The sequence below is a fragment of the Sphingobium sp. RSMS genome, from assembly GCF_005406185.4.
Classification (GTDB): Bacteria; Pseudomonadota; Alphaproteobacteria; order Sphingomonadales; family Sphingomonadaceae; genus Sphingobium; species Sphingobium fuliginis.
Genome location: NZ_CM191258.1, coordinates 482827 through 538619 on the forward strand (window position 1 = coordinate 482827; position 55793 = coordinate 538619).

At 63.9% G+C, this 55793-nt stretch carries 56 protein-coding genes (2 of these 56 only partly in view); 24 read left to right on the forward strand and 32 right to left on the reverse strand.

The annotated features are described in order from the left end of the window. Positions 1-658: the 3' end of a TonB-dependent receptor gene (locus EGM87_RS20255; RefSeq protein ID WP_137708950.1), read on the forward strand. Its footprint begins 1664 nt before the window's first position; the window shows 658 of its 2322 coding nt (coding positions 1665-2322); its start codon lies off the left edge, out of view; its stop codon occupies positions 656-658. 169 nt (positions 659-827) lie between these two features. Beyond that, positions 828-1706 carry a DMT family transporter gene (locus EGM87_RS20260; RefSeq protein ID WP_137708949.1) on the forward strand — a complete coding sequence of 293 codons (879 nt, stop codon included), beginning with the start codon at positions 828-830 and terminating at the stop codon, positions 1704-1706. A 7-nt stretch (positions 1707-1713) separates the two neighbouring features. On the opposite strand, the gene EGM87_RS20265 is transcribed toward EGM87_RS20260, so the two are convergent. From EGM87_RS20265 to EGM87_RS20290, 6 genes are all read right to left on the reverse strand, one after another. Then, positions 1714-2667 carry an SDR family NAD(P)-dependent oxidoreductase gene (locus tag EGM87_RS20265; protein WP_137708948.1) on the reverse strand — a complete coding sequence of 318 codons (954 nt, stop codon included), beginning with the start codon at positions 2665-2667 and terminating at the stop codon, positions 1714-1716. After that, on the reverse strand, positions 2664-3539 hold the full coding sequence (locus EGM87_RS20270; protein ID WP_253719223.1) for an SDR family NAD(P)-dependent oxidoreductase: 876 nt from the start codon (positions 3537-3539) through the stop codon (positions 2664-2666). The genes EGM87_RS20265 and EGM87_RS20270 overlap by 4 nt, the downstream gene beginning before the upstream one ends. A gap of 5 nt (positions 3540-3544) precedes the next feature. Next, positions 3545-4303 carry an SDR family NAD(P)-dependent oxidoreductase gene (locus EGM87_RS20275; protein ID WP_137708946.1) on the reverse strand — a complete coding sequence of 253 codons (759 nt, stop codon included), beginning with the start codon at positions 4301-4303 and terminating at the stop codon, positions 3545-3547. A 26-nt stretch (positions 4304-4329) separates the two neighbouring features. Next, positions 4330-5673 carry an aromatic ring-hydroxylating dioxygenase subunit alpha gene (locus tag EGM87_RS20280; RefSeq protein WP_137708945.1) on the reverse strand — a complete coding sequence of 448 codons (1344 nt, stop codon included), beginning with the start codon at positions 5671-5673 and terminating at the stop codon, positions 4330-4332. Positions 5674-5837: 164 nt separating this feature from the next. Beyond that, the gene (locus EGM87_RS20285) at positions 5838-6653 is read right to left on the reverse strand and encodes an SDR family NAD(P)-dependent oxidoreductase (RefSeq protein WP_137708944.1); all 816 of its coding nucleotides are present in this window, start codon (positions 6651-6653) and stop codon (positions 5838-5840) included. Between the two features lie 10 nt (positions 6654-6663). After that, positions 6664-7119 (reverse strand): PaaI family thioesterase, encoded by a 456-nt coding sequence (locus EGM87_RS20290; RefSeq protein WP_171009952.1) that lies wholly within the window; start codon positions 7117-7119, stop codon positions 6664-6666. Between the two features lie 171 nt (positions 7120-7290). Between EGM87_RS20290 and EGM87_RS20295 the strand changes: the two genes are divergently transcribed. The 6 genes from EGM87_RS20295 to EGM87_RS20320 all read left to right on the forward strand — a co-directional run bounded on the left by EGM87_RS20295 (position 7291) and on the right by EGM87_RS20320 (position 11637). Continuing rightward, positions 7291-8196 (forward strand): crotonase/enoyl-CoA hydratase family protein, encoded by a 906-nt coding sequence (locus tag EGM87_RS20295; protein ID WP_253719216.1) that lies wholly within the window; start codon positions 7291-7293, stop codon positions 8194-8196. A gap of 121 nt (positions 8197-8317) precedes the next feature. After that, the gene (locus tag EGM87_RS20300; protein WP_137708941.1) at positions 8318-9298 is read left to right on the forward strand and encodes a thiamine pyrophosphate-dependent dehydrogenase E1 component subunit alpha; all 981 of its coding nucleotides are present in this window, start codon (positions 8318-8320) and stop codon (positions 9296-9298) included. Continuing rightward, entirely contained in the window at positions 9298-10323 is a 1026-nt protein-coding gene (locus EGM87_RS20305; protein WP_171009951.1) for an alpha-ketoacid dehydrogenase subunit beta, read from the forward strand. Before EGM87_RS20300 ends, EGM87_RS20305 begins: the two co-directional genes overlap by 1 nt. A gap of 20 nt (positions 10324-10343) precedes the next feature. Then, positions 10344-10574, forward strand: coding sequence for a biotin/lipoyl-containing protein (locus EGM87_RS20310; RefSeq protein ID WP_137708940.1), 231 nt, complete (start codon positions 10344-10346; stop codon positions 10572-10574). A 5-nt stretch (positions 10575-10579) separates the two neighbouring features. Continuing rightward, a complete protein-coding gene (locus tag EGM87_RS20315; RefSeq protein WP_044660663.1) occupies positions 10580-10897 on the forward strand; it encodes a DUF4286 family protein in 318 nt (105 codons plus the stop codon). Then, a complete protein-coding gene (locus tag EGM87_RS20320; RefSeq protein ID WP_137708939.1) occupies positions 10894-11637 on the forward strand; it encodes a 2-oxo acid dehydrogenase subunit E2 in 744 nt (247 codons plus the stop codon). The genes EGM87_RS20315 and EGM87_RS20320 overlap by 4 nt, the downstream gene beginning before the upstream one ends. 59 nt (positions 11638-11696) lie before the next feature. Here the strand turns inward: EGM87_RS20320 and EGM87_RS20325 are convergent, their stop codons facing one another. Both EGM87_RS20325 and EGM87_RS20330 read right to left on the reverse strand, forming a co-directional pair. Next, complete coding sequence (locus EGM87_RS20325; RefSeq protein WP_137708938.1) at positions 11697-12347, reverse strand: glutathione S-transferase family protein; 651 nt, start codon at positions 12345-12347, stop codon at positions 11697-11699. After that, positions 12344-13246 carry an SDR family NAD(P)-dependent oxidoreductase gene (locus tag EGM87_RS20330; protein WP_025550271.1) on the reverse strand — a complete coding sequence of 301 codons (903 nt, stop codon included), beginning with the start codon at positions 13244-13246 and terminating at the stop codon, positions 12344-12346. Before EGM87_RS20330 ends, EGM87_RS20325 begins: the two co-directional genes overlap by 4 nt. Before the next feature lie 238 nt (positions 13247-13484). On the opposite strand from EGM87_RS20330, the gene EGM87_RS20335 reads away from it, so the two are divergent. Beyond that, positions 13485-14387 (forward strand): LysR family transcriptional regulator, encoded by a 903-nt coding sequence (locus EGM87_RS20335; protein WP_137708937.1) that lies wholly within the window; start codon positions 13485-13487, stop codon positions 14385-14387. 4 nt (positions 14388-14391) lie between these two features. Here EGM87_RS20335 and EGM87_RS20340 read toward each other — a convergent pair whose 3' ends face one another. Further along, on the reverse strand, positions 14392-15252 hold the full coding sequence (locus EGM87_RS20340; protein ID WP_137708936.1) for a TauD/TfdA dioxygenase family protein: 861 nt from the start codon (positions 15250-15252) through the stop codon (positions 14392-14394). A 110-nt stretch (positions 15253-15362) separates the two neighbouring features. On the opposite strand from EGM87_RS20340, the gene EGM87_RS20345 reads away from it, so the two are divergent. Beyond that, on the forward strand, positions 15363-15998 hold the full coding sequence (locus EGM87_RS20345; RefSeq protein ID WP_137708935.1) for a TetR/AcrR family transcriptional regulator: 636 nt from the start codon (positions 15363-15365) through the stop codon (positions 15996-15998). Positions 15999-16028: 30 nt separating this feature from the next. Here the strand turns inward: EGM87_RS20345 and EGM87_RS20350 are convergent, their stop codons facing one another. From EGM87_RS20350 to EGM87_RS20360, 3 genes are read right to left on the reverse strand one after another with little or no spacing between them, the layout of a single operon-like run. After that, the gene (locus tag EGM87_RS20350) at positions 16029-17189 is read right to left on the reverse strand and encodes a thiolase family protein (protein WP_137708934.1); all 1161 of its coding nucleotides are present in this window, start codon (positions 17187-17189) and stop codon (positions 16029-16031) included. Further along, positions 17186-17551, reverse strand: coding sequence for a Zn-ribbon domain-containing OB-fold protein (locus EGM87_RS20355; protein WP_253719217.1), 366 nt, complete (start codon positions 17549-17551; stop codon positions 17186-17188). Before EGM87_RS20355 ends, EGM87_RS20350 begins: the two co-directional genes overlap by 4 nt. Further along, positions 17551-18321 (reverse strand): enoyl-CoA hydratase/isomerase family protein, encoded by a 771-nt coding sequence (locus EGM87_RS20360; protein ID WP_137708933.1) that lies wholly within the window; start codon positions 18319-18321, stop codon positions 17551-17553. Before EGM87_RS20360 ends, EGM87_RS20355 begins: the two co-directional genes overlap by 1 nt. Before the next feature lie 166 nt (positions 18322-18487). Between EGM87_RS20360 and EGM87_RS20365 the strand changes: the two genes are divergently transcribed. Further along, a complete protein-coding gene (locus EGM87_RS20365; protein ID WP_137708932.1) occupies positions 18488-19666 on the forward strand; it encodes an acetyl-CoA C-acyltransferase in 1179 nt (392 codons plus the stop codon). Positions 19667-19723: 57 nt separating this feature from the next. On the opposite strand, the gene EGM87_RS20370 is transcribed toward EGM87_RS20365, so the two are convergent. The 6 genes from EGM87_RS20370 to EGM87_RS20395 form a co-directional block, all read right to left on the reverse strand. After that, complete coding sequence (locus EGM87_RS20370) at positions 19724-20407, reverse strand: SDR family NAD(P)-dependent oxidoreductase (protein ID WP_061934463.1); 684 nt, start codon at positions 20405-20407, stop codon at positions 19724-19726. 65 nt (positions 20408-20472) lie between these two features. Next, complete coding sequence (locus tag EGM87_RS20375) at positions 20473-21021, reverse strand: nuclear transport factor 2 family protein (RefSeq protein WP_171009950.1); 549 nt, start codon at positions 21019-21021, stop codon at positions 20473-20475. 69 nt (positions 21022-21090) lie between these two features. After that, positions 21091-22848: an N-acyl-D-amino-acid deacylase family protein gene (locus EGM87_RS20380; RefSeq protein ID WP_137708931.1), complete on the reverse strand. Its 1758-nt coding sequence runs from the start codon at positions 22846-22848 to the stop codon at positions 21091-21093. Between the two features lie 403 nt (positions 22849-23251). After that, complete coding sequence (locus EGM87_RS20385; RefSeq protein WP_103001502.1) at positions 23252-24670, reverse strand: ISNCY family transposase; 1419 nt, start codon at positions 24668-24670, stop codon at positions 23252-23254. Between the two features lie 168 nt (positions 24671-24838). Further along, complete coding sequence (locus EGM87_RS20390) at positions 24839-25840, reverse strand: IS30 family transposase (protein ID WP_061934287.1); 1002 nt, start codon at positions 25838-25840, stop codon at positions 24839-24841. Positions 25841-26112: 272 nt separating this feature from the next. Beyond that, the gene (locus tag EGM87_RS20395; RefSeq protein ID WP_061934467.1) at positions 26113-27531 is read right to left on the reverse strand and encodes an ISNCY family transposase; all 1419 of its coding nucleotides are present in this window, start codon (positions 27529-27531) and stop codon (positions 26113-26115) included. Positions 27532-27871: 340 nt separating this feature from the next. On the opposite strand from EGM87_RS20395, the gene EGM87_RS20400 reads away from it, so the two are divergent. Then, positions 27872-29164, forward strand: a complete 1293-nt coding sequence (locus EGM87_RS20400) for a cytochrome P450 (protein ID WP_137708930.1) — start codon at positions 27872-27874, stop codon at positions 29162-29164. A gap of 45 nt (positions 29165-29209) precedes the next feature. On the opposite strand, the gene EGM87_RS20405 is transcribed toward EGM87_RS20400, so the two are convergent. Beyond that, entirely contained in the window at positions 29210-29962 is a 753-nt protein-coding gene (locus EGM87_RS20405; RefSeq protein WP_137708929.1) for an enoyl-CoA hydratase/isomerase family protein, read from the reverse strand. A 90-nt stretch (positions 29963-30052) separates the two neighbouring features. Between EGM87_RS20405 and EGM87_RS20410 the strand changes: the two genes are divergently transcribed. The 7 genes from EGM87_RS20410 (at position 30053) to EGM87_RS20440 (ending at position 36997) form a co-directional block, all read left to right on the forward strand. Beyond that, entirely contained in the window at positions 30053-31186 is a 1134-nt protein-coding gene (locus EGM87_RS20410) for a serine hydrolase domain-containing protein (protein ID WP_137708928.1), read from the forward strand. Further along, positions 31186-32781, forward strand: a complete 1596-nt coding sequence (locus EGM87_RS20415; RefSeq protein WP_137708927.1) for a GMC family oxidoreductase — start codon at positions 31186-31188, stop codon at positions 32779-32781. Before EGM87_RS20410 ends, EGM87_RS20415 begins: the two co-directional genes overlap by 1 nt. A gap of 43 nt (positions 32782-32824) precedes the next feature. Beyond that, on the forward strand, positions 32825-33439 hold the full coding sequence (locus tag EGM87_RS20420; RefSeq protein ID WP_102999952.1) for a TetR/AcrR family transcriptional regulator: 615 nt from the start codon (positions 32825-32827) through the stop codon (positions 33437-33439). A gap of 54 nt (positions 33440-33493) precedes the next feature. Next, positions 33494-34735, forward strand: a complete 1242-nt coding sequence (locus EGM87_RS20425) for a cytochrome P450 (protein WP_137708926.1) — start codon at positions 33494-33496, stop codon at positions 34733-34735. Positions 34736-34756: 21 nt separating this feature from the next. Continuing rightward, complete coding sequence (locus EGM87_RS20430) at positions 34757-35074, forward strand: 2Fe-2S iron-sulfur cluster-binding protein (RefSeq protein WP_099186904.1); 318 nt, start codon at positions 34757-34759, stop codon at positions 35072-35074. A gap of 134 nt (positions 35075-35208) precedes the next feature. Continuing rightward, positions 35209-36432 (forward strand): cytochrome P450, encoded by a 1224-nt coding sequence (locus tag EGM87_RS20435; protein WP_226869691.1) that lies wholly within the window; start codon positions 35209-35211, stop codon positions 36430-36432. 43 nt (positions 36433-36475) lie between these two features. After that, on the forward strand, positions 36476-36997 hold the full coding sequence (locus EGM87_RS20440; protein ID WP_137708925.1) for a MarR family winged helix-turn-helix transcriptional regulator: 522 nt from the start codon (positions 36476-36478) through the stop codon (positions 36995-36997). A 181-nt stretch (positions 36998-37178) separates the two neighbouring features. On the opposite strand, the gene EGM87_RS20445 is transcribed toward EGM87_RS20440, so the two are convergent. Next, the gene (locus tag EGM87_RS20445; RefSeq protein ID WP_137708924.1) at positions 37179-38153 is read right to left on the reverse strand and encodes an SDR family NAD(P)-dependent oxidoreductase; all 975 of its coding nucleotides are present in this window, start codon (positions 38151-38153) and stop codon (positions 37179-37181) included. Here EGM87_RS20445 and EGM87_RS20450 point away from each other — a divergent pair. Beyond that, positions 38152-38325 (forward strand): hypothetical protein, encoded by a 174-nt coding sequence (locus tag EGM87_RS20450; RefSeq protein ID WP_171009949.1) that lies wholly within the window; start codon positions 38152-38154, stop codon positions 38323-38325. The two genes, EGM87_RS20445 and EGM87_RS20450, sit on opposite strands and share 2 nt — an antisense overlap. On the opposite strand, the gene EGM87_RS20455 is transcribed toward EGM87_RS20450, so the two are convergent. Both EGM87_RS20455 and EGM87_RS20460 read right to left on the reverse strand, forming a co-directional pair. Beyond that, on the reverse strand, positions 38318-39112 hold the full coding sequence (locus EGM87_RS20455; RefSeq protein ID WP_061934482.1) for an SDR family NAD(P)-dependent oxidoreductase: 795 nt from the start codon (positions 39110-39112) through the stop codon (positions 38318-38320). The two genes, EGM87_RS20450 and EGM87_RS20455, sit on opposite strands and share 8 nt — an antisense overlap. Before the next feature lie 11 nt (positions 39113-39123). Next, positions 39124-39738, reverse strand: coding sequence for an EthD family reductase (locus EGM87_RS20460; RefSeq protein WP_137708923.1), 615 nt, complete (start codon positions 39736-39738; stop codon positions 39124-39126). Between the two features lie 83 nt (positions 39739-39821). Here EGM87_RS20460 and EGM87_RS20465 point away from each other — a divergent pair, with 83 nt between their 5' ends. Both EGM87_RS20465 and EGM87_RS20470 read left to right on the forward strand, forming a co-directional pair. Then, positions 39822-40451 (forward strand): TetR/AcrR family transcriptional regulator, encoded by a 630-nt coding sequence (locus EGM87_RS20465; RefSeq protein WP_061934486.1) that lies wholly within the window; start codon positions 39822-39824, stop codon positions 40449-40451. 138 nt (positions 40452-40589) lie between these two features. Beyond that, positions 40590-41378 carry an SDR family oxidoreductase gene (locus tag EGM87_RS20470; RefSeq protein ID WP_025550582.1) on the forward strand — a complete coding sequence of 263 codons (789 nt, stop codon included), beginning with the start codon at positions 40590-40592 and terminating at the stop codon, positions 41376-41378. Positions 41379-41415: 37 nt separating this feature from the next. Here the strand turns inward: EGM87_RS20470 and EGM87_RS20475 are convergent, their stop codons facing one another. Continuing rightward, a complete protein-coding gene (locus tag EGM87_RS20475) occupies positions 41416-42318 on the reverse strand; it encodes an NADP-dependent oxidoreductase (protein ID WP_025550584.1) in 903 nt (300 codons plus the stop codon). A 169-nt stretch (positions 42319-42487) separates the two neighbouring features. On the opposite strand from EGM87_RS20475, the gene EGM87_RS20480 reads away from it, so the two are divergent. Continuing rightward, positions 42488-43426: an SDR family NAD(P)-dependent oxidoreductase gene (locus tag EGM87_RS20480; protein WP_099186909.1), complete on the forward strand. Its 939-nt coding sequence runs from the start codon at positions 42488-42490 to the stop codon at positions 43424-43426. Here the strand turns inward: EGM87_RS20480 and EGM87_RS20485 are convergent. The 7 genes from EGM87_RS20485 to EGM87_RS20515 all read right to left on the reverse strand — a co-directional run bounded on the left by EGM87_RS20485 (position 43423) and on the right by EGM87_RS20515 (position 50771). Further along, positions 43423-44505: a phosphotransferase gene (locus tag EGM87_RS20485; RefSeq protein ID WP_137708922.1), complete on the reverse strand. Its 1083-nt coding sequence runs from the start codon at positions 44503-44505 to the stop codon at positions 43423-43425. The genes EGM87_RS20480 and EGM87_RS20485 overlap by 4 nt on opposite strands. Positions 44506-44783: 278 nt before the next feature. Beyond that, the gene (locus tag EGM87_RS20490; protein ID WP_171407215.1) at positions 44784-45359 is read right to left on the reverse strand and encodes a TetR/AcrR family transcriptional regulator; all 576 of its coding nucleotides are present in this window, start codon (positions 45357-45359) and stop codon (positions 44784-44786) included. A 97-nt stretch (positions 45360-45456) separates the two neighbouring features. After that, the gene (locus tag EGM87_RS20495) at positions 45457-45837 is read right to left on the reverse strand and encodes an SMP-30/gluconolactonase/LRE family protein (RefSeq protein ID WP_137708920.1); all 381 of its coding nucleotides are present in this window, start codon (positions 45835-45837) and stop codon (positions 45457-45459) included. 155 nt (positions 45838-45992) lie between these two features. After that, positions 45993-46997 carry a phytanoyl-CoA dioxygenase family protein gene (locus tag EGM87_RS20500; RefSeq protein WP_025550594.1) on the reverse strand — a complete coding sequence of 335 codons (1005 nt, stop codon included), beginning with the start codon at positions 46995-46997 and terminating at the stop codon, positions 45993-45995. Between the two features lie 85 nt (positions 46998-47082). Then, positions 47083-49407, reverse strand: a complete 2325-nt coding sequence (locus tag EGM87_RS20505; RefSeq protein WP_137708919.1) for a TonB-dependent receptor — start codon at positions 49405-49407, stop codon at positions 47083-47085. 81 nt (positions 49408-49488) lie between these two features. Further along, on the reverse strand, positions 49489-49920 hold the full coding sequence (locus EGM87_RS20510; RefSeq protein ID WP_137708918.1) for a carboxymuconolactone decarboxylase family protein: 432 nt from the start codon (positions 49918-49920) through the stop codon (positions 49489-49491). After that, the gene (locus EGM87_RS20515) at positions 49917-50771 is read right to left on the reverse strand and encodes an SDR family NAD(P)-dependent oxidoreductase (protein WP_102999963.1); all 855 of its coding nucleotides are present in this window, start codon (positions 50769-50771) and stop codon (positions 49917-49919) included. The genes EGM87_RS20510 and EGM87_RS20515 overlap by 4 nt, the downstream gene beginning before the upstream one ends. Positions 50772-51191: 420 nt before the next feature. Between EGM87_RS20515 and EGM87_RS20520 the strand changes: the two genes are divergently transcribed. Next, positions 51192-52019 (forward strand): helix-turn-helix domain-containing protein, encoded by an 828-nt coding sequence (locus EGM87_RS20520; RefSeq protein ID WP_171407216.1) that lies wholly within the window; start codon positions 51192-51194, stop codon positions 52017-52019. Between the two features lie 56 nt (positions 52020-52075). Here EGM87_RS20520 and EGM87_RS20525 read toward each other — a convergent pair whose 3' ends face one another. After that, complete coding sequence (locus tag EGM87_RS20525; RefSeq protein WP_137708916.1) at positions 52076-54649, reverse strand: TonB-dependent receptor; 2574 nt, start codon at positions 54647-54649, stop codon at positions 52076-52078. Between the two features lie 510 nt (positions 54650-55159). Continuing rightward, positions 55160-55793: the 3' end of a hypothetical protein gene (locus tag EGM87_RS20530; RefSeq protein ID WP_137708915.1), read on the reverse strand. It continues 641 nt past the right edge of the window; the window shows 634 of its 1275 coding nt (coding positions 642-1275); its start codon lies beyond the right edge, outside the window; the stop codon is at positions 55160-55162.

Here is a 55793-nt window from a genome sequence, read left to right on the forward strand (position 1 = left end):
ATTGCAGCCCTTCGATCCGGAAACCGTGCAGGAATATGAGGTGGGGCTCAAGACGCGCCATCCGCTGGGCGGCGCCACGCTGACCAGCAGTCTCGCCATCTTCTATCAGGACTATAAGAACGTCCAGAAGCAGACATCGTCCATCGACAGCGCGGGCAATGTCAACACGATCATCGACAACACCGCCCGGCAGAAAAATTATGGCGGCGAGCTGGAACTGGGCCTCATCGCGGGTCCGCTCAACATCAGCGCCTTCTATTCCTATGTCGGCGTGGAGATCAGCCAAGGCCGCCAGCCGGGCGAATTCGCGCTGGTCGGGTCGCCCCATCATCAGATGGGCGCGAATGTCAGCTATGAGATCCCCCTGTCGGGCGATGCGGGCGCGATCAACCTCAACGCCAATGTCAGCTATCGCACCAAACAGCATCTCGACAAGAATGACGTGCTGGCGACCGAACCGGGATATGAACTGGTCAACCTGCGCGCGGGTTGGGACAATATCTTCGGTACCGGACTGGGCGCGGCGGCCTTCGTCAACAACCTGACCAAAAGCTATTATCGTGTGGGCGTGATCGGCATTTACAATGAGGCCGGCTACATCTCCTCCGTCTATGGCGAACCGCGCACCTATGGGATGGAATTGTCCTACAAATTCTGATCGAAGTGTCATCGGCGCCGGACCTTCGAGTCCGGCGCCGATGATTGAGGGCGGGCATGGCCAAGCCGCTTCGACATCCAATCCCGGTACATCAGCACATCGCCAATCACCGGACCGATACTTGCCGAATAATCTATCCTCCCGTCCCGAGTGCGTCTAACGGGGCGGGATGAACGGTGGCGGACAAGGGTATCACGACAATGCGCGCGGGGCGCTGTGGATGCTGGCCTCCGGCTTTGCCTACAGCATCGCCATGGCGCTGGTGAAGCTGCTGGGCGACGACTATTCGTCGGCAACGCAGAATTTCGTACGGCAGGGCGTCGGCCTGATCGCATTGGCGCCCTTCATCCTGCGGCGGCCCCGCCGCGCTTTCATGCTGCGCCGGCCGATGCTGATGATCCTGCGCTGTGCGGCCACCAGCCTGTCGATCATCCTTGCCTTCAACAGCTTTCACCTGTTGGGACTGGCGGAAGCGAACGCCCTGTCCTTCACCCGCACCCTGTTCCTCGTGCCGCTTGCCGCCCTGTTGCTGGGCGAAAAGCTGGATCGACAAAGGCTCTTCGCTACGCTGGCGGGCTTTGCCGGGGTGCTGATCATCATCGCGCCCGGCTCCGCCCATTCGCTGATCGGCTGGCCGGCGGCCCAGGGGCTGCTGGCCGCGCTGCTCGTCTCCTGGTCGGTGATCAGCGTGAAGCAGATGACGCGCGATCATAGCGACCTGTCGCTTCTCACCTGGTCGACATTGCTGGGCCTCATCTTCACCGCACCGCTGGCCTGGAGCAGCTGGCGCATGCCCACGGCCGGGGATGCGCTGCTGCTGGCCGCCATGGGCGTGCTCGGCGTCGTGTCCCAGGCCTGCTACATTCGCGGCATGACCTTGGGAGAAGCGAGCCTGATGGGGCCGCTCGACTATGTCCGCATCCTTTTCACCACGGCGCTGGGATATATGCTGTTCAGCGAATGGCCGCAGCCCGGCACCTATGTGGGATCGGCGCTGATCATCGGCACCGCCATCTACATCACCCTGCACGGGCGGCGGCGCGCTTGATCCTCGCTCAGCCTCTTTCCACGTCCGGGCCGAAATCGGGCGTCTCGGCGGCCGTCCAGGGCAGATGGCGGAAATAGCGCGCGCCTGCTTCCGCCTGATTGTGCACGGGCGTGAGCAGGCTTTCGTCCCCGATCTCCCCAATCCTTTGGGCGACCCGCTCGGCGCTGATCTCCGCGTCGAAAATCTCCCCTGTTTCCGCGAAGATCAGGCTCGACAGGCGACCGCCGCCCGTCAGCAGGATGCGGCCGGTCTCGGTGCAATCGCGGCTCAGGAACCAGGCCATTGCCGCCGCCACCTTCTCGGGCGGCAGGTTGTCGCGGAACCAGGCGACCGTGGAGGGATCGGGTATCTGCTCGATCAGCCGGGAATAGGATGTCGGCATCACGGCATTCACCGATATGCCCAGCGGCTTGCCCTCGATCGCGGCGTCCAGCGTCAGGCCCAGCATGCCCGCCTTGGCCGCGGCATAAGGGGCATTGCCGCCGACGCCAAGCGCGCCGTTGGAACTGACGTTGAGGATGCGGCCATGACGCTGCGCCGCCATATGCGGCCAGGCGGCGCGCATCAGATGGTGGCCGCCAATCAGGTTCGTCGCATAATGGCGCTCGATCGCCTCGTCATCATGGGCGGTGAAGGGCCCGGCAATGCCCGTGCCGGCATTGTTGACCAGAATGTCGATCCGTCCAAAGGCAGTCAGGGCCGCCTGGACGATGGCCCGCGCATTCGCCGCCGTGCCGACCGCCAGACCATTGGCGATCGCCTGCCCACCCGCCGCCGTGATTTCCGCGACCACCGCTTCGGCTGGAGCGGAACTGCCATTCTGTTCGCCCAGAACGCCGCCGCCATAGTCGTTGACGACCACGGCGGCGCCGCGCCGCGCCAGTTCCAGCGCATAGGCGCGCCCCATGCCACCGCCTGCTCCCGTCACGATGGCCGTCTGGCCGGAAAAATCGATGGTCATGCTGTCATCGCCTTCACCAGTTCCGGCATGATCTCCGCGCCGGACGCAAAAGAGCTGGTCCATTCGGGCTGCGCGGTCAGGCCCCGCATCACGCTGTCGATGTCGCCTTCCGACAATTGGCGAACCGGCCCTTCCAATATCTGGACGCGGCGGACATGGCCTGCGCCCGCATGATAGATGCCGCCCGAGGTCGAACATCTGTCGCTGCATAGCCAGCCAACGACCGGCGCGACATGATCGGGCGAGGCATAGTCGGCCCATTCCGCCGGAATGCTGCCCGAGGACATAGGCGTATAGGCGGCGGGAGCGACGACATTGACGCACAGGTCCGCGCCAGCCGGGACATCGATCGCCAGGGAACGCGCGATGCCCACCATCGCCGCCTTGGACGCCGCATAATCGGCCGATCCGACCTGTCCCCACAGTCCGGCGCTGGAGCCGGTCAGCACGATCCGCCCATAGCCCGCTTTCACCATGGCGGGCCACACGGCCTTCAGCCCCACCAGCACGCCGCGCAGGTTGATGTCGAGCAACGCATCCATTTCCTCCAGCGTCACCGTGCCGAAATCGCGGAACGCCTGAACACCCGCATTGCTGACGAAAATGTCAGGCGCGCCGAAATGCCGCCCGGCGATCCGCACCATTTCGGCGGCGGCCTGCGGCATCTGCACAGGCCCGCCATGCGCGACCGCCCGGCCGCCTGCCGCCACGATCTCCTCCACGACGGCCCGCGCCGAGGATGAGCCGTCCGGCGCCGGGCGGTTGCTCACGAACACGGCGCAACCATGGGCGGCGAGCCAATGCGCATAGGCGCGGCCCAGCCCCTTGGCGCCGCCGGTGACGATGGCGGTGCGGCCCGAAAGGTCGAGCATCCCGCTCACAGCATCATCTGCCCGCCGTCGACATTGATCGTCTGGCCCGTCACATAACGGCTGTCCTCGCTCGCCAGGAACAGCACGGCAGGGCCGATGTCCTCTGCGCAATCGCCCAGATAGCCGAGCGCGACCAGCTTCATGACCTTCTCCGCTTCTTCCGGGAAGTCCTTCACCCATTGTTCGGCAATGGGGCTGAGCGCGGCCGGGCAGATCACATTGACGCGGACTTTATGTTTGCCCAATTCCCGCGCGGCGGTGCGGGACAGGCCGCGAATGGCCTCCTTGGTCGCGGCATAGGCGGCGAATCCGACGCCGCCATGAATCCCCTCATAGGAACCGAAATTGATGATCGATCCGCCCTTTTCTTTCATATGGGGGACGGCCGCCTGCATATGCTGGAACGTTCCATAGAGACCGGATTCGATCGTCAGCGCGAACAGCGCGTCGTCCGTATCCTCGAACATGGTGCCGGGTTTGGACGTCTGGGCGTTGTTGACCAATATGTCGAGCCCGCCGAACAGGTGGACCGCCCTGGCGACGGCGGCCTCCGCATCGGCGCGCACGCCGGCGGTCCCCGCGATCCACGCCGCTTCGCCGCCCTCCGCCTTCAAGCCGGCGACCGCCGCTTCCAGCTTGTCGGGCGTGCGGCCGGTGATCAGCACCTTCGCGCCTTCCCGCAGGAAAACCTGCGCGATGCCCAGACCCACGCCCTGGCCGCCGCCGGTGACGATCGCGACCTTGCCGCTCAATCTGCCAGCCATATTCTCTCCTTTTGAATCTTTTGGGGTCAGGCGCCGATGAACTCGCGCAGCGCCCGGTGGAAATTCGACACGCTCCGTTCCTGCACGGGATTGGTGCGCGATCCGGTGAAGCCCGTGGAGCGCATGCCCCGCTGCACTTCGGTCATATTCTCGAAATCCTGCGTCAGGATCAGGCCCCAGGCGTCATGATCGCGCCAATCCTTGAATTCCTGCCGTTCCAGCGGCGGCTCCTGTCCTTCGGGATAGAGGACCAGCGAATAGACTTCGAAGATGCACCGTTCCGGATCATTGCGGTCGGGACGCGCGCGATAGGCGAGCATCGCATCGGGCGCGGGCAGGAAGACCATGTTCGGGAACAGGTGCCAGTCCGCCCCGGCCCGCCCGATCTCCTCGGGCGTCAGCGACGGGAAGGGGATGCCGCGTTCCTGCGCCGCCTCGAAGGCGATCTGGCCATATTTCATCAGCACGTCGAGCAGGGATGCGTCCTCCGGCAGTTCATCGACAAGCCGGTCCGCCAGTTCCGCCATGTGCGGCGGGATCGAGGCTTTCAGATCCTCCTCCAGCATCAGGACGAAGTCGCGGACGTTGCGGCGATAGTCGACCTGCGTGCTGGCAAGCCGGGGGGAACGCTCGCCCAGCGAAATGCGCCCCGGCGCGAGCTGGTAACTGCCATGGCGCCCCTCGGCAAAGGACAGGGCCTCGTCATCGTGGACCGGCAGCAATTGGGTATGGGTCGTCTGGACGTGATAGCCTTCGTTGAAGGCTTCCAGCGCGGTCTTCCAGTTGCAGTCGATGCCCGTGCGCTTGTACCAGCGATAGCGCATCTTCTCGAACGGATAATTGCGGAAAACATCCGGAATGGGCGACAGGAAGTCGAGCAGCGGTTCGGCATCCCCGTCCATGCAGATGAAGACGAATCCGCCCCAGCGATCGACCCGGACTTGCGGCAGGGCGATGTCCTCGTCCTTCAGGCCGCCGTCCCAATTATCGCGGTCGACCACATGGGCGATGGTGCCGTCCAGCTTCCAGGACCAGCCATGAAAACGACAGTACAGGCGGGCGGCATGGCCGCACCCTTCCGTCAGGCGGCGGCCGCGATGCTGGCACGCATTATGATAGGCCGCGATCCGGTCCGCGGCGACACGCACGACGATGATGGATTCGTCCAGCACGTCATAGGTCACATAATCCCCGACGCGGGGAATCTCCTCCTCGCGGCAGGCCATCTGCCAGGTGCGGGGCCAGAGCCGCCGTTGTTCCAGCCGCGCGAAATCGCGGCTGACATAATCTTCCTTCGGGATGAAATCCTCTGGACCTGCCTTTTTCCTGCGGGTGATCTTCGGCTGTAGCGCGGCGGCTGGCTGGTTCACGATTGCTGCCCTCTCCTGAGACCTTGCCATCAGCTTCCCGCGCCCACATGGCGCAAGTCAATGTCGCGGGTCCACGCGGCCCGGATCATCGCCAGTCTGATCCCTGCCCGCCCGATCGGATGGATTCACCGCCAACCGTTCGGCAACAAACGGCCATAGCAGGCTCACATCTGCGGCGACGCGCCGTCATGGGCGGCGATGGAGGCCATGATCTCCTCCGTGGTGGGATTGCGGCGCAGCGTCAGCCCGCCCGTCACATGGAAGGTCTGGCCTGTCATGAAACATTCGTCGCTGGCCATGAACAGCGCCGCATTGGCGATGTCTTCCACCGTGGTGATCCGGCCCAGCGGATATTCCTTCGCATAGGCCTCCACCATGCCGGGCACGTTGAACCCGCCCAGCATCGGCGTGATGGTCAGGCCCGGCGCCAGAATGTTCGCGCGGATGCCATGCCTGCCATATTCATAGGCGACAAAGCGCGTCATCTGGTTGAGCGCGGCCTTGGCGCCCATATAGCTGCAATGATCGTCGGACATGATGTCGGCCACGGCGGAAGAGATGTTGACGATCGCGCCGCCCCTTCCGTCCGGCCGTTCCCGCTTCATCGCGCCGACCATCACCTGCATGAAGAACAGCCCGCCCTTGAAGATGACGGAGAGGATCGAATCGATCTGCTCCTCCGTCTCCTCCTCGAAGGGCGCGAGGAAGCCGATGGCCGCCGCATTGACGGCGATGTCGATCGCGCCATGCCGCGCCAGCACCGCGTCCGCCAGCGACTGGATCTGGTCGCGGCTGCGGATGTCGCACGGAATGGCGGTGGCTCCGGTCGCGGCGGCGAACGCGTCCAGCCCTTTCTGGCCGCGACCGGACACGACGACATGCGCGCCTTCCTCCAGGAAGCGATTGGCGATCGCTTGTCCCATATTGCCTTCCCGCGTCGCGCCCATGATCACAGCGACCTTGCCTGACAGACGGCCCATGATGCTCTCCTTATCCATTCTGTTCCGACGACCGCGCGATCAGCGATTCAAAGTCGCGATAGGGCGGGAATTTGCGGCGGAAGACCGCATTGGCGCGCAGCGCTGTCTCGCCGTCCGCGCTGAAGCGGCATTGCGCGAAGCCAAGGTTGGGCGTCCAGCGCAGAACCTCCGCCCGTCCTTCCACCCATTGGCCTTCCGCCGCCGCGCCCAGGAAGTCGATGCTCATCGAAACGGTGGGCCCGCTCAGTCCTGTCACGAAGCCGACATTCACGCCCATGACCACATCGGCCATCGTGGCCCAGGTGCCGCCATGACAATGGCCGCGCGGGTTGCAGTGCTGCTGTCCGACATGAAAGCCCAGCGTTACATGGCCGTCCGCCTCCCGGCGGATGTAAACCGGGTCGAAGCCGCCCATCACATCGTCCATCCGGTCCAGCCGGTGGAAGCCCGCCGGCACGTCCGCCATCCTCGCCTTTGCATTTTGCATAAGCGGCAGGACTGCGCCCTCCACCCGGACGGGGCAAGACGGGGAGGGTGCAAGGATCACATGGCCGATAGGCGGCGGGGCCAGCCTCGCCAGCGCGGCACGGAGCGCGCTATGCTGGCGCGATAGGGATTTGGAGAGCGGAACATGGGCATGAAATGGCTGAAATCGACGGACTGCATCGGCTTCGCGGTGCGCGACAATGTGGCCCGCATCACCCTGAACCGCCCCGAAAAGCGCAACGCCCTGTCGGGCCAGATGCTGAAGGAATTGCATCAGGCGCTGCTGGAAGCGGACGACCGCCGGGACGCCAATGTCATCCTGCTTTCGGGCGAGGGCAGGGATTTCTGCGCTGGCTACGACCTGACGGACAGCTATGGCGGCGCGGCCGACACGGCGTCGGACTATGATCCCGCCGCCTATCGCAGCCGCGCGGGGACCATCGACGACGACATCTGGAATCTGGAGCGGCAGCAGGAGCTGACCTCCATCATGCTGGACCTGCACAAGCCGATCGTGGCGAAGGTGCAGGGCAATTGCCTGGCGGGCGGCACCGACCTCGCTTTCTCCTGCGACATCGTGCTTGCCGCCGACGACGCGAAGATCGGCTTCCCCGCCGCCCGCGCCAACGGCACGCCGCCGACGAACCTGTGGTTCTATCATTGCGGTCCGCAGTGGACCAAGCGCATGCTGTTCACCGGCGACACGATCAGCGGCATCGACGCGGCGTGCATCGGCATGGTGCTGGAAGCCTATCCGGCCGAGGAACTGGATTTCAAGGCGGATGAGATGGTGCGCCGCATCGGCAGCGTCGACGCGGAAATACTCGCCACGCACAAGCGCGTCGTCAATGCGCAGATGGAGCTGGCGGGGGCGAAACAATCCCTGCGCTATGCCGCCGAACTCGACGCCCGCGCCCATCTCAGCACCGGCCCGCGCCGCAGCCGGTTCCGCAAGGACATGGCGGAAAAGGGATTGAAGGAAGCGCTTGCCAATCGCGACGCGCCGTTCGGCAAGGGGCGGATAGAGCTTCGCGCCCGCCGTCCCCGGCCGGAATAGGGACGCCGCCTCATCCTTCACAATTGCGATATGGCAGGGGCGGGGCTTTCCTGCCCGCCAAAACATGGCAGATGCTGGACGGCGTATAGCGAAAATCCGGCCTTTCGAAAGGACGTCTGAAATGAGCAACAGGGCAACCCCCGATGCGGCGACCCAGTTAGAGATCTACCGCCGCATGGCGCTGATCAAGGCGAATGACGAACGGTCGCGCAAGGTCATCATGAACGGGCGGCTGGTCATGCCCTATTACAGCCCGCGCGGTCAGGAGGTGATCCCCAGCGCCATTTCGGTCAATCTGACGGACGAGGATTATATCTGCACCATCTATCGCGGCAGCCACGACCAGCTCGCCAAGGGCCTGCCGCTCAAGGATCTGTGGGCGGAAGTCGCCGGCCGCACCACCGGCACCTGCAAGGGGAAGGGCGGTCCGATGCACGTCACCTATCCCGCCAAGGGCATCATGGTGACGACCGGCATCGTCGGGTCCACCATGCCCATCGCCAACGGCCTTGCCTGGGGATCGCAGCTGCGCGGCGACGATCGCGTGACGGTCGCCTCCTTCGGGGACGGTGCCGCCAATATCGGCGCCTTCCATGAATCGCTCAATCTGGCCGCCGTCTGGAAACTGCCGGTGATCTTCGTGTGCCAGAACAATGAATGGGGCGAGCACACCGCCTATGACAAGACCAGCAACGTCAAGGTCGCGGATCGCGCCGCCGCCTATGGCATGCCGGGCGTACGGGTGGACGGCAACGACCCCTTCGAAATGTACGCCGTGGCGCAGGAGGCGATCGCCCGCGCCCGCGCCGGAGAGGGGCCGACGCTGATCGAGGCGATGACCTATCGCTTCTTCGGCCACGTCTTCGGCGATGCCGACGCCTATATGGACAAGGCGCGCAAGGCCGATGCGATGGCGAACGATCCCGTCCCGCGCTTCCGCGCGCAGCTCATCGAAACCGGCGTCGCGACGGAGGAGCAATTGGCCGAAATGGAAGCCGCCATAGAGAAGGAGATCGACGAAGCGGTCGAATTCGCGCTGGCGAGCGACTTCCCCGGCGTGGAGGAACTGAAGCGCGACGTGTTCGCGGAGGAGATGGCCTGATGAACGCCGAGACCCCAATGGCCCCCGCAAATATTGTGAAGGCCGCCAAGGCGAATATCCTCCAGGGCATCAACGCCGCCATCGCGGACGCCATGGAGGAGGATGAGAATGTCATCGCGCTGGGCGAAGACCTGGCCGATCCGGAGGAAGGCGGCGTCTGCGGCGTCACCAAGGGACTGTCGTCGCGCTTTGGCGAGCATCGTGTGCGCTCCACGCCCATTTCCGAACAGGCGATCATCGGCGCGGCCATCGGCGCCAGTCTGGTAGGCTTCAAGCCCATTGCCGAGATCATGTTGATGAACTTCACGACCGTGGCGATGGACATGATCGTCAACCATGCGGCGAAGCTGCGCTTCATGTCGGGCGGGCAGACCCATGTGCCCATCGTCATCCGCACCATGACGGGAACGGGTTTCGCCAGCGGCGGGCAGCATTGCGACTATCTGGAAGCCTGGTTCGCGCATACGGCGGGCATCAAGGTGGTCGCGCCCTCCAGCCCGAAGGACGCCTATGGCCTGATGCGCAGCGCCATCGACGATCCTGATCCGGTGCTGTTCATCGAGAATCTGCCCACCTACTGGTCGCCCGCCGACGCGCCGGAAAAGGGCCATCGCGTGCCTATCGGCAAGGCCAATGTGCTGAGCGAGGGCAGTGACGTCACCATCATCGCCTATGCCCGCATGATCCAGGAGGCGATGCCCGCCGTCGCCAAGCTGAAGGAAGCGGGCATCTCCGCCGAACTCATCGACCTGCGCACCATCGCGCCGTGGGACAAGGAAACGGTGGTGAAGTCGGTCGCCAGGACCGGCCGCGCCATCATCGTGCATGAGGCGGTGACGCCCTTCGGCGCCGGCGCGGAGATCGCGGCGGTGCTGAACGAGGAACTGTTCGGCAAGCTCAAGGCTCCGGTCAAGCGGCTGGGGGGCGCTTTCTGTCCGGTGCCCTTCTCCAAACCGCTGGAAACCGCCTTCGCCCCGCAGACCGCCGACATCGTCGCGGCGGCAGAGGCCCTCGTCAAATCCTAATATCGCTCAGGGAGTTCCCAATGGCTGTTGAAGTATTGCTGCCCAAGATCGGCTTTTCGATGAATGAAGGCACGCTGGCCGAATGGCTGGTGGAAGATGGCGGCCAGGCCGTCGAAGGCCAGCCGCTCTATGCGCTGGAATCGGAAAAATCGACGCAGGAAGTGGAAAGCCCCGCCAGCGGCACCCTCAGGATCATCGCCCAGATCGGGGAAACCTATGAGGTCGGCGCCCTTCTGGCGACCATCGGCTAAGCCCGATGCGCTACATCCTGCATGTCACCTCGCGCGCGGTGGCCGGGCGCGAGGCCGAATATGACCGCTGGTATGATGAGGTCCACTCGGTCGAGATGTGCCGGTTGCCGGGCATCCTGTCCTGTACCCGCTACAGGGAACTGGACATGACCGGAACCGAAACCGGCCTGTTCGTTGCCGATTATGAGGTTGAGACGAACGATCCCGCAGCCCTGCTGAATAGCGTGTTCGCGGCGGCGCCGACCATGCGGCTGACGGATTCCATCGACATGGAAAGCCCGCGCTTCACATTCCTCAAGCCAACGGGGCCTGAGCGCATATGAACGATCTCCTGGCAGGTCTGGCCCCCTGGCCCACGGGCGACTTCTCAGTCTTTGGAGAGGTCGAGCAGCGCCCCCTCAGCAAGATCCAGAAATTCGTCGCGGCCTTTCTGGGCCGCAACTGGGTCGCCATTCCGCACGTCACCCATCAGGACGATGCGGACATCACGCAATTGGAGGAACGGCGCAAGGCGCATAACGCGGCGGGCGGCACGAAGCTGACCGCCGTGCCGCTGCTGGTGAAGGCGCTGGCCGACGGCCTGGCCGCCTTTCCGCAATTCAACGCCTCGCTCGATCCGGCGAGCGGCATGCTGACGCTCAAGAAATATGTGCATGTGGGCGTGGCGGTGGACACGCCGGGCGGCCTGCTGGTGCCGGTCATTCGGGACTGCGACCGCAAATCCGCGACGCAGATCGCGGAGGAGATTGTCGCCCTTTCGGACAAGGCGCGGACCAAGGGCCTGTCGATGGCGGAAATGTCCGGCGGCTGCATCACCCTGACATCATTGGGCCATATCGGCGGGACCGGCTTCACGCCAATCGTCAACGCGCCCGAAGTCGCCATTCTGGGCGTCACGCGCGCCCGGCCGGTGCCGGTCCCGGGGGATGACGGCGGGATTGCGTGGCGGCAGATGCTGCCTCTGTCGCTCAGCTATGATCATCGCGTGATCAACGGTGCGGATGCAGCGCGTTTTTGCCGCTTCATCGCCGACCGGCTGGCGGCGGCCGACCTCTTCACCTGAGAGCCGAAATGCGGTTCTGAACGAAATGCGGTTCTGGGGACGTCTCGTCTTTCGGCGGATCATTTTCCCGCTCTCATGGCCGCGAGCGCGTCCGCCGTCTCCGTCCAGATTGCGCCCATGTCCGGATGCCGGCGCGCTTTCTCCCGATAGCCCGCCAGATTGGGGCAGTCCGCGAGAGGATCGTCGAGGCCGAAGATTTGGGCTACCACCTCGCACAGCAACAGGCTGGGCAGCAATATGCAGTCCGCCTTGCTGATGGCGCCGCCCGCGGCGAAAGGGGCGTCTGCCGTGAACCGGTCGGTGAGCGCCAGCCCGTTGCGCCAATTGGCGATCTCGGCCGCGACCGTCGCCTCGTCGCGGGTCACAGGGTCCATCTGCTTGAACAAACGCGACATGGCAGGCGTGGCATAGAGTTCGAAACTGCGGATGATGTTGCGCATCCGCACCCGTTCGCCCGTATCGGCGGGCAATAGGGATGGAGCAGGGAAGCGCTCGTCCAGATAGTCGATGATGGTCTCCGATTCGGCAATCGCCAGCCCGTCGTCCGTCACCAGCACCGGCAATTTCCCGATCGGATTGATCGCAAGAAATTCGGGCGACCGCGTGCCGCCGCCCGGCGGAGGCTGCATGGCATAGTCCAGCGTCTTGACGCGCAGCGCCAGCCGCACGCGGGCGGCGAAGGGCGAAAGGGTGACGGCATAGAGGATCATGCCTCATCTCCATCGCGGTAGAGGCGCGCCAGCGTGCCTGCGAGCGGCGTCGGCACGAAACCGTCGCCAAAGGGCCAGTCCAGCATGCCCGCCGCCGCCATGGTGCCGCCGTCGACATGCAGCGTCATGCCCGACACGAAGGTGGACAGGTCCGAACCCAGGAACAGCACGGCATCGGCCAGCGCATCGACCGGCGGCTGCTCGCCCCTGGGGATGTACATTTCCAGGCCCTTGCCCTGGGCGTGAGCGGGCAGCCTGGCAAAACCCTCCGCGAAGGAGGGGGGCATGGCGGCCATATTGCCCCGGCTCAATGTCGTGTCCGGCGCGATGCAACTGACGCGGATCCTGTCCTTGCCCAGTTCCACCGCCATCGAACGGGTGAAGTTCGTCGTCGCCGCCTTGGCGCCCGCATAGACCGAAAAGCTGGCGGCGCCGCGATGCGCCTCTATGGTGGTGAAATTGACGATGCTGCCGCCATCGCCGGAACGCTTGATCAGCGGCACGGCGCGCTGCACCGACTGGACGACATAGCCATAGTTGCGATGGATGTCCCGGGCGATGTCGGCCCGGCTGGCTTCGGACAGCAATTGCCGCTTCGTTCCGCCCGCCACGTTCACCACTATGTCGAGACGCGGGCAGGCGCGTTCGACCTCGTCGTAAAAGGCGTCGAGCGCGGCTTCGTCGGTGGCATCGACGACCATGGCCGTGACCTGGCGGCCCATGGACCTGACCGCTTCCTCCGTCCCCGCCAGCGCAGCCGCATCGATGTCGCAGATCGCAAGGTCCACCCCCGCCTTGGCCAGCGCCAGCGATATGCCTGCCCCAATGCCGCCCCCGCCGCCGATGACGGCCGCCACTTTGCCGGCCAGATTGGCGCGTTCGTCCAGAAAACCGCTCATCCGGGACTCCTCTCCGGATCATGTTGTGCAGGGTTGCATGCAATGCGGCAAGGACGCCGCGGCAGACATCAAAAGGCCGATGAGATGGGGAGGAAGCCTATGCCGCGCGGCATTCCGATGTAGGATGCACGGCTCGACCATCCGGAACTTCCACAGCCTTGCCGAACGCTTCCTCGCATTTCCCTATTCCGGTCCGCCTGCGGCTCTGGACCGTCGCTGACCGCGGCAGGAGCAGAAGATGGATCGACTGACCGCGATGGAGGCCTTCGTCGCCGTGGCTGAGGCCGGTTCCTTCACCCGCGCCGCGCTGCGCCTCAACATCTCGACGCCCATGGTCACCCTGCATGTCAGGCGGCTGGAGGAACATCTGGGCGTGCGGCTGTTCAACCGCTCGACGCGCCGCGTCGACCTGACCGCCGAAGGGGGCCATTATCTGACCTATGCGCAGGCTGCGCTGGACGCCGTGGCCACGGCCGACATGGCGGTGCGGCCGGGGGCAGGCATAGCGGGGCGCGTGCGGCTGGATGCCCCGGCCTCCATGGGGCAGGCGTTCATCATGCCAGCACTGGCCGAATTCCAACGGGCCCATCCGCAGCTGATCCTCGACCTGACGCTAGGCGATCGAGGGACTTTCTTTCGCGTCGACGGCTTCGACCTGGTCATCCGCGCGGGCGAAGCGCCGCCCACGGGATGGAAGACCCTGACGCTCGGCACGACAAGGCTGATCTGCCTGGCATCGCCTGACTATATCGCACAGCACGGCCAGCCGTCGGAAGCCGATGACCTGACGCAGCATCGCGCCATACTCTATGCCAGCGTGGAAATGCCGGGCGGCAATCCGCTTCAATTGCGGCAAGGCGACCGCACCGTCCGCGTGCGACCGCCGACGGCCTTCACATTCAACGACGGCGCGGCGATACTTTCCGCAACCCTCGCCGGTCTGGGCGTCGGCCAGACGCTGGAAATGCTGGCCCGCGACCATATCCGCGCCGGTCGCCTGATCCCGCTGCTGCCGGAAGCGAACTGGCCCCGGCTGCCTGTCGTGCTGATGGGCGCCCCGGATCGTGTCGCCCTGCCGCATGTGCAGGCCGCGCTCGCCTTCCTGACGGAGCGGATCGACTGGCGCCTCGACCCCGGCTGATCCGTCAGGCCGCCAGATCGGCCGGCCTGCACAGCGCGGGCGTGCCCTTGGTGCTGATCCGGTAGAGCAGCCGCCGCTTGCCGGGTTCGTCGGAATATTCGATCGGCGTGGCGCTGTGCAGCACCTGGAAATTGTCCCACAGGAAGATGTCGCCGGCCTCGACCTTGTAGCGCATGACGAACCGGGGCTGGGTGCAATGGGCGCGCAACCGGTCGATCAGCGCGCGCCCCTCGTCAACGTCCAGCCCCTCCGCGCCGAAGGCCGAACCGGACAGATAGAGCGCCTTTCGACCCGTCACCGGATGACGCATCACCAGCGGATGCGAAACAATGCCGTGCCGCGCGGTATTTTCCGGAATGAAGGGGATCTTCTCACCCGGCAGGGCCGGGGACCCGCCCAGGCAATGCAATCCGGTGAGCCCGTCGATCCTGGCCTTCATGTCCTCGTCCAGCGCATCATAGGCCATGACCGTGCTGGCGATCAGCGTTTCGCCGCCTTCATCGGGCGTTTCCACACCATAGAGCATGGTCACGCTGGCGGGCACCGCTTCATAGCTGCTGTCCTGATGCCAGAATTTGGCGCCGTCGCGATAGCGCTCGGGCGTGGCGGCGGCATTGGTGATCCGGATCATCTCCGGAAAGTCATCCTTCCTGTGCGACGGCAGGTGGAACATCAGCGGGTCGCCCCATTGATGGCCAAAAGCGACATAGTCCGCATCGGTCAGCCGCTGCCCGCGTATCGCGAGAATTTGATGTTCGTGCAGCGCCGCGATCAAGGCGCGCAAGGTCTCGTCGCTCTGGGGGACGGAAAGGTCGACGCCTTCGACGGTGGCGCCGAAGGGACCGGGCATGGTGCTGATGATCATGGGGGAATCCTCTCAATTTCCTGGGAGGCATCATAAGCTCCGACAAAAATAAAGCAAATGCTTTAATTTGAGATCTGGCCATCCTTTGCGGGCCAGCTACAAGCATCGCCATGGCCTCCACTTCCCGCAGCGAAATCACCCGCCGGCAGCTTTGCCTCGCGGCAGAGACATTGGTGGCGCAATCGGGGATCGGCGTGGCGACGCTGCGCGCCGTCGCGATTGCCGCCGGGCAGAAGAACACCGCCGCCGTCAGCTATCATTTCGGCAGCGTGGAGGAACTGCTGCGCGCCGTCATCGACATGCGACTTCGCGATACGGAGGCGGAGCGCGCACGGATGATCCGGGAAAGCGGTCCCTCGCTGGAGGATGTTGACGCCTTCACCGCCTGGCGCTGCATGATGCGGCCCTATTTCCTCCTCGACGATGAACAGACGCCGCATGCCCATATCCGGTTCATGATGCACATGAGCGCGGCGGGCCTGCTCAGTGATCCGTTCGATGCGCGCATCCCCCGGCCCGGCGCGCCCAGCATCGCGGCCCTGCTGGAGCGGTTGCACGCCGCGCTGGCCTGGCTGCCGCCGCAACTGGGCCGGGCCCGCATCGCGCTGGCGGGGGCGATGATGTGGAATGCGGTGGCGCTGTTCGACAAGCATGGCTTTGGCGAGGAGCAGCCCGCGCTGGAGATGGAGACGCTGCTCACCGATGTCGAGAAACTGGTGCGGCTGGTGTTGAGCGCACCCGCCTGAAGGAGGGCAGGGCGCGCCCATTCCGCCATGCTATACGGTTTCGGCGGTTCCCAGCACGACCGTCGCTTCGCTCGACAACACGCCGCCATTGCCATGCGCGACGGCAAGACGGGCATTCTTGACCTGCCGTTCGCCGCATTCGCCGCGAAGCTGACGCGTGGCTTCCACCAGCAGGAACAGGCCATACATGCCCGGATGCACGCAGGACAGGCCGCCGCCATTTGTGTTGAGCGCCAGCCCGCCGCCCGGCGCGACATGGCCGCCCGAGACAAAGCGTCCGCCTTCCCCCTTGGGGCAGAAACCCAGATCCTCCAGGAACAGAATGGGCGTGATGGTGAAGGCGTCGTAGAGCATCGCCACGTCCATGTCGGCAGGCTTGACCCCGGCCTGCGCGAAGGCCTGCGGACCGGAAATCGCCGCCCCCGTCACGGTGAGGTCGGGCATGGAGCTGATTTCGCGATGGGTGACGGCATGGGCCGCGCCCAGCACATGGACCGGCGCCCTGGCGCAATCCTTTGCCCAGTCGGCGCGCACCATCACCACGGCGGCCGCGCCGTCGTTGAACAGGCAGCAATCGCGTACGGTCAGCGGATCGGACACCATCCGCGCCTTCAGCACATCCTCGACGCTCAGCGGATCGCGCACCGCCGCCTCCGGGTTCAGTTGCGCCCATTGCCGCGCCGCCACCGCCACTTCGGCCAGTTGCTCGCGGGTAGTGCCGTAGAGATGCATGTGCCGGCTCGCCGCCAGCGCATAGGAGGAGAGGGGAGCGAGCGGCTTGTACGGCGCTTCCCACGGGCTCTGGCGCGTCATGCCGACGCCGGGCGGCGGGTTGCTCGCCGGGTTTGAGCCATAGGCGATCAGCGCGCAGTCGATCAGCCCCGCCTCCAGCGCGAGCGCCGCCTGCTGCACATAGACCTCGAAAGCGGAGCCTCCGGTGCGGTTGCAGTCGGTGACCTTCGGCGTCAGGCCCAGATATTCGGCCAGTTCCATGCCGCCCAGCGCCTCATAGGGCGCGGAGGTGTAGAGCGCATCCACTTCCGACAGGGCAATGCCCGCATCGGCCAGCGCCAGCAGCGCGGCCTTCGCCGCCATGTCCACGGCGGACAGGCCGGGGCATTGGCCGATGCCATAGGTCGACGCGCCCACGATCGCGGCGCGCCCGCGCGGGAATCCATTGCCCATGCTCATGCAGGCACGAAGACGAGCAAAGGCTTGTCCCCCTCCTGGATGATGCTGGCCCTGACGGCCATGCCGATATGGATGTCATCGACCGGCACGCCATCGACGCGGCTCATGAGGCGCGGTCCTTCGGCCAGGTCGACCAGAACGACGCTGTAGCTGTCGGCCGGGTCCTTCTTGCGCACGATGGTGACGGCATGCACCGTTCCAGCCCCGGATGCGCTCACCCATTCCAGATCCTCCGCGCCCGTGCCCGGCTCCATGACGCGGGGGTAGAAAACATGGCCGCCGGTCGACCGGCTGCGCTGGATCATGAAACGACCCTCGGCCAGATGCGCGCGCCATTCCGCTTCGGGCTGGAGCATCCGCATCACTCGCCCCGGAACAGCGGCTTGCGCTTTTCACGGAAGGCGGCCAGCCCTTCCTCATGGTCTTCGGTGCGGCTCATCAGCGGCTGGATCGCGGCCTCCAGCTCCAGATATTGCTCGAACCCGTTGTTCCAGCTCAGATCGAACTGGCGCTTTGCCATGCCCATGGCGATGCTGGGGCCGGACGCGAAGCTTTCCGCCAGTTCCATCGCCCGGTCCATCAATGCATCCTGGGCGACCTTCTCATAAGCGATGCCCATGGCCACCGCTTCGTCGGCACGGATGATGCGGCCCGAATAGACCAGTTCCTTGGCCTTCTGCACGCCCAGCGACTGGCGCAGGTGCCAGACAAGGCCGCCATCGGGCGCCAATGCGATGTTGCGGAATATCGCGGCAAAGCGGGCCTGTTCGCCCGCCAGCACGATGTCGCAGGCCAGCGCGTAGGAAAAGCCCACACCCACGCATATGCCCGGCACGGCTGCAATGGTCGGCTTCTTGAGCGAATATATGGCCTTCGCGATGCGGTTGAGCGTGTACATCCGGTCCATCGATCCGGTGACGCCGCCCTTGCGCATGCCCGATACGTCCATGCCCGAACAGAAGTCGCCACCTTCTCCGGTCAGGATGACCGCGCGCACGTCCTGATCCATCGCGATGTCCTCGAACGCGCCATATAGCTGGCCGCGCATCTCCTGGGTGATCGCATTCTTGGTCTGCGGGCGGTCAAGCTTCACGATCGCGACCGGACCCTGCTTTTCGACGATGATGGTCATGGGGAGCGCTCCCTGTTTCTTGTCAAACCTGCTTTGTGGACCGGCATGGTCCGGGTCAAGAATGGCGCGCGGCTTCATCAAAGACGTGATGAGGCAAGCGCCTTTATGGAAAGCCGCGCCATCAGCCCCTATCTGCGCCCCAGCTTCTGACGGGAGATTTCGAAGCATGAAGGATGCGGCCATCGTCGCCACCGCGCGCACGCCGATCGGAAAGGCGCACCGGGGCGCTCTCAACAATATCCATGGCGCGACGCTGGCGGCGCACTCCATCCGCGCCGCCGTGGAACGTGCCGGAATCGATCCGGCGGAGATCGATGACGTCCTGCTGGGATCGGCGCGGTGCGAAGGCGCTGTGGGTTCCAACGTCGCGCGCCAGGCTGCGTTGCGCGCGGGCCTGCCGATCAGCGTGTGCGGCATGACTCTGGATCGAAAATGCTCCTCCGGCCTACAGACCATCGCCATCGCCGCGCAGCGCATCCGCAGCGGGGAGGGGGGCGTCTATGTGGCCGGCGGCGTGGAAACCGTCAGCCTGGTCGACCCGCATCGCAACCTATTTCGCAGCAAGGACGAATGGCTGCTGGACCATAAGCCCGAAATCTACATGGCGATGAACCTGACCGGCGACATCGTGGCCCGCCGCTACGGCATCAGCCGCGAAGCGCAGGATGCATTCGCCGTGACGAGCCAGTCTCGCACCGCGAAAGCCCAGGACAAAGGCTGGTTCGACGAGGAGATCGTGCCGGTCGCCACAACGAAGAATGTCGTGGACAAGGCGCTCGCCGTCACGGGTCAGGAAAAGGTCACGCTGACGCAGGACGAATGCAACCGGCCCGGCACGGACATGGAGGGGCTCGCCAAGCTGAAGCCCTTGTTCGAAGGCGGTTCGGTGACGGCGGGCAATTGCAGCCAGTTGTCGGACGGCTCCAGCGCCTGCATCATCATGGATGCGGACGAAGCGGCGCGGCGCGGTCTGCCGATCCTGGGTCTCTACAAGGGCATGCAGGTGGCTGGATGCGAGCCGGACGAAATGGGCATCGGGCCGGTCTTCGCCGTGCCGAAGCTGCTCGACCGGGCCGGGCTTTCGGTATCCGACATCGACATTTGGGAACTGAACGAGGCTTATGCCAGCCAGGCGCTTTATTGCATCGACCGGCTGGGCATCGATCCGGCCAGGGTCAATGTCGACGGCGGCGCCATTTCGATCGGCCACCCCTTCGGCATGACCGGATCGCGCATGACCGGCCATGCCCTGTTGGCAGGCAAGCGGCTGGGCGCGACGAACGCCGTCGTCACCATGTGCATCGGCGGCGGTATGGGTGCCGCCGCGCTGTTCGAAATCATTTGACGGCCAGGCGGGCGATCGCGCCCGCTTGCCGCTTCCTTTGCGGCAGGGCGGGGACGTTCAACCGCCCTTCGTCACCGGAATCAACGCTCCACTGACGGCGCGTGCCGCCGGCGAGGCAAGGAACTGGATGACCTCGGCAATCGCGGCCGGTTGCACCCATTGGCTGAAGTCGGCATCCGGCATGTCGGCGCGATTGGTCGGCGTGTCGATAATGCTGGGCAGGATCGCGTTCACCGTGATGTCCTTGCCCGCCAGTTCGGCCGCCAGGCTCTCGGTCAATTTATGCACGGCCATTTTCGATGCGGCATAGCCGCCCATGCCCGCGGCGGCGACGACGGCGCCCCCCGCGCCGATGTTGACGATGCGGGCTTGCGCCGCCTTCTCCAGTTCCGGCAGGGCCGCCTTGGTCATGTTGACGCAGGTGGTGGCGTTCATCGCGAACATGCGGTTCCATGTCGCGCTGCCTCCATCCGCCAGCGTCTCCCATATGAAGCCGCCCGCGACATTGACCAGCACGTCGATCGATCCCAGCGCTTCCACGATGTCCGCCACCAGCTTCTGCGTTGCGGAGAAGTCGGTCAGATCGACGCCGCCCATGTCGAGGCAGCCCGCCGGAGTCTCCGCCGGGGCAGGGGCGTAATCGACCCGCGCCACCCTGTCTCCTGCTGCCGCGAAGGCAGAAGCGACGGCGCCGCCCAATATCCCGAAAGCGCCGGTGACGACGACAGTTCGTGCGGTCATGCAATATCCTCTGGTCAGATGTTGAACCTGTCATATCCATATATTCGGCAAGTGGAGCGGGCAAATCAGCCCGCCGCGGCCTTGCGCACCAGCGGCCGGACATAGGAGATGTCGCTCTTGTCGCGCCGGTTGGGGCCGGTGCTGAAGATGCGCGCCTTCCATTCGTCGGGAATTTCGGCCGCCGTCAGCGTCGCCGTCATTTCATTGACGCAGACCCTGTCGGCAATGCGCCACTCGCCGTTGCGCCTTTCGAACCGGTCCACATAGCGGCCGAAGCTGAGCTGGGGCGGTGCGCCCTTATTCTCGCCCCAGAAAGTATAATAGGTTTCCCCATGCGCCGTGTCGCCGTCGATCTCGACCGTGTGGTTGCTGATCGCGTGATGATGCCTGGTCTGGAATTCGCCATGCCATCCGATCGCCCAGTCGACGAAATCGGCGGCATAGCCTTCCGCAACGCCATGATCGTCGAAAGCGTCGGGCCAATAGGCCGACAGCATCAGTTCGCGGTCGTGCCGGTCGACGCCGCGCGTATAGCGCAGCAGGCAGTCGTGAATGGCGGTGCGGTCCTTCATCTCCTGAAGGAAGGCGATGAGGTCGGGCGTGAGTTCGGTCATGGCAATCCCCTCTGCGCTGTCGGTGCATGGGCGAACGAAGCGGCGGTCCGCTTCGCCCGCCCTGATCCCTCAGGCCGGCTGCAGGCTCTTTTCGGGCGCGGTTTCCGGCGCTTCCTTGCCCCCGCGCACGAGGCGGCCGGGCAGCGCGCCCGTGGAGCGGCCGTTGCGATAGGTGACCACGCCGCTCACGATCGTCGCGTCATAACCGTCCGCCCGCTGTTGCAGGCGGCGGCCGCCCGTCGGCAGATTGTAGACAACATGCGGGGCGTAGAGGTGCAGCCTTTCCATGTCGATGATGTTGAGGTCCGCCTTGTACCCCGGCCTGATCAGGCCGCGGTCGTGCAGGCCGACGGCATGGGCCGGCTCATAGGTCAGCTTGCGCACGGCGTAGGGCAGGTCGACCTTCCTGTCGCCCTTGGCGTCGCGCACCCAATAGGTCAGGAAGTAGGTGGTGTAGGCGGCGTCGCAGATCATGCTGTAATGCGCGCCGCCATCCCCCAGCGCCGGGAAGGTTCTGTCGTTCTTCACCAGATTGCGGCCGGAGCTTTCGAACTTCTCGCCTTCCGAATTGCCGAGAGGACGATAGAGCACTTCCCGCCCGTCGCGCTGAAGCAGCGCGTCATAGATCAATTCCTTGGGATCGACGCCCATGGCGCGGGCGCGGGCGCCGATGCTCTCGTCGCTGCGGGGATTGTAGTTCGGCGGATTGCCGAGCACGAACATGGCGTCGAGATCGGAGATGACATAGACGAAGAAGGCCTGCGGATCGTCCGGCTCCTCCGCGATCAGCTTCTTGCGGAAGGCCGGCTCGCGCATCCGTTCCACCTTCTCCTCCAGCGGCAGATGCTCGATAGCGCGGAAGCTGGGGTTGAAGGAGAAGGGATGCATGGACAGTTCAAGGCCCAGCAGCGCGCCGGTCGGACGCGGAATGATCTGGCCGCGCACTTCCAGGCCTTTATGTTTGGAGGCCTCCAGCCGGGCGACCATTTCCTGCCAGTCGCCTTCGCCCTTGGGCGTCTGCATGAAGGTGAAGGAAACCGGGCGGCCCGACGTCCGCGCAATGTCGTCCAGCAGGTCCATGCGCTCGGCCGCCGTCACGTCATAGCTGGGCACCATCTGGAACACGCCCTTGCCGGCGTCGCGCAGGCCCTCGGCCAGCGCCAGCACTTCCTGGTCCTCGCTCTTGACCGAAGGGGCGGGGCGACCGTCGCGGAACTGGTGCGCATAGCTGCGCGACGTGGTGACGCCAATGGCGCCGGCGTGGATCGCCTCCGCAGTAAGGCGGCGCATTTCCGCCAGATCCTCTGGCGTCGGCGGTTCCAGATTGGCGCCGCGTTCGCCCATCACATAGACGCGCAGAGGACTGTGCGGCAATTGCGCGGCGAAATCGATGTCGCTTTCGCGCTTCTCCAGCGCATCCAGATATTCGGGGAAGGTTTCCCAGTTGAACGGCACGCCTTCGGCCATGACGACTTCGGGAATGTCCTCTACGCCTTCCATCAGCTTGATCATCAACCTGCGATGCTCGGGACGGGAGGGAGCGAAGCCGACGCCGCAATTGCCCATGACCACCGTCGTCACACCGTGATCGGAGGAGGGGGCCAACCTGTTCTCCCAGGTGATCTGCCCGTCATAATGGGTATGCACGTCGACAAAACCCGGCGTGACGATGCGGCCGGCGGCGTCGATCTCTTCCCGCGCGATGCCCTGGACATCGCCCACCGCCGCGATCAACCCGTCCTTGACGGCGACATCCGCAACGAACGGCTCTCCGCCGCTGCCGTCATATATGCTACCCCCCCGGATGATGAGATCATAGTCGGGCATGAATGCTTCCTCTCAACTTGGCCTTCGGGCCTGTGATCTGATTGAGCAGTTCGATCGCAAAGCCTGCATCGCGGCCATTGCATCCTGTCAGCACGGAAGCCTGACTTATGGCCGCCCATGTGCCAAGCCGTCTCGTCCCGCACCGCGCCACATTTCAGATAAGCGATACCTGCACGGCCGATGGAGGAGGAGGAGGAAGAAGGAAGGAAGCAACGCCAAAATCCACGTGTTCCTGCTACTTAGAGAAGTCACAATCTCTGCCAAATAGAAATGACACTCTTTCGATCAGCAGGGGCTGCGTGGAGCCCTCGAGATAGCGCAGCGCAGACCCTGCTGGAAGCGCGACTTAGATGGGGAAGGGCATGGACCCGCTGCGCACGCAGCGGGCTCGGTCAGCGCGGCCTTAGCGCGCTTTCACAAATTCCAGCGTGCCGCGCGCCCGTAACTCCGCCTGGCTGAGACGGGGACGACGTTTGAGCTTGGCTCCGCCCAACCTGCGTCCATCGATCTTCACCGGCACCTCCGGTTCGGGGAACAGATGCGTGGGCTGGTCATGCCGGGCGGGAGCATTGTTGTTCCGTTGCCGGTGATGCGGTGCGATCGCTTGGATCTCCTTCGCCAGCAGCAGCGCCGCATCGAGATGGCGGTTCTCCACGATCGTCGGCTGCCTCACCTGCCGCATCTTGTCGAAATGCCGGTAGGGGAGGATATGCCCCTCATGCTGGATCTCCAGCCGGCCATCGGGATATTCACACACCATCACCCGCTTGCGCACCAGTTTCCGGGCGATCTCGGTCGGTTCCAAGATGAACATCGCCTTGTTGTAATGCAATGTCAGCGCCGAGGTAACGCTGCGCTGTTCCCGCCACACCATGATCGCGCGCAGATCGTCATGCGGGGCGAGCGGGCGGTGGAGATCCCGACTGTCAAAAGCGGGGCGGGCAAACCGCGCATTATGCCGAACCATATAGCCTGGCAGGAAGGCATTCGCGCCTTCGATCGACGATATGCCCTCCAGGCGCATTGCCTTGACCAGCCGATCTTGCAACGTGCCGTTGGCCCGTTCGACCCGGCCCTTGGCCTGCGGTGAGTTGGCGCAGATGATCTCGATGTTCAGCGCATCAAGCGCGCGGCCGAAATGCGTCATGCCGTCGCCGCGCGCCGCGCTGGCGCGGGAATTGCGGAAGACGCTGTGCTGATCGGAGTAGAAAGCCACCGGCTTGCCGTGCCGCTCAATATAGGCCCGGGTCGCTTCCATGTAGGAAAAGGTGCTCTCGCTCTCGACCATCTGGAGATGCATCAACTCACTGGTTGCATCGTCGATATAGACGAGCAGGGTGCATTGCGGGCCGCGATCCTCGAACCACCAATGCTTCGAACCGTCGATCTGGACCAGTTCGCCGCGGCAATCCCGGCGGTAACGCGGCTGATACGGGCGCGGACGACGCGCTGCACGATCCTTCCACAGACCAGCCTCGATCATCAGCTTGCGCAGCGTCTCGCGGGAAATGTGCACATCATGGCGCTCCGCCAGATACTCAGCCGCCAGCGTCGGCCCAAAATCATGATAATGCTCTCGGACCAACGCAATCGCATGGTCGCGAAAGCCATCGCCAAGCCAACGGTTGCTACGGCGCCCGCGACGACGCGAAACCAGGCCTGGCGCACCGTCTGCACGCATGCGTATCAGCAACCGATAAACCTGCCGCCGGGACAAGCCGAGTAGCGTCGCTGCATCCTCGGCTCGCAACTCGCGACGTTCAACCCGTAGCAGCGTATCGAAGCGTGTAAGCTCGCCATGGCTCATGGACACCACCATCATCCGCGCACTCCCTGCATCCAGGGAGCACCATGCCACCAGTGACATCTCTATTTTGCAGAGGGTGACATTTCTATCCGGCGCTGGCGGTTTCCATTTGAAGCGCGACACCCGAGGTGATGCGTAGCATTTCATCCGGGGTGGGGCGAGCCCCACCCCGGATGGCAAAATTTATCCGGCCTTGAGGAGGGCGATCTGTTCTCCCAGGACCTCGTGCGGGGTGCGATAGCCCAGGCACTTGCGGGGTGTGCTGTTGAGGCGATCGGCGACGGCCTGGATCTCTTTGTCCGACAGGAGCGCAATGTCGGTGTTGGAGGGCAGGAAGCGCCGTATTCGGCCATTGCAATTTTCCACGCCGCCTTTCTGCCAGGGCGCGGACGGTAAGCAGAAATAACTGGTGACGCCGAGCCTGTTTCGCAGTGTCGCAAAAGCCGCAAATTCCGTGCCGCGATCAAAGGTGATGCTACGCCGGAGGGAAGGGGGGATGCCGCGCAAATGCCGATCGATCCCGGCCATGACACCGGCAGAATGTCGGCTCGGATTACGCGCGAGGAAGGTGAAGCGGCTGCAGCGTTCGACCAGCGAGGTGAGGTTGGCTTTGCCATATTCTCTCCGGAAGATCAGGAGATCGCCTTCCCAATGTCCGAAGCTGCTGCGATCCGCAATTTCCTGCGGACGTGCGCCGATCGTATTGGCCACAGGAATATGGAGACCGCGTGGCTTACGAGCGTAGCGCTGCCGTCGAGAACGGCGGGCAACGGGAAGATGGCGCCACAGCTTCTGGTGGCGTCCATCAGGTCCATAGACATATTGGTAAATGGTCTCGTGGCACACCGCCTCCCGGTTGCCCCGATGACGCCGCAGGTAACCCGCAATCTGTTCTGGCGACCAGGCGGCCGACAAGCGATCAGCGATATAAGCGGCGAGTTCCGGTTGGCGAGCGATCTTCCCGCCACGAACTCGACGCCCGCGCGCCATGGTCTGTGCGACAGTCGGAAAATAGCCGCGAAACAGCGGATTCTCATCCAGATGGCGGTTGCGCTTGAGCTCTCGATAAATCGTCGAAGGATGCCGACACAGCGCGTCAGCAATTTGCTGTGCTGACCGTCCGGTTGCTGCCAATCGATAAATGTCGCGCCGCTCGTCCAAACCCAGATGCTGATAGCCGTTCATTGCGTGCCTTCCTGGAAAAGGGATCAAACCCTTATAAAACCTAGGATTTCGCACTTCGAAATAGAATCCACCCGCTTACAGGCTCTGTTCCTGCCGGTTAGAGAAGTCACAATCTCTGCCATTTAGAAATGACACCCTTTGAGGGCAGCAGGGGCTGCGTGGAGCCCTCGGGATAGCGCAGCGCAGACCCTGCTGGTGGCGTGACAGTGGTGGGGAAGGGCATGGACCCGCTGCGCAGGCAGCGGGCCCGGTCAACGCCGGTCGGACAGTCTTTAACGGGCCTTCACAAATTCCAGCGTGCCGCGCGCCCGTAACTCCGCCTGGCTGAGACGGGGACGACGTTTGAGCTTGGCTCCGCCCAACCTGCGTCCATCGATCTTCACCGGCACCTCCGGTTCGGGGAACAGATGCGTGGGCTGGTCATGCCGGGCGGGAGCATTGTTGTTCCGTTGCCGGTGATGCGGTGCGATCGCTTGGATCTCCTTCGCCAGCAGCAGCGCCGCATCGAGATGGCGGTTCTCCACGATCGTCGGCTGCCTCACCTGCCGCATCTTGTCGAAATGCCGGTAGGGGAGGATATGCCCCTCATGCTGGATCTCCAGCCGGCCATCGGGATATTCACACACCATCACCCGCTTGCGCACCAGTTTCCGGGCGATCTCGGTCGGTTCCAAGATGAACATCGCCTTGTTGTAATGCAATGTCAGCGCCGAGGTAACGCTGCGCTGTTCCCGCCACACCATGATCGCGCGCAGATCGTCATGCGGGGCGAGCGGGCGGTGGAGATCCCGACTGTCAAAAGCGGGGCGGGCAAACCGCGCATTATGCCGAACCATATAGCCTGGCAGGAAGGCATTCGCGCCTTCGATCGACGATATGCCCTCCAGGCGCATTGCCTTGACCAGCCGATCTTGCAACGTGCCGTTGGCCCGTTCGACCCGGCCCTTGGCCTGCGGTGAGTTGGCGCAGATGATCTCGATGTTCAGCGCATCAAGCGCGCGGCCGAAATGCGTCATGCCGTCGCCGCGCGCCGCGCTGGCGCGGGAATTGCGGAAGACGCTGTGCTGATCGGAGTAGAAAGCCACCGGCTTGCCGTGCCGCTCAATATAGGCCCGGGTCGCTTCCATGTAGGAAAAGGTGCTCTCGCTCTCGACCATCTGGAGATGCATCAACTCACTGGTTGCATCGTCGATATAGACGAGCAGGGTGCATTGCGGGCCGCGATCCTCGAACCACCAATGCTTCGAACCGTCGATCTGGACCAGTTCGCCGCGGCAATCCCGGCGGTAACGCGGCTGATACGGGCGCGGACGACGCGCTGCACGATCCTTCCACAGACCAGCCTCGATCATCAGCTTGCGCAGCGTCTCGCGGGAAATGTGCACATCATGGCGCTCCGCCAGATACTCAGCCGCCAGCGTCGGCCCAAAATCATGATAATGCTCTCGGACCAACGCAATCGCATGGTCGCGAAAGCCATCGCCAAGCCAACGGTTGCTACGGCGCCCGCGACGACGCGAAACCAGGCCTGGCGCACCGTCTGCACGCATGCGTATCAGCAACCGATAAACCTGCCGCCGGGACAAGCCGAGTAGCGTCGCTGCATCCTCGGCTCGCAACTCGCGACGTTCAACCCGTAGCAGCGTATCGAAGCGTGTAAGCTCGCCATGGCTCATGGATACCACCGTCATCCGCGCACTCCCTGCATCCAGGGAGCACCATGCCACCAGTGACATCTCTAATTTGCAGAGGGTGACATTTCTAAATGGCGCTTACACCACGAAAGTACGATAATATATCTTATGTTAAATAAAATCGCGGCCGCTTCCAGCCTGTTCGTCCTGCCCAGCTTCATGGCGGCGGGCTGCGTTTACCTGATGATGGGCCGCTATCCTCGACACAAGGACTAAACGCTGTCCCACCAATGGCCGCCCGGAGACTCCACCGATAGTTAGGCCCCTAAAGGACTTTTCGTTCAATCCCGGAACAGCACGCCTTATGCTTCCGTCCGGCATCATGACGGAGGATGGGATGACAGAAATCACCAGGGCGAAGACACAGGAGCCCAAGGAACGGCGGCTCAAGACTGCGGTCGATCATGTCTTCGATCCTTTGGACCCGGAAACGATCCGCAATCCTGGCCCCGCCTATTCGGCGCTTGCCGCCCAATGTCCCTTTTATCACTATAAGGGAGAGGAATATCAGTTCTACATCACCAGCGATTACAAGGAAATTCGCGACAAGATCCTGTCCGACAATCCCACATGGTCGTTCAAATGGGGCGATGCACCCATGGATTGGGAAGCGTTCAGCGATTTCGGGATATTGACCGATCCCCCCTTCCACCTCGAATATATCGCCGCCCTGCGCAGGGGGATGACGCCGGCCCGCATGCGCTATTATCTGCCGGAGGTGGAGGCGATTGCGGAAGATCTGGTCTCCGGACTGGAAAGTCGGGCGGACAAGCAGGGCAATTTCCACGATCTCTTCTGCCTCCCGCTGCCTGCCCGGACCATGTGTTTCATGCTGGGGGCTGACCAGGCGCTCCATGCCGATTACAAGCGCTGGGCGGATGAATTGCAGTCGCTGCTGTTCAACGACAGGAATCCGAACGCCGAACAGACGCTTATCGCGGAAATCCAGCCACATTTCATGGGCCTTATCGAAGCGCGCAGGCAATTGTTGCGCGACGCGGGCATCGATGAACCGACCCATGAACATTGGGGAACGGTGCTGCCGTTCGACTATATCTCGCTCGGTCTCGTCAGCCGCGTGGAGGGTCGGCGCTTCAACGACATGGAATTGTTCCAGATCTGCACCGCGCTATTGACCGGAGGGCAGGAAACGACCACCAGCCTGCTCACCAATGTGGTCTGGCGGCTGCTGGAAGCCCCCGACCGGTGGGAGCGGTTGAAGGCCGAGCCGCATCTGGTGGAAAATGTGCTCGAGGAAAGCCTGCGCTTCGACCCGCCGATCAATTCCCATTTCCGCACCAGCCTGTGCCCGGTACAGATGCATGGCGCGGAGCTGCCCGAACGCAGCAAGCTCATGTTCTCGATGATGGGGGCCAATCGCGATCCGGACATCTTCCCCGATCCCGACAGCTTCATCATGGATCGGCCGCTCAACCAGGTGAAGCGGCATTTGTCCTTCGGCTATGGCGTTCATTTCTGCCTGGGGGCGCCCGTCGCCCGCCTGGAGGCGCAGGTCGGCTTGCGGAAGCTGGTCGAACGCCTGCCCGATCTGCGTCTGACGGGAAGTCCCGAGCGGATCGATAGCTGGATCTATTGGGGACAACGCGAACTGCCTGTCGCCTGGGACTGATCATGTCTTTTCGTGGACTGAATGGCGATGGACACGGTGCGGCGATCATCGCGCCTGTCCCTGCATCCCCGCAAGGATCGCCATGCCCTCCATGGCCAGTCCCTGATCCAGTTCCGCGGCCAGCCGCCCCTTGATCTCACGCGTAAGCAGCATGCGGGTATAGCGGTTGGCAATGGCGGGTCGCGCGGCAATCGTGCGGGCCAGTTCCCACGCGCGGGGCATCAGGGCTTCGGGCGACAGCACCTCCCCCACCAGACCCAGCGACAGGGCTTCGGCCGCGCCGATCTCCTGCCCCGTCATCAGGAAATAACGGCCGCGGTTCGGCCCCAGCAGCATCGGCCAGATGCTGTGCACGCCGTCGCCCGGCACCACGCCGGCCAGCGCGTGCGGCCTGTCCGCAAAGACGGCCTCTTCGGCCGCCAGCACGACATCGGCCAGCAGCGCGATCTCCGCGTGGATGAAGGCGGGTCCGTTGACGGCAGCCAGCACCGGTATCTCGATCGCCAGCAGATTGTTGAGCAGCGCCCTGCCCTCGCGGAAGATCACATCCCACGTCGCCGCGCTCATTTGCGGCATGTCGCAGTCCATGTCGAACTCCGCGCAGAAGCTGTCGCCCGTGCCGGTGATCAGCAGCACGCGCGCGTCGGGATCGGCGGCGACCTGCGCGAAGGCGATGCCCAGTTCCCTGTGCAACCCACCCCAGAGCGCCCATTTGGCCGGGCCGCCGCGATGGTGGATGCGCAATTCGACGATCCCGTCATCCTGCGTCATTATGATATTGTCGAACGCCTCGCCCATCGCTCTTCCCCTCGTCCTTTTCCGTGCTATCAAGTGCATACTTGATAACTGGCGCCGACGCCATGGCAAGCAGGAAAGGCGATTGGAAGGATGACGAAGGTCAACGACGCGGTTCAGAACGTGCTGGACCAGCTTGTCGCGGAGGGCAAGGAAATCGGCATTCAGGTCAGCGCCTGGCTGGGCGAGGAACAGATTGTCGACTGCTGGGCGGGCCTTGCCGATGCCGCCACGGGCAGGCCGGTCGACGGCGACACGCTGTTCAACGTCTATTCCGTGTCGAAGGCGGTGACCGCCACCGCCCTGCATATCCAGGCCGAACGGGGCCTGGTCGAATATGATGCGCCCGTCGCCGCCTACTGGCCCGAATTCGCCCAGGCCGGAAAGGGCGACGTCACCCTCCGCCACGTCCTTTCCCATGTGTCTGGCGTGCTGCGCATGCCGCCCGACGTGACGCCCGAACTGATGACCAACTGGGACTGGATGTGCCGCCGCATCGCGGAGATGGAGGGGGTCTATCCCGCCGGCAGCCGTTCCTCCTACCAGTCGATGACCTTCGGCTGGATGGTGGGCGAAGTGGTGCGCCGGACCGATCCGAAACGCCGCCCCTTCGGCCAGTTCATCAAGGAGGAGATAGCGGACCCGCTGGGCGCCGCCGATCTGTGGATGGGCATAGCCGATGCCGTCGAACCCCGCATCGCCAGGCTGGACGCCGCCGCCGTCTATGTCGCCCCGGACAATAATATGATGCGGGAGGCGCAGCCCCTGATCGTCGACCTGATGCCCGATCCGTTCGAACGCCCCTATGTGCGCCGCGCCTGCATTCCGGCGGTCGGCGGCATCTTCAACGCGCGGAGCAACGCCCGTTTCTGGGCGATGCTGGCCAATGGCGGGCAGTTCAACGGCGTCCGCCTGCTGTCGGAGGAACGCGTCGCCAGCTTCGCCGCGCCGCGCCCGCATTTCGAGGACGCCGATCCCGTCTTCTTCGGCATGGTGGTGCCGATCGCCTGGTCGGGCTTCTGGCTGGGCGGCGCGGAAAATCCGCCCGTATCTGCCCCTCGCAACATGCGGGCGCTGTGCCATCCGGGCATGGGCGGCAATATCGGCTGGGCCGACCCCGACCTGAAGCTGGCGGTCGGCATCTGCCACAACCGCATGTTCGATACGGTCAATATTGCGGAAGACAGCCGCACCATCATTGGCGACGCCATCCGGGCGGCGCTCTGATGACCTATGATTATATCATCGTCGGCGGCGGCTCCGCCGGATGCGTGCTGGCCGACCGCCTGTCGGAAAATCCGGCGAACAGCGTGCTGCTGCTGGAGGCGGGGCCGGAGGACCGCAACCCCTTCATCCACATGCCGCGCGGCGCCGCAAAGCTCTACACCGACCCCCGCCATGTCTGGTATTTCCAGACCGAGGAGCATGAGGGCATTCCCGCCGAAACCTGGATACGCGGCAAGATGCTGGGCGGCTCCTCTTCCGTCAACGGCATGATGTATTTCCGCGGCCAGCCCGAAGATTATGACGGCTGGGAAGCGCTGGGCGCGAAAGGCTGGGGATGGAACCGGATCGGCGCGGCGTTCCGCGCCATGGAGGGGCATGAGCTGGGCGGCGACGCGCTGCGCGGGGGCGACGGGCCGCTGCGCATCTCGGTGGAGCCGATGCGCGACCCGCTGACCGAAGCCTTCATCGCGGCGGGCGAGCAGATGGGCGTCCCCCGCGTCGACGATCTCAACCGGTCGGGCCGGGCAGGCGTCGGCTATACCCCGCGCACCATCTGGAAAGGCAAGCGACAGAGCGCGGCCCAGACATTTCTGAAGCGGGCGCGGGGCCGATCCAATCTGCGCATCGTCACCGGCGCGATCGTCGACAAGGTCTTGTTCACCGGCCAGCGCGCAACCGGCGTCCGCGCCCATGTGAACGGCGTCGCCCAGGACTTCGCCAGCGGCCGCGACATCATCGTCAGCGCGGGCGCGCTGATGTCGCCGCAAATCCTCCAGCGCTCCGGCATCGGGGCGGCCGAACTGTTGCGCGACCTGGGCATTCCCGTCGTGGCGGACAGTCCGGGCGTGGGCGAACATATGCTGGAACACCGCCTGCTCTCCATGGTCTATGACCTTGCCGTTCCGCACAGCCAGAACAAGGAACTGGCCGGCCTGAAACTGGTCGGCAATGTGCTGCGCTATTATCTGACCCGCACCGGGCCGATGGCGGCGGGCTACGGCAATGTCGGCGCCTTCGCGACCGTGCTGCCGGAATCGGAGACGCCGGACATCGAAATCCTGCTTTCCCCCGCCGTCGCGGCGCCGGACGCCAAGGGCAATATGGTCGCGGATGCAGCGCACAGCATCACCCTGTTCGGCTATCCGTTGCGCTCGCGGAGCGAAGGATCCGTGCGGATCACGGCGGCCGATCCCATGGCCCCGGCGAAGATCCGCGCGGGCTATCTGACCGATCCCTATGATTGCGCGGTCACGGTCGCGATGCACCGCTATCTGCGCGACTGGATGTCCCGTCCCGCCATCGCGCCGATGATCGCGGGGGAGCGCGAGCCGACCCGATCGCTCCGGACCGACGATGAAATCCTCTCGGCCTTCCGCCAGATCGGCCAGGCGGGCTATCACGCCTGCGGCACCTGCCGCATGGGCAATTTCGACGATGCGGTGCTCGACGAAAAACTGCGCGTGAAGGGTGTCGACGGCTTGCGCGTCATGGATGGATCGATCATGCCTATGATGGTTTCGGCCAATACCAACGGGCCGATCATGGCGTCGGCATGGAACGCGGCCGACATTATCTTGGAGGGGCGCAATCGCTAAAATCCTGACAGACGAAACCGCCTCCGCCGAAGATGGCGGGCGCATGCGGCGGCGGCGGCGCACGCGCGAGGATGTGGTCCAGCGCATCTGCGACGCAGCGCGGCAATTGTTCGCGGAGCGCGGCTATGGCGGCACCACCACGCGGGAGATCGCGCGTCTGGCCGACGTCAGCGAAACCCTGCTGTTCCGCTATTATGGCGACAAGGCGGGACTGTTCAATGAAGTGGTGATCGCGCCGTTCGACGCGCTGATGGCCGACTTCGTCGAACTCCATCCCGATCCCACCGCGCCATTCCCCAGGCAGGCGGAAACGCGCCGCTTCACCCGGCAGGTCTATGAATTGTTCGAAGGCAATGAGGCGATGTTCCGCGCCCTGCTGGCCGGACCGCCAAGCGGCGGCGAGGATACGGCGCCGGGCCTGCGCGGCCTTGCGCCCTTTTTCCAGCAATCGGTCGATCAGGTCCGTCAACGCTATGCGCTGGCGGGGATCGATCCGCCCTTCGACCTTGGCATCGGCGTGCGTCTGGGCTTCGGCATGATCGCCGCCAGCGTGATCCTGCGCGACGCGCTCTTCCCCGATCCGCCGGGCCGTGAGGCCGTGTTGGACGTGCTGGAGCAACTGATCGCCCAGTCGCTGGTGGGGCCGCCCATCGATTGACAGCCCGAATGGCCGGACTTATGTAGCATATGCTTCATAGGAGAGATTCCGGTCATGGAACCCGCCGTCAGAATTCAGGAATATGACGATCCGAGCTACGATCCGTTCAGCGCGGACGACATCAATTTCGGGGACACGCTCGATCCCTATGCGAAGATCGCGAAATGGCGGGCGCAGACCCCGGTGCTGGAAGGCGATTACCGCCCCAAAATGGGCCTGCAATCCGCCACTTACCCGGATCGCAAAATGTTCACGATCGTCGGTTCGGACGAGATATTGACGGTCCTGACCGACACCGACCGCTTTTCCAACCATGGCTACAGGTTCAACATCGGGGAAACCTTCGGCCAGGGCAGCATCAGCGTCATGGACAATCCCGAACATGGCCGCTGGCGGAAGATCTTCCAGAAAATATTCCTGCCCCAATATGTGAAAACATGGGGTGAAACCATCGTCGATCCGGTGGTTCATAAATTGATGGGCAGGTTCATGGGCACCGGCCGCGCCGACCTCATCGAACAATTCACCCTGCTTTATCCTTTCGAGGTGATCTATCAGCAGCTCGATCTCCCGGAATCGGACGTACGCACCTTCCAGCGGCTGGCCATTGGCCAGACCGACTATATGCACATCGACAAGGCGCAGGAGGCATCGCGCAAGCTGGGCGAATATTTCACCGCGCTGGTGGACGAACGGCGGCGCAATCCGGGCGACGATCTGGTCAGCCTGCTCGCCAATACCGAAGTGGACGGCGATTATCTGCCGCCGCTGGTGCTGATCTCCTTCCTGCGGCAATTGATGAACGCGGCGGGCGACACCACTTATCGCGGGACCAGCGTGCTGCTGACCGCGCTGCTGGAAAATCCCGACCAGCTCGACGCCATCCGGGAGGACCGAAAGCTCATTCCCGTCGCGATCGAGGAGGCGCTGCGCTGGGACGGCCCCGTCGCCGTGCAGCTTCGCATGGCGAAACAGGATGTGGTGCTTGCCGGCGTCGAAATTCCGGCCGGATCGCTGCTCGACGTGGTGGCGGGCGCCGCCAATCGCGACCCGGCGATCTTCCCCGATCCCGACAAGTTCGACATCTTCCGCGAGCGCAAGGCGCACTTCTCCTTCTCGCGCGGACCGCATATCTGCGTCGGCCAGCATCTGGCGCGGGTGGAGATGACCCGCGCGCTGCATGCGGTGCTGGATCATCTGCCCAATCTGCGCTTCGACCCCGACAAGCCGCGGCCCGAGATACGCGGTTCGATGATGCGCGTGCCCAGGCATCTCCATGTCCGCTTCGGCGACTGATCTTCATCCAGGGGACCCAATATGCCAAATGTGATCGTCACCACCCGCGATGGCGCGGAAAGGGAAATTGCCGCCGAAACTGGACTGTCCTTGATGGAAGCGATCCGCGATGCCGGGATCGACGAGATGCTGGCGCTTTGCGGAGGATGCTGTTCCTGCGCGACCTGCCATGTGAAGGTCGACCCGGCCTTCTTCGGGCTGTTGCCGACGGTCAGCGAGGATGAAAGCGACCTGCTGGACAGTTCCGAACATCGCGACGAATATTCGCGATTGTCCTGCCAGATTCCTCTCACGGCGGAGCTGGACGGCCTGCGCGTCGCGATTGCGCCGGAGGATTGAGGGGCGGCGGCCGGCAGGAGCCGCGATCCATCGCATCTGTGAAATCCTGACCCATCCGCAGACGCGGCCCTTGCCTCGCCTGCCCCCTGGGTCAAGACAGTTTCGGAGAGGGAAAACAGAGAATGAGCGCTGACATGACAAGCGTGGCTGAAGGCGAGCTGGCACCGCGTCCCGACCATGTACCGGCCGCGCTGGTGCGCGATTTCAACATCTACGATATTCCGGGGTCGGCAGAGGATGTGCAGGCGGCCTATGCCGCGATCCAGCAGGCCAATCCCGATATATTCTGGACCCCCCATAATGGCGGTCACTGGGTTGCAACCCGCAGCGACGACATCATCGCGATGCAGCGCGACTATCATCATTTCTCGCACAAGCACATCGTCCTGCCCCCGATGCCGGAAGGCACGCCGCGCCAGATCCCGCTGGAGATGGACCCGCCCGAACATGCGCGATACCGGCGCCCGCTGATGCAGTCGCTGATGCCTGCCGTGGTCTCCGAACTGGAGAGCAAGGTGCGCGATGTCGCGGTGGAGGCGATAGAGCGCGTGCTGCCGCGGGGCGAATGCGAATTCATCGAGGATTTCGCCAAGATCCTCCCCATCCACGTCTTCCTGGAACTGGTCGATCTGCCGATCTCCGACAAGCATCGCCTGTTGCCGATCGCGGAACGTTCGGTGCGCGGCCACACCGCCGAAATACGGTTGCAGGCGCAGCAGGAAATGGGCGGTTATCTGATGGATGAAATTCGCGCCCGTCGCGACAATCCCGGAGAGGATTTGCTGAGCAAGCTGGTCAACGTCAATGTCGGTGAAGGTCGGATTTCCGAGATGGAGGCCGTCAGTTACGCAACGCTGGTGTTGTTCGGCGGGCTCGACACCGTGGCCGGCATGATCGGTTTCATCGCCCGTTTCCTGGCGCTGAATCCAGGTCATCGCCGTCAGTTGGTCGAGCGGCTGGATGATGAGGATTTCATCAAGCATGCGATTGAGGAGATGATTCGTCGCCACGGTCTGGCCAATACGTCCCGCGTGATTACCGAGAACCTCGAATATAAGGGCGTATATTTCCAGGCGGGCGACCGCATATTGCCCGCCAATCTCTGGGTCGGTACGGACGACCGGGTGAACGCAGATCCGCTGGTGGTGGATTTCAGCCGTGAAAAGCCGGTGCACGCGGCGTTCGGAAACGGAGCCCATGCCTGTCCGGGCGCAGTGCTGGCGCGGCGGGAAATTCGCATTTTCCTCCAGGAATGGCTGAGCCGCATTCCGGATTTCCGCATCAAGCCGGGAACGAAGCCGGTACTGGCGACGGGCATGGTCAACGGCGTGCTCAGTCTGGACCTGTGCTGGCCCTGAGCCGCCGTCGATAGCTTCCATGCCGGTGGAGGGCAGCGCGAACATGCCTCGCAAGCCTCTGGACCAACTCAACGCCGGCCGTTCCTTCTATGCACAGCGCATGCCCGAGATGGAGAGCGAGCATTTCGGGCCGCTCTGGCATTTGTTCACGGTCGGGCATCTGGTCACGACCGATCTGGACGGCATCGCGGGCAAGCTGGGATATAGTTTCGCTGATCTCGACCTTCTCGGCACGCTGGCGATCGATCAGGACATGCCGCACCGGGCGACCGATCTCGCCTCCACCCTCCATATATCCAATGCCGTGATCTCGACCAGGATCGCGCGCCTGGAAAAGGCGGGCTTGCTGAAGCGCCAGCGCAACCCGGAGGACCGACGGGTTTTCGACCTGGCGCTGACGCCGCCGGGACGCGTGCTCATCGAGCGAGCCATTGTCGACATTGCCGCGCAGTCGAAGCTGGTCCGCTTCTTCCGCCAACTCAGCCCCACCGACCGGCAGACCTTGTCCCGGCTGCTGGGCGACCTGCACCAGCGGTTCGACCGCGAATTCATCGGCGGGCTGTAGCACCGCCAGGTCTGGAGCGCGCTGCACTGAATCGGACGCAGGTCGCGCGCTCCAAATTCCGTTTCCGCATCCTTTCGGGCGGAAAACCGGTTCTCGCCCTTCGACAGGCTCAGAACAGGCTTTTCCGCCCGATGCTTTAGCTCGATGCCCGGTCCGCCAGCGACCGCGAGGCATGTTCCGGTCAGATCAGGCCTTGGCGGCGCGCCGCTTTGGCGACGGCGGTGAATTCATCATAGACGGTCAGAGGTTCATGAACGATGGCGTCGTCCGTGACGCTGCCCCAGTGAGCGGCAATATCCTCCACGCTGGGCGGCATAGGCCCCATCGGCGCAACCCAGCCATCGGCGGCGCAGATGCGCACCTTCGCGTAACGGCCGCTATTCTGCGAATAGATGCCGTGGGTGGAAGTGCATTGTTCGCTGACCAGATATACTGCCAGCGGCGTATTGAACGCCACTTCGATGCGGCCATCGCTCGCGGCGTAATCGGCGCCTTGCACCGCCTCCGCAAAGGCGGGGATTTCCATGAAACCAGCGTCCATTTCCGCTGCCAGCCGGGATTGCGCGGTGGGCAGCAGCAGGTTCGACGTGATGCCATAGGCCGATCCCTCTATGGCGACGATATGGCTGAGGCCCATGAGGCCGCCCTTTGCCGCCGCGTAATTGGCCTGCCAGGCGTGGCCGAACATGGCGGATGCCGAACCGGTGAAAAGGAACCGGCCGTAGCCGTTTCGACGCATTGCGCGATAGGCGGGCTGGGCGACATAGACGGCCCCTTTCAGATGCACGTCGATGATCGCGTCGATCTGCTCATCGGTCAGATCTTCGAACCGGCCATTGCGCAGGAAGCCTGCATTGTTGATGCAGATGTCGACCTTGCCGAAGGCATCGAGCGCGGTCTGGACAATGGCCGCGCCTCCCTGTCGCGTCGACACGCTGTCGTAATTGGCGACCGCTTCCCCGCCCTTGCCGCGAATTTCCTGGACCACCAGGTCCGCCGCATTATGCGATTGCCCCTGCCCCGATCCGCTGCCTCCCAGATCGTTCACGACGACCTTCGCGCCGCGCCGGGCAAGCTCCAGCGCGTAATCCTTGCCCAAACCGTTGCCTGCGCCGGTGATGATCGCCACGCGGCCGTCGAAACGCAAATCGGTCATGTCCATCCTCTTCTTCCATTCTCTTTCGGCCCACGCGTTCGTCACGCGCGAACAGGCGGTCATCCACGGCAAGCGGCAGCCGGGGCGATCCTATCCCTTCGCCGGATCGGCGCCAGCATGGGCAAGAAAGATCGGCTATTCGATGAAAACAGGCGTCAGGGCACTCAGTTGACGCTCTGGACCTGACCGCCGTCCACGCGGACATTGGCGCCGGTCATGTACCCGGCATGCGGGCTCGCGATCATGCAGACGACATGGGCGATCTCCTCGACCCGGCCGATGCGGCCGACGGGGATCGGCGTCAACTCGCGAGCGGCGCGGGCTTCTGCTTCCTCCAGGGAAATGTCGCCCCAGCCCATGTTCCGCTTGAGATTGCCGAGCCAGGCCTCGACCGCCGGAGTGAGGATCATGCCGGGGCTGACACTGTTCGCGGTGACGCCGCAGGGTCCCAGTGCCTTCGCCAGGCTGACGGTCATGTTCAGCATGGCCGCCTTGGCCGCGCCATAATCCGGGCCGAAGGCAATGGGCTGCGTGGCCGCGGCACTGGCGATGTTGATGATGCGGCCCCATCCTTTCGCCTGCATCGCGGGCAGAAGCCGCCGGATCAACCGCGCGGCGGCAATGGCGTTGAGCTGATAGGTACCCTCCCAACCCTCTTCGTCCACCTCCGTCCAATGCATGGCAGAGGTGCCCACGGCGCCGCCGGCATTGTTCACCAATATGTCGACCTCCCCGGCTGCCTTCGCCACCGCGTCCGCCCCAGCATCGGTGGAAAGATCGCCAATCGCCACGCAGGCGCCGGGGCCAATCGAATCCGCCACGGCACGCGCCTTTTCCGCATCGCGGCCATGCACAATCACGGCGCAGCCTTCCGCCGCCAATAGTCGGGCTATGCCCGCGCCGATGCCGGAACTGCTGCCCGTCACCAGCGCGCGCCTGCCTGCCAGTCCAAGGTCCATGCCTGCCTCTCCTATGCTTTCACGATATGCTCGATGGCGATCATGGTCGCGTAATCGCTGACGAACTCGGCCACGTCCGCCGTAATCACGGCGATGTCCTCCGGGCTTCTGAACAACCCGTCGCGCAGCGCCGCTTCGCTTGGAAAATGAAGATGGGCCATGCCGAACCAGGGAACCGCCGGCGAAAAACGATCCTGCACATAGCGGTTCATGCCGACATGGATTTCGCAGGCGAGCGGGATATGTTCGTCCCAGTGCCGTTCCACATCCTGTCGCGGCAAAGCTTCGATGGCGCGGATGAAGGAAAGCTGGGAAAGGCCCGGCGTGATGCCGATCGGCAAGCGCGCAGCCGCTGCCTTGCCGACGATCTGGGCGGAGGAGCGCACCTCCACCTCTTTCCAATCGGAGCGGATGCTGTGGGCATCGAGCGCGGCGTCGGACCAAAGTTCGATCACCGCATCGTAAACTGGCGGCGTCGGAACAGCGCCGGGCTCAGCCGGAGCATTCAGCCCCTTATGCACGACGATCCGCTCGGCCGCCTTGGCCCAGGCCTGCGCCGCGGCCCATTCAGGCACGGATGCGGCCATGACGGACCGCGGTCCGCGCAAAAGGATGACCCGCTTCATCTTCCCCTCTCCCTGATCGCTCTTGCGCGACCGACTCGCATTTAATAAAATAAACGGTATAGTTTTATTTCGATGGAGCAAGCGTGCCCGGCGAAGACATCACAAGACCGCGCCGGGGGAGGCCGACCAATGCGGATGCGCCGGTGCGCGAGGCCGAACTGATCGAGGCAGCGGCGCGCGCCTTTCTGATGCACGGCTATGCCGGCGCGAGCATGGACCATATCGCCGCCGTCGCCAGGGTCAGCAAGGCGACAATCTATGCCCGCTTCAACAACAAGGCCGCGCTGTTCGAGGCCGTCGCCCTCCACAGCGTCGCGTCCATGCGCAGCGATGTGCGAAGCATCGCGACCGAGGGGCGGGAACCCGCCGGGGTGCTGACGGACTTCGCCCTTCGCATCACCGGCGAAGTGGCGGAGGCGGAGCGGATCGCCCTGCTCCGTCTCGCCATCGCCGCGAAGGAACGCTTCCCCGACATAGCCAAGCGGCTGCACGGCCATATCGCTGATACGGTGGCGCCGATAACCGCCTATCTCACCCATTTGCGGGAGGCGGGGTACGAGATCGACGATCCCGCCCAACTGGCCCAGCACTTCATCAATCTGGCCAATGGGGGGCTGCGTTTCCTCCTGACCGACGACTTCACGGACGAGGCGTTTCGGCAGCAATGGGCGACCCGCGTGGTCGCATTGTTCCTGCGAGGGATAGAGCGCTGAGCGGCAGACGGCATCCATGTCGATAGGGACATGCATCAAGCATGCATTGTTTACGCGCTTCTCCCCCCTCCGATTGTCGACCTCGCGCTTTTCTGAGACGTCTGGGGGCGAGTGGGCGAGTGGGCGAGGAGACGGGATATGAGGCGCTGGCTGATCACAGGCATTTCGAGCGGCATCGGCGCGGCGTTGGCGAAAGCCGCTCTGGCGCGGGGCGACCATGTCACTGGCGCCGCCCGCGACGCGCAAGCGATCAGCGCATTCGAAGCGGAGGGCGCAGGCCGCACCAGGGGAATCGTCGCGGACATGAGCGATCCCAGGCAGGTTTTGAGGCTTGCATGCGAAGCGCTGGCGGCCGGGCATGTGGACATATTGGTCAACAATGCCGGGCAGAGCCTGTTCGGCGCGGTCGAGGAGGTCGATCTGGATGATGCGCGCGGGCTGTTCGAGGTCAATTTCTTCAGTCCCTGGGCATTGACCCAGGCGCTGCTGCCGCATTTCCGCTCGCGCGGATCGGGCACGATCGTTCAATTGTCGTCGGGCTGCGGTCTGAACGGCACGCCCGGCCTCGGCGCTTACTGCGCGAGCAAATTCGCGCTGGAAGGCTTGACCGAAACGCTGGCGCTGGAGGTTGCAGCCCTGGGCATCCGCACCATGTTGGTCGAGCCGGGCGCGATCGCCACCCGCTTCATCAGCCATGGCACGCGCGAGGCGCAGCTCCGCATTGCCGATTACGGCTTTCTGTCGGGGCAGGGCAAGACGGTGCTGGACGGCTATTACGCCACCGCCGCCAGCCCGCCGGAAGCGGTGGCGGAGGCGATATTGGCGGCGCTGGACGGCGAAACGCTGCCCCTGCGCCTGCCGGTGGGAGAGGATATGCGCGGGGCGCTGGCGCAAAAGGCATCGGCGCTGGCTGCGCTGGCCGGTTGACGATGCGGCACTGAAGACTGCGCTATCGCAAGGATTTTCAGTTCGTCAGGATGACCTTGCCGTTCAATCCGCCCGCATCGACCAGCCGCTGCGCTTCCGCCGCCTGATCGAGCGGCAGGATGCGGGCGATGGGCACGGCGATCCTGCCCTGCGCGACGGCGGCGCCCAGACGGACGGCGTCGGGACCGCTCGGGACGACCGCGAAAAATTCTGGCGCAGACGGCAATTCGTCGCTCGGGATCGGCGTGGTGGCGGCGGTCAGCACCCGGCCGCCGGGCTTCAGATGCCGGCAAAGCGCGCCGACTGCTTCGCCGCCCACAGTGTCGATGACATGATCGAAGGACGCGCCGCTCCAATCCTCCTTGCCCAGGGCGATCACATCGTCAGCACCCAGAGCGCGCACAGCCTCGACATGAGCGGCGCGGACGGCGGCGGTCACATGGACGCCCCGCTCCTTCGCCGCAAACAGGGCGAAACGGCCGACGGCGCCCAGCGCGCCCGTCAGCATCAGCCTCTGGCCCGCCTGAAGGTCCAACCCGCGTTCGACCATCTGCAATCCGGTCAGGCCAGCGGTAGGTATCGCGGCGGCGGTCGGCAGATCGAGGCCATCGGGCACCGGCGCCAGATGATCGGCGGCCACGGCGACCTGCTCGGCATAGCCGCCCTTGCGAAACGGATCGAGCATGCCGAAGACGCGGGCGCCGGGCGCAAAGCCCTCCCCGCCGATGACTTCGCCCGCCACGTCATAGCCCAGGACATGAGGGAAACCGACAGGCGCGAAGCTTTCGAACAGGCCCGCCCGCCATTTGCCGTCCGCCGGATTGACGGCCGCGGCCAGGATGCGCACCAGCGTTTCCCCCTGCTTGGGCTGCGGTGGCGGCAGATCGGCAGGTTCCAACACCTCCGGGCCGCCATGGCGGTTGATCACGATCGCCTTCACCCCTGCATCTCCTTCATTCGGCCAGGATCATCGACGCGCTCCGTTGGCGCTGATCTTGTGGCGAAGCCGGGCATCGTCGGGAAGCATGTCAGGCGCAATCATCACGTCGGTGATTAGGGTCTTAAGGTGCCAGCGGCTACTCTCCCGGCACAACTGATGGGAGCAGGATATGCAGAGACTGAAGGGCAAGGTGGCCGTCGTGACCGGCGCGGGCCGCAATATCGGCCGGGCCGAAGCGATGCTGCTGGCGGAGCAGGGCGCGAAGGTCGTCGTCAACGATCTGGGCGGCGGCCCTTATGGCACGGAGAGCGGCGACGCATCGCTGGCTGAAACCGTCGCGCAGGAGATACGCGACGCGGGTGGCGAGGCGATTGGCCAATGTTCCAGCGTGGCGACCCGCGAGGGCGGCGAGGCGGCGGTGCAGGCAGCCATTGATGCCTTCGGCCGGATCGACATTCTGGTCAACAATGCGGGGATCGTCCGCCCGGCGCGGATAGACCGGATGACGGACCAGGACTGGAATCTCTGCATGGACGTCAGTCTGACGTCGAGCTTCTTCACCTGCCGCGCCGCGGCGGCGCATATGATCGCGCAGCGGTCCGGCGTAATCGTCAATACGGGGTCGCCATCGGGCTTCGGCCATTGGGGCATGGCCAATTATTCCGCCGCCAAGGAAGGCCTTCTGGGCTTCACCCGCACCATTGCGCGCGACCTGGGGGAATTCGGCATTCGCGCCAATCTGATCCGCCCGGTGTCGCATCTGACGGGCACGCATACGCCGGAAATCGACGAGACCATCGCTGAATCGGCGCGGCTTGGCATTCCGCTGCTGTGGAACAAGCCGATGGCGCAGCCGCGCATGACCGCCCTGCCCGCCCATGTCGCGGCGCTGGTCGTATGGCTGTGCACCGATGCCGCCGCCCATGTCAGCGGGCGGGACTTCTACATCCAGGGCGACGAAGTGGCCCTGATCCCCGAACCTGAAGCGATCCGCACCAGCATCCATCCCGGCGGCTGGACGCTGGATGCGTTCGACGAGCAGGCGAACCGCGACTATCTGTTCGGCTCGATCCAGAACCGGTTCGTGCGGACGCCTGATCCGGTTTAAAGCGGACCAAGTGGCGGGGCGGCATGATCGACCGCCGCCCAGCCGAAACGCGGCGCGGTGGCGGCGTTATTCTCCTCCGCCTGCCATTCGACCGGATTCACCATCCAGTAGAACAGGCCATAGACCATATGGGCGCGGATGGCGCGCCATGCCTCTTCCTCGGACGGCGGATGGGCCACGCCATGGCGGGCCAGCGCGGCAAGATAGCCCGCGACCAGATCCCTCTCCCAAGCCCGCCGGTCCAGCGGATCGAGCGCGGAGATGTAGAAATAGGTCACGTCCTGCGCCCAATGGCCGCGACGCGTGGTCTGCCAGTCGAGGAAGCCCGGCCGCCCCTCCCGGGTGAGATACATATTGCCCAGATGCGCGTCGCCATGGATGACGCAACGCGGACCCTGCTCCCCGAAAAGGCGCAATTCCTGCAGCGCCGCATGAACCCCGTCCCGGTCGCGGCAAGCCGCCGGAATGCCGAGCGACCGGGGCAGCCCCATATAATGCGCCCATGTTTCGGGCTGGAGCTGACCGCGCCCGAAATCGCCCCAGGCTTCGTCCGGCAATGGATCATGGCGCATCAGCCAGCCAAGATCGCCATCGTCCTCCAGCGCGGGACTGTTCCACCAGCGCGCGTGCAACGCGGCCATGTCGTCCAGGAAAGCGGCGGCCTGATCGCGGGTCAGCGGCTGCTGCACGCGGCAGATATGGGCGCCGGTCGGTCGCAGATCCTCCATGACCACCATCCCCTGATCGGCATTCGCCGCGGCGTAGAGGATTTGCGGCAGCCCCAGCAGCAGGCGCGGCGCCAGCTCCGCGAAAAAGCGCGCCTCCGTCTGGTAGCAGAATTTCACCAGCTCCCGATGCTCGGCAAGACCCGCCTTGATGCACAAGGCCCGCGGCAGGCCATGGCCCCGCCCGGCATCATTATAGGTCGCCGTCACCATCATCTTGGTGCCCGTGCCCCAAAGGATTTCGTGGACGTCGAGCCTTTCGACCCGCGTTCCGGGATAGCGCGGTGCCAGCGCGTCGCCCAGCCAGGAGGCGGTGACGTCTTCAGGGACCAACGGCAACCAGGGTTCTTTCATGCAGCCTCCTCCATATGCAGCTTCGATAACAGGCAGGCGACCAGATGACCGACGAGCGTTTGCAGCAAGACATGCCCTTCCCCGTCATCGCAGCGCCGGCGGGGAATTCGGCGTCCATGGAGCGCTTGACCCCGGCGGAAAATAAGGTTCGCATGGGATGGTCCGGCAGATCGCAACATAGCCTAAGAAATCCCGCCCAGGGCTGAGGGTCAGCCGCCGACGCGCCCGGTGCCGGCACAGCCGTTCCCGGCCATCCGCGATCGGAGCAAGACCCTGCTTCACATTCCCTTCACGCCCTGAAGAACCAGTCCGACTATGGCGGCGACGTCCATGTGCAGATTGTCCGTACCCACCAACAGGCGATGCATCGGGGCCAGCACGGCGAGGTCGTAGAGGAAGCAGGCGGCCCTATCCGGATCACGTACGCCGCAATTGAGGAGAGGCTGGCGCAGCATGGCCTGCGCCTGCGTCAGCCCGTTCCGGTTCGCCGCCAGTGCCAGCACAGGCAGATTCGCCGCTTCTGCCACCAGCAAACGGTACATGGCGAGCGCATCCTCGTCCGTGGCCATCGCGTTGAGGGCGCCGACCATGCGGGTCAATATAGCCTCGTCGCTCGCGGCTTCGCGGCCGATCCGCTCGATCATGGCGAAACGGCGGGCGATGAACTGCGCCAGAACCGCTTCGAGAACCGCGCGCTTGTCCGGAAAGCCGGCATAGAGCGTCCTTTTCGACATGCGCGCCAGCGCGGCAATGGCGTCCATCGACGTGCCGGAAAAACCCTCCCGCCGAAACAGATGCGCCGCGGCGTCGAGAATGCGGGAGCGAGCGTCCAGCACATCCAGTTGCGGGGGCATGACACGCCCGACTATCGCATCATCGCCGGCCGTCACGGCTGCTGGGTCAGATCGGGGTCGAAGTCTTGCCGGATGGGTCATGATCGGTGCTCGCCCCTCATGCCGCGAAAGCGAGCGGCAGACCCGGCCGGGGCGAACGGCCGCGCAGCAGCCGACCCGTTCCGGCTGCCGTGATCCAGACATCCCGGCCATTCTCTGCGCCGAAGGCGATGTTCGTCACCATGCTATCATCGATCGGCATGTCGCCGCGCAGGCCAATGGCGGGATCGACGATGGTGATACCGCCTCGCCCAATGGAGCCGATGCAGACATGTTCGCCCGCCTCCACCGCGAAGCTGTCCGCCATGATGTGGCCCGACGCCGTGGCGGCGACTTCGCCGCTGAGGCGCCCATCGCCCAATTCCACCACCAGCGCCGATCCATCGGAAAGCGCCACCGGCCCTTCCGGAATCAGAAGGCCGCTTGCCATGACCTCCATGAACCTCTCCCATGCCTGCTGCCCTGTTCGACAGTCAGGTAGAGAGGATCGATCCCGTTCGGGCAACGGCTTTCACGCGGGCGCCGACAATGCATCACAAGTCCGTACGACCGGCCTTATGGCGCCGGGACGTGCCGGCTGTTCCGCCGGATGTTTCAGTGCTGCGGACGGATGAACATGGCGGTGCCGTGGTCGGATGCGACATAAACGGGATCACCGATCTTCACCAGCTGCGGGATTTCCTCCAGCGCCAGCGGCATGCCCGTCAGCCGTCCTCGGGTTATCCGGCAGAAACTGTCCTCATCGATGCGGAAGGTGCGCTGTTCCCCCTCCTTCGTTTCCACGGCGATGGCGCAGGCGTCGAGCGCGGCGACCGTGCCGACGGTCGGGATATTGCCCGATTTCGGCATGCCGCGAATATCCATCGACAGGCGGAAATGGCGGTCGGACCGGTTGGCAAGTCCGCTATGGGGCGTTTCCAGGCTGAACACCAGCAGGTCGCCGGGTTGGTAGAGGGCGCGGCACCAGGCATCGGCCGGGATCACATCGTCGCCGATGCCTTGGGGCGGCCGGGGAAAATCATTCATCCGGGGACGGTGCAGCCCTTCGGCAACAGCCAGGCCGCCCGTCTCCTCATCGATTGGAGCGAGCGGCATCCAGCAGATTTTCAGTGGCAGCCCCTTGTTGTTGGGACCATCGCAATGGACGAAGTTGAACCGCGAGTCCGGCCGACCCGTGCCCGGCGGCAGCGCGTGATATTCGGTATTGGGCACCCAGAAGACCTCTTCCCCGAACAGCTCCTCGAAAAAGGCGCGGATCGCGGGCTCCGCGACGAATTGATCCCGCGGATAGCGGGCCAGCAGCGGATCGGTGGCCGGCGTGCCGTCGTTGCGGATCGGAAAATCGTCGAGCGGTGCGCCATTATACACAGCCGCGTCGTCGCGCGCAGGGTCGACGACTCCCAGGTCGCGCAAGACATCCAGGTAGACGGCGCGCAACCGGCCGACAGCATCCCTGTCCAGCACGTCGCGGAAGAACCAGTAGCCGTCCCGATCCCATGCCGCATCCAGCGCCGCGCGATCGCCCAGCAGATGATTGGCGGTCCTGAGCTCGCGCATCGGCGGCGTATCAGGCGAGGTGGAAGTAATCATGTCGGCCATGTCCGGTCTTCCCATAAACGTCGGGCCAGGCCGACCCGCATCCGTCCCGCGAAACAGGACGGATGCGGGGCAGCCGCCCCCTTTTTCAGAAATGATAGCGCAGGGTCACGCCATAAGTCCGCGGTAGGCCGGGCGTGTGGCTGGTGTAGCCCAGGCTGTCGAGGTTGATGAGCAGGAAGTCGTATTTCTTCTTGGTCAGGTTGTTGACATAGAGGGCGAGGTCGAAGCCCGATCCCATGACCCGGTTCCAGCTCGCGTCCAGATTCACCAGATTATAGCCCTCTGCATCCGTATAGCCCGGCACAACCGTATCGTTCCCGACATAATCGTCGGTATGATAATAGCTGATTCCGATGGACGCATCGCCCTGAGAACTGTCCAGCGGTGCGAGCAGCCGCGCGCCCAGCGTGTAGACATTGCGCGGCGCGCGGGCGAAGGGATCGTTGCTGTGGTCGCTGCCGTCCGGATAGATGAACTTCGTGAACTTCGCGTTGGTATAGGCATAGTTGGCCGACAGTTCCAACATGGGCACCGGACGGAACAATATGTCCGCTTCGATGCCCCAGATGCGCGCCTTGCCCGCATTGGTCGTGACAGTGGTGGGGGGCAAGGCCAGCGGATCGGTCAGCAACCGCTGGATGTCGTTATATTTGGCGTAATAGGCGGCCAGATTGGTGCGCAGGAACATGCCGCCCATGCGCCAGTCGGCCTTCACCCCCAATTCGACATCGTCCACCGTTTCCGGCCTGAAGGTCCGGCGCAGCCCGGCCTCGGTCGAGGCGCGGGCGCCGAAGCCGCCGGTGCGGTAGCCATGCCGGTGCGCAAGGTAGATCAGCTTGTCCTGCGCGATCTTATATTCCAGGCTGAGATTGTAGGTGACTTCGGAAAAGCTGTCGCCCACGTTCAACTCGCACTGCGAAAGCGGCACGGCGGTTTCCGGCGTCGCGGGATTATTGTCGAGGTCGCGGGTGAAACGGCATGCGGTGGCCGTGCGATTGCGGATCGTCGCCTCGCGCTTGTCTCGATTGTAGCGAACGCCGGCCGTCAGGCTCAGGCTGTCGTTGAAACGATAGGTGCCCTGCGCGAAAGCGGCGAAGCTGCGGTTGCGGCCCGCCACATCGGTATTGCTGAACGCAGCGGTGGGATAGCCGAAAATATCTTCCGGCTCGACCAGGCCCGGATCGACGCTGCCAACCGTGGAAAGACCCTGGTTGCGACCCTTTTCCCAGAAATAATAAAGGCCGGTGATCCAGTTGAAGTTTTCGGTTTCGCCCAGCAGTTGCAGCTCTTCCGAAAACTGCGCGGTCCAGTCTATCCGCTGCTGTGGATGCAACGAATTCATGCTTCCATCCATATCGTCGAAGATGTTGTCCTTGACGTGACGATAGCCGACGATGTTCTTGACCGTCAGCATGTCGTTGAGCGGAATGGTCGTGGTGTTGGCGATGTCGTGCGTCTCCACCTTGGTGAAGATGTTCGATCCATTGGCGATGCGATAGGGGCCCCGCGCCTGCTGTTCGGCCAGCAACTGCTCCAGCGGGCGATAGCCACGCGCCGCGCGGACGGCGGCGCCGTTCAGCGATCCGGTGGAACGGACCTTGGCGAGAAAGCTTGCCGTGCCGCCATCGTCTTCGTGGAAATAATTATAGACGGTCAGCGATTCGACGCCGCTGTCGTTCTTCATCAGCACGGAGGCGCGCACGCCCTCCTGCGCGGTGTCGTTGACGTTGCGGCCCAATATCTCGTCATAGACGAAGCCGTCGTCGCGCTGACGCTGGCCGGCGACGCGCACCAGTATATTGGGCGACAGGGGCACGTTCAGCATGCCCTCCACGATGAAGGTGTCCAGATTGCCGTAGGTGACGCCGACGCGGCCTTCGAAATTGTCGGTCGGCCGGTTGGGACGGATGATGATGGCGCCGCCGGTCGTGTTGCGGCCGAACAGCGTGCCCTGCGGCCCGCGCAGCACTTCCACCGATCCTATGTCGAACAGCGCGCCATTGACCCCCTGCGTGCGCGCAAGCACGATGTCGCCCATATAGGTGGAAACGGACTGGTCCGCGAGCAGGGTGAGTTCCTGTTGGCTGAGGCCACGGATCGCGAAATTGGGCAGCGAACGGCTGCCACCCTGTCCGGGAACCGACACAAGGCTGGGGACCACGCGGCTGAGGCCCGCGACATTCGAAATATTGGCGCGCTCCAGCGTAGCGCCTGACACCGCACTGACGGAGAGCGGCACATCCTGCAACCGTTCCTCGCGCCGCCGTGCCGTTACGACGATGTCGTCACTGCCGAAGGCGGCCTGCGCATGCTGGAGTTCCTGTTCGGGCGCCGCCTGCGCCGATGCAATTGCCGGAGCCGCCGAAAGCAGGCAGGCACAGGACGACATCCAGAAACTCGAAATTTTCATGACAACCTCCCCTGAAACATTGATGTTCGCTTTTGTTGTGAAATCGTGACCGCCTCGCCGCCGGGCCGGTCGGTTGCCGCGTCACAGCAGGCCGCGTTCCTCCGACGTCGGCAGATCTTCGGGCGATATGCCGGCCTCGCGCATGGCCATGATCACCGCTGTCTGGGCAGAGGCGATGCAGGGGAAGCCGACATAGGGCGTCAGTTGGACCAGCAGCCCTTCCAGTTCCTCCACCGTCAGGCCATTGGCCAGGCCGATCTTGACATGGTTTTTCAGCTCCAGCGATTGACGCGACGCAATCAGCGCGGCGATGACGGCTATGCTCTTTTGCTTGCGGTTGATGCCTTCATGCCGCCAGGCATCGTGAAAGGCCCAGCCTGCCGCCATGCGGGTAATATCCGACCCGAAACGGTCCGATGTCGCGGTTTCGTTGAAGGCGCCGCCGAAGCGTTCGCCCATGACGCCAGTGATGAAGGCGACGCCCGATTCCTGTTTTTCATCCAGTTGGCTCATTGATTCGGTCCTTCTGTTCCCGCGTCGGCCGCCAGTTCCGCTTCGGCCAGGAAATGCGCGGCAATGGGGCCGATCCGCGTGACGCCACCGTCCACGGGCAGCAGAACGCCGGTGATGAAGCGCGCATCGTCGCTCGCCAGAAAAGCCACTGCCCTGGCGATGTCCCAGGCATCCCCTTCGATGCCCAGCGGCGCGATGGCCCGGCGCAATGTACGCAGACCTTCGGGCAGAACATGCATGGCATGGGGCGTCATGATATGGCCGGGCGCAACCGTGTTGACGCGGATGCCATCGCGGCCATGCAGGACGGCGATTTCGGCGGCAAGTTGCGCCATCGCCGCCTTCGACGGGCCATAGGCTATCGATCCATGGGCCCGCATCCCTGCGATGGAGGAAATGTTGACGATCGATCCCCCGCCCGCCGCCTTCATGGCCGGTACGGCATGACGGATCATCAGCATCGCGCTTTTGAGGTTGACGTCGATGACCCGCGTCCAGCCGCTCTCGTCCGCCGCGTCCAATGCAACGGGATCGGATATGCCGACATTATTGACCAATATGTCGAGCCGCCCGGTATGCGCGACCGCCTGCTCCACGAAATGGCGGCAGTCGGCATCGACCGTGACATCGCCGGCCAGCGTGAAGGCCTGTCCACCGGCAGCATCGATGCGGCGGCGCGTTTCCTCCGCGCTTTCCCTGTCGCGGTCGACCAGCGCGACATGCGCGCCCTCCCCCGCCAGCAGCATCGCGATGGCGCGGCCGGTGCCGATGCCGTCGCCCTGGGTTCCCGCACCCGTGACGATGGCCGAACGCCCCTTGAGGCGTGGATAGAATTTAGTGGGTTGCGGCATGGATCAGGCCCGGTCCTGCCCAGGCCCATCACGTGTCGGAAGACATGAAAATGCCGTCTCGGGCGCGCCTGTTGCGCGCCCGGCCATTTGCTCGATCATGCGAAACTCTCCCAATGGCCAAGTCCATGGCCTATTTTCTATGCATGCATCATGCGACTCTCCTGGCACTGGCGTCAGGTGCGGTTTTGACATCATGACGGGGGTAAATTACCATCCTGTATGGCTCGCGATATTGCAGTGATCGGATTTGACGGCGCATGTCTCGCCAGTATCGGCTTGTTCCTGGATCTGTTCGGCCAGATGCGCCTGCGCGTGGCGGATCAGTTTCGAACAAGAGACGACATCGGCATGCACACACGCGCCAAATTGTTGGGACCAAGCCCAAGGCCAATTCAGGTCCTGGGCGGATGGAAGTTGCAAGTGGAAGACGGGCTGGAGGCAAGGCCCCATCTCTATATCCACGTGCCCGACTTCTATTGTCCGGAGAAAGAGACGCCGGAATATCTTGCCAAACTCCATTCCGTGATCGACTGGCTCCGCAGTCAATATGCAGGCGGCGCGCATCTGTCCGCCACTGGGCGGGGAATAGAATTGTTGGCGGAGGCGGGGCTGACGGGCAATGGGCCCGTGCCGGTGACGCGAGGCGCAGCCGCGGAATTCCGCAGGCGTTATCCGCATATCCGCGTCAACACGACGGACCCCATTGCCGAAGTCGACCGGATCATGATGGCCCGCGGTATGACGCACGAAATGAGCCTGCTCACCCGCCTGATCGGCAGGCTGTTGTCACCGACCATGGCAGGGACGCTGGCGGACGCGATGGGCATGGAATCGGACCGGCCCGGCCTGTCGGACGATCCCCTGGTGGCAGCGGCGCAGATGTGGCTTTCCGAACGGGCGTCGCGCGGGCTGCATATCGGCATGCTCGCGACGCATCTTGCGGTGAGCCCGCAGACACTGATCCGCCGGTTCCGCGCGAAGCTGGGCATGACGCCGCGGGACTATCTGCGGCTGGTGCGGATGCGCAGCGCGCAGTCGCAGCTACGCGATACCGATCGCCCGGTTTCGCAGATCGCGACGCTGATCGGCTATAACGATCTCAAATCCTTCCAGCAGGCGTTCCGCCACCATAGCGGGATGAGTGCGAGCCATTATCGCGCCCTCGTCCGGAACGGCGGCGATCCGCTTCCCTCCCCATCCGGCGCGGCGGGCGGCTCCGATTTCGCGATGCCACTGATATTGTGCTGAAGCTGCGGATAATGCATGCGAATGGGGGACCGGCAGATGGCCGATCCCCCGATCGATCAGAACTGGACGCGGAATTCGCCGCCCATCGTCCTTGGCGGTTGCAGATAGGTCGCCGCCTGGGGATAGGGCTGCGACGCATTGAGCGCATTGCCCGCAGGGAATAGCTGGCCCAGATCGACATGGTTCAGCAGGTTCTTGACCCAGAAGGCCAGTTCGCCTTTCACCCCGTTGCCAAGCGGGATTTCGGAGATGCCCGTGCGCATATTGATGCGGTTGGTGAAAACGCCGGGATTATAGCGCGGCGAAGGCGAAGCGGCGGTTCCGGTCGAATTGACCACCGTCAGCAGCTTGTAGGGCGCGCAACATGTCATTTTCGAGCTGCGCGTCCAGTCGAAATGGATGTTGAAGACGCCGGGGTCGAGCGGCCGGCTGAAGTCCACGGAAACGGAGCCGGCATGTTTGGCCGCGCCTACGCCCAGCAGTTGGAGGAAGGATGCGCCGGGGTGGGCCGCCATATCGGCGGGCGATACGACCAGGGCGCCGGCACAATTGCCGGCCGGGGCCGCCGCGCACGGACCCGACGACAGGATGCTCGTCCCATTGGGTTTGAACGTGGTCAGTGTCCGCGGATCGATCCCGATCAACCGCTTGTTGCTGTCGACATAGGTATAGTTCGCCGCCAGGCTCAGCCCCGGCACGATCCGGGCGCTCAATTCCACTTCCAGCCCCTTTGCCCTGTAGGGAACGGTGACGTTGAACGTGTCGGAAATGCTGGGGTTCGTTGCCGGGCTGGTCTGAATGGATTGTTGCTGATCCTCGACCTTATATTTGAAGGCCGCGATGTTCAAGGTCACGCGCCTGTCGAACCATTGGGACTTCATGCCGATTTCCCAGGACTTCAAAACTTCGGTGCCATAGGCGGTGAACACCTGCGAACGAACATTGGCGCCGCCATCCCGGAAGCCGGAGGCATAGCGGACATAGGTGTTCATGTCCTCGGTCAGCTTGACCTTGGCCGTGAAGGCGGGATCGACGCGCTTTTCCTTCGCCTCGTTGCGCAACTGCGTCGGCAGGATCACACCGTTGAAGATGTCGCGCCGGGCCCTCTTGGTGTCGTCGCTGTAACGCAGGCCCGCGGTCAGTTCCAGCCGCTCTTCCAATATGGGCGGCGTCCAGCTTGCCTGACCGTAGGCCGCATAGGCGTTCGTCTTGGAAAATTGGCGGATGAAGCCGCCATTGGGCGCGAAAGGACTGTAATAGGGCGCGCGGCTGGGGCCACCGCCCGGCGTGCAGGGCGCTCCCGCTATGCCCGCCGGACAATTGGTGGAAAAGCCGGAATCACGCTCATCCTGCACATCTTCGTAGAAATAGATGCCGCCGACCGTGACGTTGAAGCTGGACGTCGTGTAGATCGCCTGAAGTTCCTGGCTGAAAACCTTGGAATCCAGATAATTGCTGGCCCATGCCTGCACGGGCGACGTTCCCAATGACGTAACCGCCCCGCCATAGTTGATGGAGCGACGCAATCCGGTGATCGACTTCAGCGTCAGCGCGTCGCTGGCGCCATAGGTCAGGTTCAGCACATGACCGCGATTCTTCGTGATGAAATAGAGCGAGGGAATCGCGAAGGGCGCTCTGTCGGGATATTTGTCGAGATCGAGCGGAAACTGCTGATAGCGTCCTCCATCGGTCGTGAAGATCGTGGCCGGGCCTGTGGGCGGCACGGTGATGCCGCCATTGGGGTTCTCGATCGTGCCGATATTGGGAGATACCAGGATTTGCGGAAAGGCCTGATCGTCCTTTGCCCAGACATTGTCATAGGCATAGAAGATGTTGAGATCGCCGAAATCGCGTTCCACCGCAACCCTGCCGCCATAGGTCTTGAGCTGGCGGAAGTCCCTGTCATAGTCTCCAGTCTTCCAGTGAAAGGATGAATAAGGGCTTGAAACGGGGGTTATGTTTTGCAGGAGAGCGCTCTTGACGTTCCGGAAATACCCACCCCGCTTGCGGTACATGCCCGACAACTGAATACGGAATCCCGCGATTTCCGGCATGTCTAGACGCCCCTTGAGCTCATAGGCATCGAAATTGCCGATGCCGGCGCGGAAGTCTCCTCCCAGCACGCCGCTTGGCCGGCGGGAAACGATCTGCACAACGCCCGCCTCCGCATTGCGGCCGAACAACTGTCCCTGCGGCCCACGCAGCACCTCGATGCGTTCAGGCGTGATAAGGTCGAGCGCGCCGCCCTGGGCTCGCGGAATGTTGATGCCGTCGATATAGAAGGCCACGGCATTGTCCTGCGTGCCCTGGGACGCATCCGATGTCCCATAGCCGCGCATCTGGAGCGCTACCCCGGTCTCGGTGCCGTTGAGCGGATAGGAAGTAAGACCGGCGATCTTGCCCGGCCCCAGATCGTTGAGATTTTCGATACCCCGGCTGCGCAGCGTGTCTCCACTCAGCGCGGTGACGGCAAGCGGCACTTCCTGCAGTCGCTGTTCGCGCCGTGTGGCGGTCACGACGATGTCTGCATCTCCAGCCGTGGCGCGGCCGCCCTGATCCTGCGCGCTGGCAAGAGAGGGCATGGACAGGGCGGACAGGGCCGCACTGGCGAAAAGAAGCTGCTTTTTCATGGACGTCTCTCCCTATGATTTTGTTCTATGAGCGAGCGATGCGAATGCGCCTCCCGAACGGTTCCAAGGATGCACGGGAACCCGGCGCGCGTGATCCGGAGCAGGCGGAAGCATGCCGAGACAAAGAAAGCACCTGCCCGCATCGCGAACGATGAGGCAGGCGGATCATGTCCGGAAATATGGCCAGGCGCCGCGCAGATCGCATCGTCCCTCCCCTTCGGACAGAACATCCGCCGTTCTCGCGGTCTGGATGCCGGCGGCTTCAACCGCCTGTCCTTGATCCGGCATATCAGCGCCAGAACGGTGCAAGGCTAACTACGGCGCATATTGCATGCAAGTGCGCCTACATAGATCGTATTTGTGATCTCTCCGACCATGGCCTCGGACGGAAAAAGCCGGTTCAAGGCTCGATCGAGTTTTTACAGCGGTTGGGCACCAACAAGTGGCGGCTCAAAGCGCATCTGCGATGATCAGGCTGAATCGATCTGTGAAGACCCTGCGACCTTCCGCTCAATCGACCGCGAAGCGCCGGTCATAAGCAGCCTGGCGGCGCGCGATCTGTGCCTGCCTTTGCCGAGGCGTCACCTTCGCAACCGCTGGCGGCAAAGCCTCCTCAAGCCGCGCCAACGCCACTTTCCGGCTTTCGATCGACGGGGCTTCCGCACCGGGATCGGGGAACCCCTGCCAACGGTGCAGGACCAGCACATCATGCAGCCCGCATGGATTCAGCCAATTATGCACGCCGGGATCCGCCATGGAGAGGACATAGGTGAAGCGTCCGTCCGCATCCGGCGCCATTTGCGCATTGGTCAGGCTGATCTGCCTGTCGCGATTGGGCAGGCTGCGCAACCACAGGTCATGCAGGACGATGTCGCGATAGGTTGCGCCCGCCGCATTGGCCGTGATGATGACCGCTTCATCCTCGCGCAACGTGAAGTGGCCCAGGCTGCCCTGCTGGGTCACCAGTCCGCCCACAGACCCCGCTCCCTCGGGCGGCGTCATCATCTGTGGGCCGTTGAAGAACAGACGCTGGGCATAATAGGCATAGAATACATCGGACAGGATATTGCGAATGGCTGTAGCGGCCAGTTCATCTTCCGTCAGCGGGGGTCGCGTCGGCGGGTCGAGCCTGCGCACCTGCAAC

Excerpts from the sequence above, each read along its gene's own strand:
- EGM87_RS20260 (WP_137708949.1), top strand. The coding sequence starts at position 828 with ATGAACGGTGGCGGACAAGGGTATCACGACAATGCGCGCGGGGCGCTG.
- EGM87_RS20265 (WP_137708948.1), bottom strand. The coding sequence starts at position 2,667 with ATGACCATCGATTTTTCCGGCCAGACGGCCATCGTGACGGGAGCAGGC.
- EGM87_RS20270 (WP_253719223.1), bottom strand. The coding sequence starts at position 3,539 with ATGCTCGACCTTTCGGGCCGCACCGCCATCGTCACCGGCGGCGCCAAG.
- EGM87_RS20275 (WP_137708946.1), bottom strand. The coding sequence starts at position 4,303 with ATGGCTGGCAGATTGAGCGGCAAGGTCGCGATCGTCACCGGCGGCGGC.
- EGM87_RS20285 (WP_137708944.1), bottom strand. The coding sequence starts at position 6,653 with ATGGGCCGTCTGTCAGGCAAGGTCGCTGTGATCATGGGCGCGACGCGG.
- EGM87_RS20290 (WP_171009952.1), bottom strand. The coding sequence starts at position 7,119 with ATGGCGGACGTGCCGGCGGGCTTCCACCGGCTGGACCGGATGGACGAT.
- EGM87_RS20295 (WP_253719216.1), top strand. The coding sequence starts at position 7,291 with ATGAAATGGCTGAAATCGACGGACTGCATCGGCTTCGCGGTGCGCGAC.
- EGM87_RS20300 (WP_137708941.1), top strand. The coding sequence starts at position 8,318 with ATGAGCAACAGGGCAACCCCCGATGCGGCGACCCAGTTAGAGATCTAC.
- EGM87_RS20305 (WP_171009951.1), top strand. The coding sequence starts at position 9,298 with ATGAACGCCGAGACCCCAATGGCCCCCGCAAATATTGTGAAGGCCGCC.
- EGM87_RS20310 (WP_137708940.1), top strand. The coding sequence starts at position 10,344 with ATGGCTGTTGAAGTATTGCTGCCCAAGATCGGCTTTTCGATGAATGAA.
- EGM87_RS20315 (WP_044660663.1), top strand. The coding sequence starts at position 10,580 with ATGCGCTACATCCTGCATGTCACCTCGCGCGCGGTGGCCGGGCGCGAG.
- EGM87_RS20320 (WP_137708939.1), top strand. The coding sequence starts at position 10,894 with ATGAACGATCTCCTGGCAGGTCTGGCCCCCTGGCCCACGGGCGACTTC.
- EGM87_RS20325 (WP_137708938.1), bottom strand. The coding sequence starts at position 12,347 with ATGATCCTCTATGCCGTCACCCTTTCGCCCTTCGCCGCCCGCGTGCGG.
- EGM87_RS20330 (WP_025550271.1), bottom strand. The coding sequence starts at position 13,246 with ATGAGCGGTTTTCTGGACGAACGCGCCAATCTGGCCGGCAAAGTGGCG.
- EGM87_RS20335 (WP_137708937.1), top strand. The coding sequence starts at position 13,485 with ATGGATCGACTGACCGCGATGGAGGCCTTCGTCGCCGTGGCTGAGGCC.
- EGM87_RS20340 (WP_137708936.1), bottom strand. The coding sequence starts at position 15,252 with ATGATCATCAGCACCATGCCCGGTCCCTTCGGCGCCACCGTCGAAGGC.
- EGM87_RS20345 (WP_137708935.1), top strand. The coding sequence starts at position 15,363 with ATGGCCTCCACTTCCCGCAGCGAAATCACCCGCCGGCAGCTTTGCCTC.
- EGM87_RS20350 (WP_137708934.1), bottom strand. The coding sequence starts at position 17,189 with ATGAGCATGGGCAATGGATTCCCGCGCGGGCGCGCCGCGATCGTGGGC.
- EGM87_RS20355 (WP_253719217.1), bottom strand. The coding sequence starts at position 17,551 with ATGCGGATGCTCCAGCCCGAAGCGGAATGGCGCGCGCATCTGGCCGAG.
- EGM87_RS20360 (WP_137708933.1), bottom strand. The coding sequence starts at position 18,321 with ATGACCATCATCGTCGAAAAGCAGGGTCCGGTCGCGATCGTGAAGCTT.
- EGM87_RS20365 (WP_137708932.1), top strand. The coding sequence starts at position 18,488 with ATGAAGGATGCGGCCATCGTCGCCACCGCGCGCACGCCGATCGGAAAG.
- EGM87_RS20370 (WP_061934463.1), bottom strand. The coding sequence starts at position 20,407 with ATGACCGCACGAACTGTCGTCGTCACCGGCGCTTTCGGGATATTGGGC.
- EGM87_RS20375 (WP_171009950.1), bottom strand. The coding sequence starts at position 21,021 with ATGACCGAACTCACGCCCGACCTCATCGCCTTCCTTCAGGAGATGAAG.
- EGM87_RS20380 (WP_137708931.1), bottom strand. The coding sequence starts at position 22,848 with ATGCCCGACTATGATCTCATCATCCGGGGGGGTAGCATATATGACGGC.
- EGM87_RS20385 (WP_103001502.1), bottom strand. The coding sequence starts at position 24,670 with ATGATGGTGGTGTCCATGAGCCATGGCGAGCTTACACGCTTCGATACG.
- EGM87_RS20390 (WP_061934287.1), bottom strand. The coding sequence starts at position 25,840 with ATGAACGGCTATCAGCATCTGGGTTTGGACGAGCGGCGCGACATTTAT.
- EGM87_RS20395 (WP_061934467.1), bottom strand. The coding sequence starts at position 27,531 with ATGACGGTGGTATCCATGAGCCATGGCGAGCTTACACGCTTCGATACG.
- EGM87_RS20400 (WP_137708930.1), top strand. The coding sequence starts at position 27,872 with ATGACAGAAATCACCAGGGCGAAGACACAGGAGCCCAAGGAACGGCGG.
- EGM87_RS20405 (WP_137708929.1), bottom strand. The coding sequence starts at position 29,962 with ATGGGCGAGGCGTTCGACAATATCATAATGACGCAGGATGACGGGATC.
- EGM87_RS20410 (WP_137708928.1), top strand. The coding sequence starts at position 30,053 with ATGACGAAGGTCAACGACGCGGTTCAGAACGTGCTGGACCAGCTTGTC.
- EGM87_RS20415 (WP_137708927.1), top strand. The coding sequence starts at position 31,186 with ATGACCTATGATTATATCATCGTCGGCGGCGGCTCCGCCGGATGCGTG.
- EGM87_RS20420 (WP_102999952.1), top strand. The coding sequence starts at position 32,825 with ATGCGGCGGCGGCGGCGCACGCGCGAGGATGTGGTCCAGCGCATCTGC.
- EGM87_RS20425 (WP_137708926.1), top strand. The coding sequence starts at position 33,494 with ATGGAACCCGCCGTCAGAATTCAGGAATATGACGATCCGAGCTACGAT.
- EGM87_RS20430 (WP_099186904.1), top strand. The coding sequence starts at position 34,757 with ATGCCAAATGTGATCGTCACCACCCGCGATGGCGCGGAAAGGGAAATT.
- EGM87_RS20435 (WP_226869691.1), top strand. The coding sequence starts at position 35,209 with ATGACAAGCGTGGCTGAAGGCGAGCTGGCACCGCGTCCCGACCATGTA.
- EGM87_RS20440 (WP_137708925.1), top strand. The coding sequence starts at position 36,476 with ATGCCTCGCAAGCCTCTGGACCAACTCAACGCCGGCCGTTCCTTCTAT.
- EGM87_RS20450 (WP_171009949.1), top strand. The coding sequence starts at position 38,152 with ATGTCCATCCTCTTCTTCCATTCTCTTTCGGCCCACGCGTTCGTCACG.
- EGM87_RS20445 (WP_137708924.1), bottom strand. The coding sequence starts at position 38,153 with ATGACCGATTTGCGTTTCGACGGCCGCGTGGCGATCATCACCGGCGCA.
- EGM87_RS20455 (WP_061934482.1), bottom strand. The coding sequence starts at position 39,112 with ATGGACCTTGGACTGGCAGGCAGGCGCGCGCTGGTGACGGGCAGCAGT.
- EGM87_RS20460 (WP_137708923.1), bottom strand. The coding sequence starts at position 39,738 with ATGAAGCGGGTCATCCTTTTGCGCGGACCGCGGTCCGTCATGGCCGCA.
- EGM87_RS20470 (WP_025550582.1), top strand. The coding sequence starts at position 40,590 with ATGAGGCGCTGGCTGATCACAGGCATTTCGAGCGGCATCGGCGCGGCG.
- EGM87_RS20480 (WP_099186909.1), top strand. The coding sequence starts at position 42,488 with ATGCAGAGACTGAAGGGCAAGGTGGCCGTCGTGACCGGCGCGGGCCGC.
- EGM87_RS20485 (WP_137708922.1), bottom strand. The coding sequence starts at position 44,505 with ATGAAAGAACCCTGGTTGCCGTTGGTCCCTGAAGACGTCACCGCCTCC.
- EGM87_RS20490 (WP_171407215.1), bottom strand. The coding sequence starts at position 45,359 with ATGCCCCCGCAACTGGATGTGCTGGACGCTCGCTCCCGCATTCTCGAC.
- EGM87_RS20495 (WP_137708920.1), bottom strand. The coding sequence starts at position 45,837 with ATGGAGGTCATGGCAAGCGGCCTTCTGATTCCGGAAGGGCCGGTGGCG.
- EGM87_RS20500 (WP_025550594.1), bottom strand. The coding sequence starts at position 46,997 with ATGGCCGACATGATTACTTCCACCTCGCCTGATACGCCGCCGATGCGC.
- EGM87_RS20505 (WP_137708919.1), bottom strand. The coding sequence starts at position 49,407 with ATGAAAATTTCGAGTTTCTGGATGTCGTCCTGTGCCTGCCTGCTTTCG.
- EGM87_RS20510 (WP_137708918.1), bottom strand. The coding sequence starts at position 49,920 with ATGAGCCAACTGGATGAAAAACAGGAATCGGGCGTCGCCTTCATCACT.
- EGM87_RS20515 (WP_102999963.1), bottom strand. The coding sequence starts at position 50,771 with ATGCCGCAACCCACTAAATTCTATCCACGCCTCAAGGGGCGTTCGGCC.
- EGM87_RS20525 (WP_137708916.1), bottom strand. The coding sequence starts at position 54,649 with ATGAAAAAGCAGCTTCTTTTCGCCAGTGCGGCCCTGTCCGCCCTGTCC.